Source organism: Neobacillus sp. 204 (assembly GCF_046562815.1).
In the GTDB taxonomy this organism is placed as follows: domain Bacteria; phylum Bacillota; class Bacilli; order Bacillales; family Cytobacillaceae; genus Neobacillus.
Window position 1 is genome coordinate 1 of the sequence record NZ_JBJORY010000004.1, and the last position, 57,671, is coordinate 57,671.

41 protein-coding genes and 1 pseudogene (1 of these 42 running past the window's edge) are annotated in these 57,671 nt (G+C 38.0%); 36 read left to right on the forward strand and 6 right to left on the reverse strand.

Annotation, left to right across the window (positions count from 1 at the left end):
• Positions 1-248 precede the first annotated feature (248 nt).
• Together ACJ004_RS09405 and ACJ004_RS09410 are read left to right on the forward strand one after the other, a co-directional pair.
• On the forward strand, positions 249-1,520 hold the full coding sequence (locus ACJ004_RS09405) for a serine hydrolase (protein ID WP_410892661.1): 1,272 nt from the start codon (positions 249-251) through the stop codon (positions 1,518-1,520).
• A 75-nt stretch (positions 1,521-1,595) separates the two neighbouring features.
• Positions 1,596-2,546 carry a C39 family peptidase gene (locus ACJ004_RS09410; RefSeq protein ID WP_410892662.1) on the forward strand — a complete coding sequence of 317 codons (951 nt, stop codon included), beginning with the start codon at positions 1,596-1,598 and terminating at the stop codon, positions 2,544-2,546.
• Here the strand turns inward: ACJ004_RS09410 and ACJ004_RS09415 are convergent.
• Complete coding sequence (locus ACJ004_RS09415; protein WP_410892663.1) at positions 2,543-3,670, reverse strand: acyltransferase family protein; 1,128 nt, start codon at positions 3,668-3,670, stop codon at positions 2,543-2,545. The two genes, ACJ004_RS09410 and ACJ004_RS09415, sit on opposite strands and share 4 nt — an antisense overlap.
• Before the next feature lie 176 nt (positions 3,671-3,846).
• Here ACJ004_RS09415 and ACJ004_RS09420 point away from each other — a divergent pair, with 176 nt between their 5' ends.
• The 6 genes from ACJ004_RS09420 (at position 3,847) to ACJ004_RS09445 (ending at position 15,506) form a co-directional block, all read left to right on the forward strand.
• Positions 3,847-4,563, forward strand: coding sequence for a polysaccharide deacetylase family protein (locus ACJ004_RS09420; RefSeq protein ID WP_410892664.1), 717 nt, complete (start codon positions 3,847-3,849; stop codon positions 4,561-4,563).
• Positions 4,564-5,038: 475 nt separating this feature from the next.
• Positions 5,039-7,213 (forward strand): bifunctional glycosyltransferase/CDP-glycerol:glycerophosphate glycerophosphotransferase, encoded by a 2,175-nt coding sequence (locus tag ACJ004_RS09425; RefSeq protein ID WP_410892665.1) that lies wholly within the window; start codon positions 5,039-5,041, stop codon positions 7,211-7,213.
• 5 nt (positions 7,214-7,218) lie between these two features.
• Positions 7,219-8,637, forward strand: coding sequence for an MBOAT family O-acyltransferase (locus ACJ004_RS09430; protein WP_410892666.1), 1,419 nt, complete (start codon positions 7,219-7,221; stop codon positions 8,635-8,637).
• A gap of 17 nt (positions 8,638-8,654) precedes the next feature.
• Complete coding sequence (locus ACJ004_RS09435) at positions 8,655-9,857, forward strand: DHHW family protein (RefSeq protein ID WP_410892667.1); 1,203 nt, start codon at positions 8,655-8,657, stop codon at positions 9,855-9,857.
• 48 nt (positions 9,858-9,905) lie between these two features.
• Positions 9,906-12,611 (forward strand): bifunctional glycosyltransferase/CDP-glycerol:glycerophosphate glycerophosphotransferase, encoded by a 2,706-nt coding sequence (locus tag ACJ004_RS09440; RefSeq protein ID WP_410892668.1) that lies wholly within the window; start codon positions 9,906-9,908, stop codon positions 12,609-12,611.
• 324 nt (positions 12,612-12,935) lie between these two features.
• Positions 12,936-15,506 (forward strand): glucosaminidase domain-containing protein, encoded by a 2,571-nt coding sequence (locus tag ACJ004_RS09445; RefSeq protein ID WP_410892669.1) that lies wholly within the window; start codon positions 12,936-12,938, stop codon positions 15,504-15,506.
• Positions 15,507-15,558: 52 nt separating this feature from the next.
• On the opposite strand, the gene ACJ004_RS09450 is transcribed toward ACJ004_RS09445, so the two are convergent.
• Complete coding sequence (locus ACJ004_RS09450) at positions 15,559-16,887, reverse strand: glycosyltransferase family 2 protein (RefSeq protein WP_410892670.1); 1,329 nt, start codon at positions 16,885-16,887, stop codon at positions 15,559-15,561.
• Between the two features lie 307 nt (positions 16,888-17,194).
• On the opposite strand from ACJ004_RS09450, the gene ACJ004_RS09455 reads away from it, so the two are divergent.
• The 14 genes and pseudogenes from ACJ004_RS09455 to ACJ004_RS09520 all read left to right on the forward strand — a co-directional run bounded on the left by ACJ004_RS09455 (position 17,195) and on the right by ACJ004_RS09520 (position 38,201).
• Positions 17,195-20,536, forward strand: coding sequence for a CDP-glycerol glycerophosphotransferase family protein (locus tag ACJ004_RS09455; protein WP_410892671.1), 3,342 nt, complete (start codon positions 17,195-17,197; stop codon positions 20,534-20,536).
• A gap of 168 nt (positions 20,537-20,704) precedes the next feature.
• On the forward strand, positions 20,705-24,304 hold the full coding sequence (locus ACJ004_RS09460) for a CDP-glycerol glycerophosphotransferase family protein (RefSeq protein WP_410892672.1): 3,600 nt from the start codon (positions 20,705-20,707) through the stop codon (positions 24,302-24,304).
• 190 nt (positions 24,305-24,494) lie between these two features.
• Complete coding sequence (locus ACJ004_RS09465) at positions 24,495-26,969, forward strand: CDP-glycerol glycerophosphotransferase family protein (RefSeq protein WP_410892673.1); 2,475 nt, start codon at positions 24,495-24,497, stop codon at positions 26,967-26,969.
• Between the two features lie 67 nt (positions 26,970-27,036).
• Positions 27,037-27,921 (forward strand): UTP--glucose-1-phosphate uridylyltransferase GalU, encoded by an 885-nt coding sequence (gene galU, locus ACJ004_RS09470; RefSeq protein ID WP_410892674.1) that lies wholly within the window; start codon positions 27,037-27,039, stop codon positions 27,919-27,921.
• A gap of 116 nt (positions 27,922-28,037) precedes the next feature.
• A pseudogene (locus tag ACJ004_RS09475) lies at positions 28,038-29,186 on the forward strand (CDP-glycerol glycerophosphotransferase family protein); the annotation flags it as partial.
• Positions 29,187-29,501: 315 nt separating this feature from the next.
• The gene (locus ACJ004_RS09480) at positions 29,502-31,829 is read left to right on the forward strand and encodes an SH3 domain-containing protein (RefSeq protein ID WP_410892675.1); all 2,328 of its coding nucleotides are present in this window, start codon (positions 29,502-29,504) and stop codon (positions 31,827-31,829) included.
• 74 nt (positions 31,830-31,903) lie between these two features.
• Positions 31,904-32,248 (forward strand): hypothetical protein, encoded by a 345-nt coding sequence (locus ACJ004_RS09485; RefSeq protein ID WP_410892676.1) that lies wholly within the window; start codon positions 31,904-31,906, stop codon positions 32,246-32,248.
• Positions 32,249-32,337: 89 nt separating this feature from the next.
• On the forward strand, positions 32,338-32,607 hold the full coding sequence (locus ACJ004_RS09490) for an SH3 domain-containing protein (RefSeq protein WP_410893069.1): 270 nt from the start codon (positions 32,338-32,340) through the stop codon (positions 32,605-32,607).
• Between the two features lie 210 nt (positions 32,608-32,817).
• On the forward strand, positions 32,818-33,216 hold the full coding sequence (gene tagD / locus ACJ004_RS09495; protein ID WP_410892677.1) for a glycerol-3-phosphate cytidylyltransferase: 399 nt from the start codon (positions 32,818-32,820) through the stop codon (positions 33,214-33,216).
• On the forward strand, positions 33,197-34,411 hold the full coding sequence (locus ACJ004_RS09500) for a CDP-glycerol glycerophosphotransferase family protein (protein ID WP_410892678.1): 1,215 nt from the start codon (positions 33,197-33,199) through the stop codon (positions 34,409-34,411). Before tagD ends, ACJ004_RS09500 begins: the two co-directional genes overlap by 20 nt.
• Before the next feature lie 114 nt (positions 34,412-34,525).
• Positions 34,526-35,356, forward strand: a complete 831-nt coding sequence (locus ACJ004_RS09505) for an ABC transporter permease (protein ID WP_410892679.1) — start codon at positions 34,526-34,528, stop codon at positions 35,354-35,356.
• A gap of 29 nt (positions 35,357-35,385) precedes the next feature.
• Positions 35,386-36,180: a teichoic acids export ABC transporter ATP-binding subunit TagH gene (tagH, locus tag ACJ004_RS09510; protein WP_410893070.1), complete on the forward strand. Its 795-nt coding sequence runs from the start codon at positions 35,386-35,388 to the stop codon at positions 36,178-36,180.
• Between the two features lies 1 nt (position 36,181).
• Positions 36,182-36,913, forward strand: coding sequence for a WecB/TagA/CpsF family glycosyltransferase (locus ACJ004_RS09515; RefSeq protein ID WP_410892680.1), 732 nt, complete (start codon positions 36,182-36,184; stop codon positions 36,911-36,913).
• 238 nt (positions 36,914-37,151) lie between these two features.
• On the forward strand, positions 37,152-38,201 hold the full coding sequence (locus tag ACJ004_RS09520) for a glycosyltransferase family 4 protein (RefSeq protein ID WP_410892681.1): 1,050 nt from the start codon (positions 37,152-37,154) through the stop codon (positions 38,199-38,201).
• Positions 38,202-38,336: 135 nt separating this feature from the next.
• Here ACJ004_RS09520 and ACJ004_RS09525 read toward each other — a convergent pair whose 3' ends face one another.
• On the reverse strand, positions 38,337-39,335 hold the full coding sequence (locus ACJ004_RS09525) for an LCP family protein (protein ID WP_410892682.1): 999 nt from the start codon (positions 39,333-39,335) through the stop codon (positions 38,337-38,339).
• Positions 39,336-39,485: 150 nt separating this feature from the next.
• Positions 39,486-40,118, reverse strand: coding sequence for a YigZ family protein (locus ACJ004_RS09530; protein ID WP_410892683.1), 633 nt, complete (start codon positions 40,116-40,118; stop codon positions 39,486-39,488).
• A 319-nt stretch (positions 40,119-40,437) separates the two neighbouring features.
• Between ACJ004_RS09530 and ACJ004_RS09535 the strand changes: the two genes are divergently transcribed.
• The 8 genes from ACJ004_RS09535 to ACJ004_RS09570 all read left to right on the forward strand — a co-directional run bounded on the left by ACJ004_RS09535 (position 40,438) and on the right by ACJ004_RS09570 (position 47,416).
• Positions 40,438-41,580, forward strand: coding sequence for a sensor histidine kinase (locus ACJ004_RS09535; RefSeq protein WP_410892684.1), 1,143 nt, complete (start codon positions 40,438-40,440; stop codon positions 41,578-41,580).
• A 63-nt stretch (positions 41,581-41,643) separates the two neighbouring features.
• Positions 41,644-42,330, forward strand: coding sequence for a response regulator (locus ACJ004_RS09540; protein ID WP_410892685.1), 687 nt, complete (start codon positions 41,644-41,646; stop codon positions 42,328-42,330).
• Between the two features lie 126 nt (positions 42,331-42,456).
• Positions 42,457-43,305 (forward strand): DegV family protein, encoded by an 849-nt coding sequence (locus ACJ004_RS09545; RefSeq protein ID WP_410892686.1) that lies wholly within the window; start codon positions 42,457-42,459, stop codon positions 43,303-43,305.
• A gap of 221 nt (positions 43,306-43,526) precedes the next feature.
• Positions 43,527-43,679 (forward strand): hypothetical protein, encoded by a 153-nt coding sequence (locus tag ACJ004_RS09550; RefSeq protein WP_410892687.1) that lies wholly within the window; start codon positions 43,527-43,529, stop codon positions 43,677-43,679.
• Positions 43,680-43,718: 39 nt separating this feature from the next.
• Positions 43,719-44,030, forward strand: a complete 312-nt coding sequence (locus ACJ004_RS09555; RefSeq protein WP_410892688.1) for a hypothetical protein — start codon at positions 43,719-43,721, stop codon at positions 44,028-44,030.
• A gap of 184 nt (positions 44,031-44,214) precedes the next feature.
• Positions 44,215-45,207 (forward strand): nuclease-related domain-containing protein, encoded by a 993-nt coding sequence (locus ACJ004_RS09560; protein ID WP_410892689.1) that lies wholly within the window; start codon positions 44,215-44,217, stop codon positions 45,205-45,207.
• Positions 45,192-46,679: an ATP-dependent helicase ComFA gene (locus ACJ004_RS09565; protein WP_410892690.1), complete on the forward strand. Its 1,488-nt coding sequence runs from the start codon at positions 45,192-45,194 to the stop codon at positions 46,677-46,679. Before ACJ004_RS09560 ends, ACJ004_RS09565 begins: the two co-directional genes overlap by 16 nt.
• A 20-nt stretch (positions 46,680-46,699) precedes the next feature.
• Positions 46,700-47,416, forward strand: coding sequence for a ComF family protein (locus ACJ004_RS09570; protein ID WP_410892691.1), 717 nt, complete (start codon positions 46,700-46,702; stop codon positions 47,414-47,416).
• Between the two features lie 28 nt (positions 47,417-47,444).
• Here ACJ004_RS09570 and ACJ004_RS09575 read toward each other — a convergent pair whose 3' ends face one another.
• Positions 47,445-47,948, reverse strand: a complete 504-nt coding sequence (locus ACJ004_RS09575) for a spore coat protein (protein WP_410892692.1) — start codon at positions 47,946-47,948, stop codon at positions 47,445-47,447.
• Positions 47,949-48,222: 274 nt separating this feature from the next.
• On the opposite strand from ACJ004_RS09575, the gene hpf reads away from it, so the two are divergent.
• The gene (gene hpf / locus ACJ004_RS09580) at positions 48,223-48,771 is read left to right on the forward strand and encodes a ribosome hibernation-promoting factor, HPF/YfiA family (protein ID WP_410892693.1); all 549 of its coding nucleotides are present in this window, start codon (positions 48,223-48,225) and stop codon (positions 48,769-48,771) included.
• 133 nt (positions 48,772-48,904) lie between these two features.
• Entirely contained in the window at positions 48,905-50,512 is a 1,608-nt protein-coding gene (locus ACJ004_RS09585) for a gamma-glutamyltransferase family protein (RefSeq protein ID WP_410892694.1), read from the forward strand.
• A gap of 385 nt (positions 50,513-50,897) precedes the next feature.
• On the opposite strand, the gene secA is transcribed toward ACJ004_RS09585, so the two are convergent.
• The gene (gene secA, locus ACJ004_RS09590) at positions 50,898-53,408 is read right to left on the reverse strand and encodes a preprotein translocase subunit SecA (RefSeq protein ID WP_410892695.1); all 2,511 of its coding nucleotides are present in this window, start codon (positions 53,406-53,408) and stop codon (positions 50,898-50,900) included.
• A 540-nt stretch (positions 53,409-53,948) separates the two neighbouring features.
• Between secA and ACJ004_RS09595 the strand changes: the two genes are divergently transcribed.
• The 4 genes in view from ACJ004_RS09595 to ACJ004_RS09610 are tightly spaced (at most 38 nt apart) and all read left to right on the forward strand, a layout consistent with a single transcriptional unit that may run on beyond the window.
• Positions 53,949-55,346, forward strand: coding sequence for a cytochrome c3 family protein (locus ACJ004_RS09595; RefSeq protein ID WP_410892696.1), 1,398 nt, complete (start codon positions 53,949-53,951; stop codon positions 55,344-55,346).
• 26 nt (positions 55,347-55,372) lie between these two features.
• Positions 55,373-56,539 carry a cytochrome c3 family protein gene (locus ACJ004_RS09600; protein WP_410892697.1) on the forward strand — a complete coding sequence of 389 codons (1,167 nt, stop codon included), beginning with the start codon at positions 55,373-55,375 and terminating at the stop codon, positions 56,537-56,539.
• Positions 56,540-56,577: 38 nt separating this feature from the next.
• Positions 56,578-57,285 (forward strand): tetratricopeptide repeat protein, encoded by a 708-nt coding sequence (locus ACJ004_RS09605; protein ID WP_410892698.1) that lies wholly within the window; start codon positions 56,578-56,580, stop codon positions 57,283-57,285.
• 19 nt (positions 57,286-57,304) lie between these two features.
• Positions 57,305-57,671, forward strand: partial view of a 6-bladed beta-propeller gene (locus ACJ004_RS09610; RefSeq protein ID WP_410892699.1) — the 5' end (the start) only. The gene runs 605 nt beyond the window's last position; only the first 367 of its 972 coding nucleotides appear in the window; it begins with the start codon at positions 57,305-57,307; the stop codon falls past the right edge of the window.

Consider the following 57,671-nt stretch of genomic DNA (forward strand, 5'->3'; position numbering starts at 1 on the left):
GAAAGTTCATTGAACTTTCAACTGCCTCTATTAAATATTGGACTTTTTCAGTGCCCTCGAGCTCTTCGGGGGTATTTTTTTATCACGAATAAATGCCTCCTATCTAGGAGGGAATAGAAGTTTTGTGGGTATCCAACATGGATACCTTTCTTTGTCTTAATTTCCAATTATTGTAGAAACCTATATTAATATATTGCAAATTTTGTTAAAATTTAAGAAAGATACATGTGAAAAGGATGGGGAAATAGTTGAAGACGAGACGTTTTTTACAAGGAATGATAATCGCAATTATATTATTTTCCATGATCATTCCTGGGCAATATGCAAGTGCAGCAGAATTAACAGCACATCAGGATTTTACAAAAAAGGTATCGAGTGAACTAAATAAGTACATAAAAAAGTCTGGCGGCCGCGTTACATTAAAGTATCAGGATTTGGTTACCGGGGAAACTTTTCAAATTAAAGGGAATACTTCAAGTCGTGCTGCTAGTACGATTAAACTGCCGCTTGCACTCTATATTATGGAGCAGGCAGAAAAAGGCAAGATTAACTTAAATCAGAGGCTTACATACAAAAGTTATCATTATTATGGCGGCAGCGGCGTCATCCAAAAAGATAAGGTTGGGACTACCTATACAATTAGAGACCTTGTTAAAAAGGCTATGATTTACAGTGATAATATTGCCTTTATCATGCTCAAGGAAAGAGTCGGGCAGCGGACTTTTATTAAATATATGAAAAGCGTTGGCGGCCAATATGCTTATCCGAATGGGCAAAATCTAACCTCCGCGAATGATTTAACAATCTATGCAAAAAGGCTCTATCAATTTTCCAATAAAAGCCCGTTAGGCAAAGAGCTTGTTGGCTATTTGAAAAAGACTGTCTATAATACGACGATTCCAAGCGGGATTAAGGGAACAGCAGTTGCCCACAAGGTAGGAATGATTCCTAATGACAGAATCTATAATGATGCAGCTATCGTTTATGATCGAAACCCCTATGTGTTAGCGATAATGACAAAAGGGATCTCCTATGAAAAATCACAAAAGGTCATTGCTAATTTAGCGGCAATCGTGAATAAGAATCATAAAGCGAAGGCGTCAGCCCAATATTTTAAGAGTAAGGCAGATGTAACAATCTATCAAAATAGTTCTAAATCAGCTGCGATTGGTACATTGAAAAAATACCAAACTCTGAAAATCATCTCAAATAAGGGCACCTGGTTTGGGATCAAATTTGGTAAAGGGACCGGTTATATTGAAAAAAAATCGGTGATTGCTCTAAAGAAAGCTTCAGTAAGCGGATGGGCCGCGAATCTTCCACAAATCGGCATCATCAAAATGAAGGCAAACGCGCCAGTGGTCGACAAAATGACTTCTGGGAAGGTTATTGCCTATTTTAATAAAAATCAAGATTACTATTTTTTCAAAAGGGAAAAGGATTACTATGTAGTTGATTTGGGTGGAAGAGTTGGGTATGTCGCTAATAAATATATTACTGATCTTAGTGTGGGCATGTAATTTACCGTTTTAACTAGGGGAGAACTAGGACCCTAGTTTTTTTTACATAATCCCTTATGTTAGGAGAAACTAGATATGAAGAAAAAGAAAATAATCATAGCTTTACTCATTTTATTAGTGTTTGGAGCAAACTCTAGTATGACAGAAGCGGCGGTGGTTACCGATAAAACGCCGCCTAAAATGCCGACTGTGAACCAATTGACTAATAAATCCTTTACAATCAGCGGGAAGGCTGAGGCAAATTCCATCGTTTATGTAAAAAGGAACGCTAAGTACTACTTGAAGAAAGCAGTAGACAAAAACGGGAATTATTCTTTTCCGATTCCACAGCCAAAAAAACAAACAGTCATTGAGGTTTACTCTGTTGATAAGGGCAATAACAAAAGTCTGTCAAAAAAAGTGATTGTTAAGTCACAGCCCAAGCTAAAAAAGAAAATCCTTAATGTCCCGATCGTGCGTCAGATGCCAGAGTTACCGCGTGGATGTGAAGTGACGAGCCTAACAATGCTATTGAAATATACCGGGATAAAAGCAAATAAAATGACGCTGGCCAAACAAGTGAAAAAAGATCCAGCGACGTTGAAACGAAAGAATGGAAAAATCTATTTTGGACATCCCAACTATGGGTTTGTCGGTAATATGTATACCTTCAGTAAACCGGGATGGGGTGTATTTAATAAACCAATTGAAGCCTTGGCAGAAAAATATAAACCGAATCGAATCAAAAACTTGACTGGGAAACCGTTCGAAACCATTCTAAGTTACGTTAGTGCAGGACATCCGGTCTGGATCATAAATACGAGCTGGTTCAGCCGTGTTCCGAATTCTTATTGGCAGACATGGTATACCTCTCATGGGACCGTTCGGATTACTTACAAAGAGCATTCAGTGGTTATCACTGGCTATGATTCCAAATATGTCTACTTCAATGATCCATTAGATGGGACGAAAAATAAAAAGCGTCCAATCAACTCCTTTGTTGAAGGCTGGAAACAATTTGGAAGTCAAGCGATTAGTTATTACTAAGGAGAGCTTCCCATCCTCGTTTTTCTGAAAAATGGCAAGTGAGCCAAACGGATTAGTAAGTTAATGCCAATCGAAACCAAGATGGTTAGGATAAACACCCAGATCACGATCAAAGTGGAATAGTAAGGAGCAAAGCTCATTTCTTGAAAAAAGTAATAAATAAAAAAGGTATGTGTTAGCCAAATAATCGTTGAGTGTTTCCCTAAAAGAAGGAATAACCTTTCTAAAATAGTGATATTTTGAACCAGTTTCACAAACGAGAAAATCACGATAGGTGCAAGTATAAAATCCGTGTAATTATAGATTCCATCTATTTCAGGTCCTCTTGTTTTAATAATAAATGGGAAAGTGTACTGTCTTAAATAAAAGCAAAGTACAAGCAGCAGCAAAAACACGATTTTACTATTTAAGTGAATTTTAGAGAAAAAAGCATCCCATTTTTCAAATAAAGAATATTTGGAAAAGTAGATCCCGGTAATGAACATTATTTGCCACTGAAATAATGTACCTAAATGATTGATCGCAATCTGAACTAATTCAAAGTTAGAAAAAAAATCATCGACATGCAGAAAGAAAGCAGAAAGAAACAGGCAACTAAAGGAGAGATAACTAACCAAAGTTGGCCATTTTTCAATTAATTTAACAATCAACGGGAAAAGCAATACTAATTCAATATATACAGAAATGAACCACCACTCGCCATTATAGGTATGAATCAGGGCAAATAAATTATAAATAAACATTTTAGGATTCCAAGTATACCTTAAGGTATCATCAAAGTATTTGAGTCCAATCGGAATAAAAATAAAAAAGACGAGCCAATACAGTGTAAAAAAGTTGATGGCTCTTTTTAACCCCTGGCGGAAGGTAAATCTGTGTTTTGATTGGAAACTTTTATAAAGGCCTAACCCGCTTAAGAAAAGGAAAGTCGACACACATAGCTTGCCAAATTCACCAATAAGCTGGTCTAAAGGTAAGTCATCCACCATCATGATGGGAGAGTAATCAACAGTTTTGATACGGTCTGGAAAGGCAAATAAATGATGATAGACCATTAAGACGATGGCTAGTCCCTTTGCAACCGCGGTCATATTTCTAGAAAAAATAAATGGTTTATCTTCCATGCATTATTCACCTCGAAAAAAACTATCTTGATTCTATCCGTTATAGGTTGTTTGGATTAATGCAGGATTATTCATGTTGGTGGATTATTCTTTTTGAAAGAAATGGGGAAAAGCGTCACCTGCATATCTTAGAATAAAAGATTTAAAGAGTTTTTTATTTTTAAGGGGGAAAAGATATGTTCAAAAAAACAACGACGGTCATACTAGCCATGTTGCTTTTAATTAGTACCTGCTTTTTTTCAGCAGAGTCCACCTATGCGGCAGAGACAAAAACTAGTAAGGTTGTTTATTTGACTTTTGATGACGGCCCCAATAAGTACACCCCGAAAATTCTTGATATCTTGAAGAAGAAAAAGGCACATGCGATCTTTTTTATGATTGAAGGCAATATCAAACGGAATCCGAAAACTGTTCAACGGGTGATTAAAGAAGGAAATTATCCGGCGTTACATAGTGTTTCCCACGATGTTCGTAAATTATATCGGGGAAGCTCTAAAAATGTTGCCATTGAAATGGAGAAAACACGTCAAACTTTGTTAAGAGTTTCAAAGTTTAATAGTAAGTTAACCCGCGCTCCCTATGGAAGCAAACCTTATATGAAGAAACCACTCCGTGATGCTTTAGCGAAAAAGGGCTTTAAAATGTGGGACTGGGACATTGATACACTCGATTGGAAATATAATCGAACAAGACCGACAATGATAACCTTGAGGGTCAAATCCGGTCTCAAGGGCAAAAAGGGTCCCATCGTGATTCTTTTCCATGATTCAAGAGGAACAGCGCAGCAGCTTCCAATTATTATTGATTATCTGCGCAAAAAAGGCTATTCATTAGAGGTCTATAACCCTCAAAAACATTTTGTAAAGAACTTTTGGAATGATAAGCGGTTTTAATTCTTCCATTAAAATTTATTTACTAAAGGCTATTTTCTCATAGATTGTTGCTTTTCGTAAAAGTTTATCAACCCGAATAACTATATGCTTCGTGGCATCCTTTCGTAAGAACCTTTGCGAAAATTGCCTAGAAACTTAGAAATGATCCTTATAAAGTTCCTAAAGCAACAAAGTTTACGAAAAGAGCCTTACTATAGTAAAACACGAAAGGACTGCCGTGGATGCAGTCTTTTTTGTGTTTTAAAACTTTCCACTGAAAAGAATGAACGATAGATAAAAAATATTGCGAATACCCACTTTATTTTAAGAATCATAAATTTTAATACCAATAATGTGGAAACCTACCAAAAAAGGCGCGGCAAACAAAGTATTACAGAAACTTTATTATTTAGCATGTTTATACCACAAACAGCAGAAATTTGTTAAAATCGATAAGGTAACTTGTCGAAATTTCAGGGAGTGTGACAGAATAAGTATGAATACTAAACAAAAAGCGACGGTATCAATCATAATCCCGTATTATAACTCCATGGAATTCATCGGAGACTGTTTGAATTCTGTATTATCACAAAGCTACACTAATTTGGAGATTCTTATCATAAATGATGGTTCGGATGCAGAAAATACAGGATACATTGAAACGTTGCTACAAGACAAAAGAATTGTCTATTTAAAAAATGAGTCAAAACAGGGAGTCGCCTATTCAAGAAATAAAGGCTTGAGTTCTGCAACTGGGGAGTTTGTGTTTTTTCTAGATAGTGAAGATATCCTTGCAGAGATTGGGATTGAAATTCTTGTTGCTCATATTGAAGAAGCACCTGCGATTGCTGGGAAAACCAAACGATTACTAAAGCCAACGGATTTAGAGGTTCCTCAGCATTCGGAAGTAATCGTCAGCCATATACCTAGCCCCCAAGTTTTTCATAGCGGCAGTATTTTAAATGTATTAATCAGGAACAGTTTTATCAAAGAACATACGATTCGTTTTTATGAGGAAACGGAAGGCGCCACGGATATATCTGGGGTAATCCCGTTCATCTTATACGTAAAAAGTATACCCAGCTTAAATATCCATACATATTTTCAACGGGTTAGAAATGATCCGATTTCAAATCCAAGTCTGGTCCAACGCTCGATCCAAGAGCGAACCCGTGATTTTGTCCAAGTCTATATGGAAATGAATAAACAGTATGGATCGTCTGAACCCGTCAAGTCATATTTGGATGGATTGCTCTTAAGGTTTTACCGCAGACAGGTTATTAATATTTTTCAAGAAAAAAAAGATTTGGATGAGTTCTTTGCCTTATTGTCGTCCGCAATGAAAATTCTCAACCCTGCTAATGCCATATCACAGCCTAGCCATATTAAAAGGGAAGTCAACCAGTTACGGGCTGGAGATAAAGACAAATTCATTAGGGGATATAGATTCTATGTGGAAGCAAGGGACTTTAAAAATGCGATTAAAGGGTTCACACGACTGAAAAGGTATATCTATAATAAGTTTTTCTTGAGATTCCCAATGAAAGAGAATTACATTATTTTTGAGAGCTTCTTAGGAAAAAACTATTCGGATAGTCCCCGTAATATTTACGAATATATCATTGAAAATAATCTCGATTATCAGTGTATTTGGGTGTTTAATGATAAAAATCGTCAAATCCCTGGAAACGCAAAAATTGTAAAAAGATTCAGCCTTGCTTATTATTATTATTTTGCGGTATCGAAATACTGGATCAATAATATGCGTCAACCGCTCCATCTCGTCAAAAGAGAGGGAAATGTCTTTTTAGAAACCTGGCATGGTACCCCGCTTAAAAAACTGGTGTTTGATATGAAGGATGTATACTCGGCCAATCCAAGATATAAGCGGGATTTCTATATGCAGTCGCGGGCGTGGGATTATTTATTATCGCCGAACCGCTATTCTTCTGAAATTTTTAGGAGTGCCTTTAAGTTTGACAACGAAATGCTGGAGTTCGGCTACCCTCGAAATGACATTCTATATTCACCGCAAAAAGAAGAAATTGTTGCGAGGGTAAAGAAAAACATTGGGATACCAGACAACAAAAAGGTGGTATTATACGCCCCAACCTGGCGGGATGATGACTACTATGAGCCGGGTAAATATAAATTTAAACTTCAATTGGATTTACAAAAAATGAAGGAAACCCTTGGAGATGACTATGTGGTCGCACTAAGGATGCACTATTTTATTGCAGATGATATTAACGTGGAAGGCTTGGATGGGTTTGCGTTCAATCTTTCAAAATATGATGATATTGCTGAATTATACCTGATTTCAGATATTCTCATCACCGATTATTCTTCTGTATTTTTTGATTATGCCAACCTAAAACGGCCGATCTTATTCTTTACGTATGACCTTGATAAGTATCGGGACCAATTAAGGGGCTTTTATCTAGATTTTGAAAATGAAGGACCAGGACCTCTGCTTAGGACAAGTGATGCCGTCATTGATGCGATTGCCAATATTGATGAAGTAAAGAAGGAATTTGCAGATAGATATGATGCATTCTACGAAAAATTCTGCAGCTGGCATGATGGGAAATCAACGGAGAAGGTAGTCAAAAAAGTACTGCTGGGTGAGGAACCATCCTTTCAAAAACAAACAAAGAATTACGGAGGATAAGAATCGTGCTATTTAGTTCAACCGTATTTTTATTTTTATTTTTGCCACTGACCCTAACTTTATATTTTTTGGTCCCCCGAAAGTTAAGGAATACGATCTTACTTTTGGCCAGTTTGTTTTTTTACGCATGGGGTGAACCAAAGTTTGTTTTATTTTTGTTTCTTTCCATTCTACTTAATTATGTTTTTGCCCTACTAGTTGACCAAAATAGAGAGAAACATGTCTTGGTAAAATGGGTAATGGCCGCGACCATTATTGCGAACCTTTCCATTTTGATTGTGTTCAAATACGCCAATTTTATTGTCGAGAATATTAATGAATTGTTTGGAACAACAATTGAATTAGGGAATATCCCATTTCCGTTAGGAATCTCCTTTTTTACTTTCCAGGGTTTAAGCTATGTGATTGATGTGTACAGAAAAGATGCGAAAGCGCAAAAAAACCTAATCAATATGGCAATGTATAAGGCGTTGTTTCCCCAGCTCATTGCGGGACCGATTGTCCGCTACGTAACAGTAGCACATCAAATCGATGACCGGAAAGAATCGCTCACCAAATTTGCATATGGGACGAAACGATTTATCATTGGTTTAGCAAAGAAAATGATTTTAGCCAATAATTGCGGCTGGGTTGCCGATCAAGTTTTTTCAATGCCTCCAGGTGAATTGTCAGTAGGGATGGCGTGGATTGGCATCATTGCTTATTCTTTACAAATCTACTTTGACTTTTCGGGGTATTCGGATATGGCAATTGGTTTAGGAAAAATGTTTGGCTTTGATTTCCTTGAGAACTTTAACTATCCGTATATTGCTCGTTCAGCGACAGAATTTTGGAGGAGATGGCATATTTCCTTAAGCACCTGGTTTAAGGATTATCTATATATTCCGTTAGGCGGAAACCGCGGCGGCGTATATAAAACCTACCGTAATTTGTTCATTGTTTGGCTAGCGACCGGGATTTGGCATGGTGCCGCCTGGACGTTTATCGCCTGGGGTGTTTATTACGGAGTGTTAATTATGTTAGAAAAAGCCTTTTTGCTTAAATGGATCAAAAGTATTCCAAGAGTATTCCAACACCTATATGCTTTAATAGCTGTGATGATTGGCTGGGTGTTCTTCCGAGCTGAGACATTTACGTATGGGTTTAATTACTTGAAGGTAATGTTTTTTGCGAATGGAAATCCAGTTTGGGATCAACAGGCAAGTTTTTACCTTTCCCAATATGGAATCGTCTTATTGATTGCCATCATGGCGTCTATGCCTGTTTTCAACGTTCTTAAAGACAAAGTCTTAAAACCGGGAACAACGGGAATCGCAAGCGGCAGAGATTTCCTGGTTACAGCAAGTTATGCCGTTATTTTCTTTTTAACTCTTGTTAGCGTGGTATCATCCACCTTCAATCCATTTATTTATTTTCGGTTTTAATGAGTATGGAGGAAATTATGAAAAAAGCTAATGTACAAGGTCTTGCCGTAATTGCTATTTTTCTGTTAACGATCTTTGGCTTCCTTATCTTTACGTTTGTCACCCCATCCAAGTCAATGTCGCTGTTAGAAAATCGAAAATTAGCTCAAAGGCCTGATTTAAATACGGATAATTTACTTACAGGGGATTACTCTAAGCGATTTGAACAATATTATAATGACCAATTTCCAATGCGTGATTCATTTATTGAAACCAACGCCTTAATTAATAAGAATTTCTTCAGACAGAATATTATTGAGGATGTCTATGTAGCGGATGATGGGTATTTATTGTCACAGATTGCGGAGGTAACACCCGTTGATGCGAAAAAAACGGCAAGTAGAATTAATCAACTTGCCGATAATTTGGCGAAGAAAAACATCAGTGTCTATACCGCTTTAATGCCTAATAAGTCAACGATGATGGAAAATAAATTTCCTGACTATTTTCCAAGCTATGGTCAAAAGAATATGGACCTTCTCTATAAAGAGTTTGGAAAGGCGGCCCATGCAATTGACTCCCGTGCGGCATTAGCTAAACATATGAATGAAGACTATATGTTTTTCTATTCAGACCATCACTGGCAAGCGAAGGCAGCCTTTTATGCCTACCAAAATGTGATGTCTGAAATTAATGCAAATGAGCATATTGATGATAAGGTTTACCAATACACCGATTACAATTGGAACTTATCAGGAAAACCGTTTTATGGTTCAGATGCTAGGAAAACAACTAGTGCCAATGCAAAAAAGACCGATAGGATTCTAGTTGCAAATCTGAAGAAAAAGCATCAGTCGTTTACGATGAAATGGGGAAATCGAACACAATCTGGTTTATACAATATGGATTTCTTAACGATGGAGGATCCGTATACCAATCGTTACCAAGCCTATTTAGGCGGGGACTATGCTCATCTTATGATTAGCAATCCTAATAAAGCAAACGGTAAAAAGGTATTAGTGATCAAGGATTCTTATGCGAATGCATTTATTCAATTTCTTGTTCCACACTATAAAGAGACGCATGTATTAGATCTCCGTCATTACAACAAAATGCCCATCGAAAAATATGTGGAGAAAAACAATATTGACCAAATTGTCCTGATTTATAATATTAACTCAATATTTGTAACCCCTGCATTAACGAATTTTAACCATCCAGGGCAGGGTGAAAATCAGTAAGCCTGATATTTGCCCTTTTTCTAATCTATTCTTTCGGAGGTAGTAAATTTGGAGTCAAAAAATCGGTCCTATAATGATTATTATTTTTCGATCATTATGGCGGTGTATAATGTTGAAGATTATTTAAAGGAAGCTGTCGATAGTATTATTAACCAAACATTAAACTTCGATAAGCATATTCAATTGATTTTGATTAACGATGGAAGCATGGATGAAAGTGGGAAGCTATGTAAAAAGTTTCAAAAAAAATATCCTGATAATATTGTCTATATTGATCAAGAAAATCAAGGGGTAAGTAGTGCGCGCAATGCGGGATTAGAGGTAGCAAAAGGAAAATATATTAACTTCCTCGATCCAGATGATAAATTATCATTAAATGCGTTAGAAAAGGTGTACGCTTTTTTTGAAAAGCAAGGAAAAGATATCGATGTCGTATCCATTCCCATCTATTGGTTTGACCAGGCTAAGGGTGAGCATTTACTTAATTATAAATACTCTCAAAGTCAAATCATTAATATTCTAAAGGATCACCGCTTTATCCAAATGTCTGCATCTAGTTCGTTTGTCCGAAGATCTGCCATTGGTGATCAACGATTTAAAGAAACCCTGAAGTATGGGGAAGATGCTGAGTGGTTGAATCGAATTATTTTAAAAAAGTGTGAGTATGGTGTGGTAAAAAAAGCAAAATATCATTATCGAAAACGAAGTGTTAGTACGTCGGCCACCCAACAAGCTTTAAAGGATAAGGACTATTATTTACATAGTCTGAAAAACTTTTCGTTCACGTTTATTAATATGTCACTTGAAATATTAGGGTTTGTCCCAAAATATTTTCAATATATGATTATGTATGATTTGCAGTGGCGCCTTAATAATAATGATTTGAATGTGCTCATGACAGCAGAAGAAACGGAAAAGTTCCTGAAAAAGCTTAGGGACTTACTGAGCTATATTGATGATAATATTATTCTTGAACAGAAGCATTTAAATAAATTTCGGAAAAATTATTTGCTAAGAATTAAGTACGGTCAGGGTTTTGCTGAGTTTTACCAGCCGTTCCATTCACCGAATAACGCGATTTTATTACACGGTGATCAGGTCATGGATGCCTTAGATCAGCATCAATTGGCGGTAGAGTTAATAAATATCGAAAATGAGCAACTTTTTATTGAAGGTCATTTTAATTCCCTTTTTGAAAATAGTGATACCAAAATTGTTGCTGTTGTTAATGATGAAATCATTGAGGCTCAAATTGTTGAACGTTTTTATAAAGACATCAATGTGTTTGGAAAAACCATTAAAAAGACTTTGGGTTTTAAATTCGACTTTCCATTAGCTAAAATTGGAAAACAAGGTAAAGCACTTATAGTTACTTTCTATGCCAAGGTCCATGAAAGTCAAGTGAAATTAGATGTGCTATTTAGTGGACAAAGCCATTTGAAAGACAACAGCTATTCTTATTTTAATAAGAATGGATACGTTGTTATTTATCAAAAAAAGAAAAAGCAATTCCTGATTAGAAAGAGCAATTTTAAATTAATTCGTGGGAAAGAAATTGCCGTCCTTAAAGCATTGTATAAAATGAATAAACCAGGCTCCAGAAGGGCGTTAATAATAAGATTAGATCATTTTTTCCAAAAACATTTCTTTCAAAAGAAGCCGATTTGGTTATTTATGGACCGTGTAAATAAAGCCGACGATAATGCGGAAGTCTTGTTCGAATATGCTACAAAGCAACAAGATGGCATACAGAAATACTTTGTTATTAATCAAGATAGTGAGGATTTCAAACGTCTTCAAAAGATTGGCAACGTTATTCCGTATGGATCACGCCAACATAAACGCTATTTATTGCTTGCGGATAAGCTGATTTCCTCACATGCCGATGAATTTATTGTGAATCCATTTGGGAAGATGAAAAAGTATTTAAAGGATTTATTTACGTATGACTTTATTTTCCTGCAACACGGCATTACGAAGGATGATATTTCTAGTTGGTTAAATAAATATAAAAAGAATATTCGTTTGTTTATTACGGCGGCCAACAATGAATACGATTCGATCGTGAACGGCCATTATGATTACACAGAGAATGAGGTCCTTTTATCAGGGTTTCCTCGCTTCGATAAGCTGCAAAATAATGATGAAAAACGGATTCTTATCATGCCGACATGGCGCAGCGATTTAGTAGCCAAGATAAATCCAATCACTGGAACGCGCGAATATAATCCAGTATTTAAAGAATCTGAATACTTTAAAGCATTCAATGATTTACTCACCAATGAAAAGCTAATAAACGCGGCAAAGGAAAAAGGCTATAAGCTTGTCTTTTTCCCACACCCTAATATTAGGCAGCAGTTAAAGGATTATCAAATTGATACTTCGATTGAAATTGCGGATGAGAACAGTAGTTACCGTGACAATTTTAATCAATCCAGTTTGCTGGTAACGGATTTCTCCTCGGTCGCCTTTGATTTTGCTTATTTAAAGAAACCGGTGGTCTATTATCAATTTGGAATGAACCATTTAGCGGAAGGTTATTTTGATTATCAGACGATGGGGTTTGGTGATGTTTTAACTGAAAGTGATCAGGTGGCAGACAGAATTATTCAATATATCAATCAGAATTGTCAGATGGAAGCTAAGTTTCAGGAACGTGTAAATCAATTCTATTCCTTTACAGATCAGGATAATTGTAAACGAGTTTATGATGCTATTCGCCAGATCAATCAGCCAAAAAAGCAAAAGAAATAAGATGTCGCAAGTAAACATAGAGCTATTCTCATTTAGGGAATAGCTCTTTAATTTTGTGGAACTAATTAAAAAGCCCCACAAATTGTCGATTTTGTTATAAGTATTTTGTCGGAATTTGTAAAAAAAGATTAAAAATCTATGATAATATTGTTACAATAGAAGTTAGTTCGTCTACTGAAATATGTTCTTGAAGTTTTACTTTTACTATTTTTCTAGTTTTAGAGAGAAAACCCGATGATTCTTATTTCAAGGTCAAACTTTGTAGAGGACTGAAGGGACAATTGGGGGCCCTTAAAAATTTTTGATCACTTTTAAGGAGGAATTATGGAGAAGGTTAGAAAAATAGTCGGGTATTCCGCTATTGCTGGCTTATTGTTCTCAACAATGAGTCCTTTACCTGCGTTTGCAGAGGGGAGTACGACGGAGCAATCAATTACTGCTGTAGAGAAGGAACAAGATACAACTGCTACGGTTGAGCAGGATCAAGTACCTGAGGAAACAACTGCTACAGTTGAGCAGGATCAAGTACCTGAGGAAACAACTGCTACAGTTGAGCAGGATCAAGTACCTGAGGAAACAACTGCTACGGTTAAGCAGGATCAAGTAGCCGAGGAAACAACTGCTGCGGTTGAGAAGGCATCAGTAACTGAAGAAACAACCGCACCGGTTGAGAAAGACAATGTAACCAAAGCTGCCAATACAAATGTTGAGGTTGAACTTACGGGGATAATAATCCAGCCAGAGACCAATGTGTATGTAGAAGCATCAACTAACTCAACCATTCTTCATGCGTATACTGAAGGAACTTCAGTAAAGGTGTATGATTACTCAGAAGGTTGGTATGTTACGACAGCCAATGTCGAAGGTACAGAACAATTAGGTTACATACAAAAAAGTGCAATTGATTTAGTAACTTCAACACCGGTAAAATATGAAGGAATTGCATTAAAAGAACCAACCAATTTATATGCTTCACCAACAACAACATCTCAAACGGTAAAATCCTACAGTCAGGGTTCATTTTTACTCTATTATTCTTATACATCCCAATGGTATAGAACCAGTGTTAATGTCAATGGTAAATATCAAACCGTGTATATCAATAAGGATGATATCGAACAAGCTGACAGCAACCCTGAAAAACAAGAAGGGATTGCGATTAAGGCGGAAACCAATTTATACGCCTCGCCAATGAGAAGTTCAAAAGTAGTAAAGATTTATAGCGAAGGTTCTCTACTAAAATATTATACCTATACATCCGGTTGGTATAAAACAAGTGTAAATGTTAATGGTGTGCAACAAGCCGTCTACATTAACAAGGATGATGTTGAGCAGCTCATCTCTAATCCAGTTAAACAACAAGGTTTTACCACAAAGAACCCGACTAATATGTATGCTTTACCTTCTAGAAATGCGCAAGTGTTACGAACGTTTGCAGTAGATTCGTATCTATCTTTTTATACCTTTACTTCTGAATGGTTCAAATCAGTCGTATCTGTGAATGGCCAGCTTCGCACAATTTATATTCATAAAGACGATATTGAAAAACCAACAACTAATCCTGTAAAACAATCAGGGATTGCGTTAACTAATCCAACGAACATGTACTCAGCACCATCAAAAGGTTCAAAGGTTTTAAAAGCCTATCGTTCAGGTGCAAAGTTATTGTATTACACCTTTTCATCCAAATGGTATAAGTCGACTGTGACTTATAATGGGGTTCCAACTGTTGTTTATCTAGCAAAGGATGAAGTGGATCCGTTTGTTGATCAAACACAAAAACAGGAAGGCTTCACTTTACTAAATCCGACCAAGGTTTACGCTTCTCCAACAAGGGATGCCCAAGTATTGAAAAGCTATAACCCAGGGACCATTTTGAAATACTATCCGTATACAGTGCATTGGAAAAAGTCATATGTGACGGTGAACGGGAAAGTTAGGACTATTTATATTAATAAAAGCGATCTCGAACAAGTTAACTTCTCTAATAAAACATTACAAGGGTTGACACTTAGATCATCTACCCATGTTTATTCGCTGCCTTTAAGAGATTCAAAGAATCTGAGAGATTATCCGAAGAATATGATTTTAAAATTCTACAACTATAGTGAGCACTGGTATAAGTCCTATGCCACTGTGAATGGAAAAGTTGTGATTTGCTATATTAATAAGTCAGATATTGGTGAACAAAGAAAGACGGTTTATGATTTGACTCTAGATCAAGCAGTAAATATGCAAAAGAGTGCTTCGCCTGTAACCGATATGGATACAGAGTGGAGGTCCGCTACGACCTCACAAATTGAATATTATTTGGACCCACTGAATTTCGGTGTGAGTTCTGATACGTATTTGCAATTCTTAATCCTTTCCAATCCGGCAGGGACCAATGCAACTGAGTTGAATAACCGAATTCTTTATGGTAAAGGGGTGTTAGCTGGTAAGGGAAGTTCCTATATCAAAGCGGCACAAACCTATCATATTAATGAAATATACCTCATCAGTCATTCGCTTTTAGAAACTGGTAATGGTACTAGTAATCTTGCCACTGGGATAAAAGTGAATGGTGTAACGGTTTATAATGTCTATGGCGTCGGTGCCTATGACAGCAACCCAGATTATTATGGTGCCCAGTTCGCCTATGAACAGGGATGGACGACCGTTGAGAAAGCGATTATTGGCGGTGCCCAGTTTGCTGCTGAAAAGTATATTCATGCAGGACAAGATACCCTCTATAAAATGCGCTGGAATCCAGCGGCTATGGATACCTATGGATATGCATCTCATCAATATGCAACTGATATTGGCTGGGCTGTAAAACAAACAACAAGAATGGCACAGATGTTAAGTACATTAACACAATTCTCACTTTTGTATGATATTCCGGTATATCAATAGCAAAAAAAAGGGTTGATCCAATTGGATCAACCCTTTTTTTACTTTAATCTTGCTATAACTTTTTCAGGTTTACCTTATTTAAGTAATATTTTCTCCCTGATTCTGTTTCTAGTCCAAATTGAAATTTACTTCGATAGAAGGGTACTGTCGTTTCAAAACCGGTATGCTCGTAATTGCGGACAACCGTCCCCCAGATGATTCGTAACTTTCCAGGAATCTCTGCTTTAGGCAAGTAAGTTATCTTATCTTTCACCTTGATAAACAGTCGATCATTTGCTTGCATAAAATATTCCTTATTCTTGAAATGACCTTTCATTTTCCACTTTAACCCACGGAAACTACAATCTGTTATCACTACTTTTTGTTTTTCAATCTTTTTAGGACTTATCTTCTCTTTGTATGGCCAGCCATTTTCGCTTAGGTTTAGCAAATAGGTTTTATAATAAAAGGGCATGTCTTGTTCTTTGATGTATTTCGTATCAAATAGTTGAATTAACTGGACAAATTCCTCGAAAAACTCATCTTGCTTCGGCTTGGTTAATACCTCATAAATAATTGGATTATTTTTTGGGAAAAGGTACAACCTTAAATGATACGTGATTAGAAACTGCACATAGGGAAGAATCTCGTGGTATCGATGCTTGGATTCGTTAATCAGTGTTAAATAGCAGCGTCTAATCATTTCGGTGTACCTAGATTTTTGGTACCAAGCGTTACTAACTAGTGAATCCTCGTCGACACGTCGGCGGTAATGGTATTTTGCTTCGGAGACGACCCCGTATTGCTTGTGCTCTAATAAAAAGGTATTGATAAAGAGGGCATCCTCCCAAAATTTAATGTCTGTTTGAAACCTTAAATGAGGGTTTGTAAGGAAATGTTCTGCTTTAAAAAAGCACCCGCCAATATGAAAGTGAATTCCCTTATACTCCTCAAGAATATTAATCACCCGATCTCCTTGCTCGAACCGATAATTCAGTCGGTGAGGAGTATCGATTCTCTCAAAATGGTAGAGGGGAATCACAGCTAGTTGCACATCTGCATGCTGAGAAAAAAAGGAACTTACTTTTTCAAGTGTTTCCTTGGACAGAAGATCATCTGCATCTAGGAAGCCAATACAATCTGAATGTGAAGATACATGATCGAGACCTGTATTCCTTGCGCTGCCAGGGCCAGCATTTTCTCGGTAAAGATATTTAATATTGCTAGGATATTGGGTAACGTATGATTGACAAATCTCTTTTGATTGATCGGTACTGCCGTCATCAACAAGAATTATTTCGACATTTTGTTTAAAGTCGATGGTTTGATGTATGAGACTGTCAATCGCCTCATGTAAATATTTTTCTGCATTATAAACAGGAATAATCATTGAAAAAAGCATGTTGTAACTGCCCCTTAACTGTATTTGTGGTAGGTCTTGTTTCCATTATAGTAAAGTGCAGGGGTGAGTACAATGTTCCTGGAAAACAGAATTCGACAATAACGCAAACAATTGTAAGTCCTGTCGCTATCGCCAAGGTATAGTTTGCTATCTTAAATTATGTTATAATCTTCTGGAAAATAAATGCATTAAATTTGGTGTTGAACCTATATATATTTACTTACTTGGGCAAAATAGGTAAAAATAGACAAAACCTACAATCTTTTTCACATAGATGGGTTAGTTTAATAGGGGAGCGAAATATTTAATGAAACTGAAGATCTTCAAAAGAAGAATAAAATTTATCATTAATCCAATTTATCATTTTTTCGCCAAATCAAACTATCGTTTGAATTATCAATATACACGGTATTATGAAAGACTAGCTGTGATTGATAAGACCGTTTTATACGAGAGTCGAGATGGAAAAAGTTTAACCGATAGTCCTTACGCGATCTTTAAACACCTCCTGAATAACCCCGAATATAAGGAATATCAACATATTTGGTCTGTAAGCAGCTTGGAAGAATTAGAGAGCGTCATTGCTCCATATAATGGATTGAAAAATGTCACCTTCGTTAAACGTAATTCCAAAGCGTACCTCAAAGCATTAGCGACCAGTAAATACTTAATAAACAATTCAACCTTTCAATCCTTCTTTATCCGCAAAAGTGAGCAAGTTTATATCAATACCTGGCATGGGACGCCATTAAAAAGTATGGGCTATGATATCCCTGGAAACCCATCTGTTTCCCAAAATGTTGTTCGCAATTTTCTAAGTGCTGATTATTTAATTAGTCCCAATGAACATACAACGAACATGTTTCTTGATAGTTATAAGCTAGAGGGAATTTATAATGGTGAAATAATTGAAGAAGGCTATCCAAGAATTGACCTTACCTTCCATACAGAAGCAGATACATATAATGATTTCTTAGCCAAAATAGGGCTAACCATCGATAAGAACAAGAAAACGATTCTTTATGCACCTACCTGGAAAGGGACCAATGTCTCGAAGGCTAAAAATGATATGTATCAAATTATTGCTGATATGACTTATTTACATCAAAAGGTCAGCGAAAGATTCAATTTAGTCATCAAAGTACATCCATTTTTATATGCAGAGGCTAAGAAATTTACAGAGATTAAAGATGTCTTAATTCCTGACTTTGTTGACACCAACGAATTATTAAGTGTTATCGATATCTTAATCACTGATTATTCAAGTATCTTCTTTGATTATCTCGTTACAGATAAACCAATCCTTTTCTATGTCTGGGATTACGACGATTATAACCAAACAAGGGGTATGTACTTGTCAGATGAGGAACTGCCAGGTCCTACCTTGTTTACAATAAACGAAGTGGCTGATGCTGTTGAAAATATTTCCCAAATAGGTATGGACTATAAGCAAATTTACCATGCCGCCAAACATAGATTTGCACGTCATGATGATGGAAATGTGACCCAGAGAGTCGTTGATTATATTTTTAATAGGAATAAGGCCTCGTTAAATGTAATCAATCATTTCTATACCGGCAAAAAGAAGATCGTGATTTATCCGGGCGGGATGATGAACAATGGGATCACCTCTTCCTTCATTAATCTAATGGATAATATCGATTTTACGAGGTATGATGTGAGCATTTTTATGAACACACCCATATCAAAAGAGGCTTTGAATAATATGGCGAAGGTGAATAAACATGCAAGGTTCCTTTTCCGAAATGGACTGGCTGTTTTTAGTATCCGAGAAGTCTATCGAGATAAATTTGTTCATAATAGGGGGGCACGTAGTCAATTAACCAAAAGACTATATCCTGAAAAAGGCTATCTGCGCGAGGTCAAGCGACTTTTTGGAAAGGCACATTTTGATTTTGCGATTGATTTTAGCGGGTACAGCTTATATTGGGCAAAATATCTCCTCGCTACAGATGCGGAGAAAAAAATCTGTTATATGCATAATGATTTACTTTCAGATAGTGAACGAACCATTAATGGCAGGAAACCGCACCGGATTAATTTACGCGGCCTTTTTTCCGTCTATCATCGTTTTGATAAACTAGTCAGTGTTTCAGTTGGGACAATGGAGTTGAATAAAAAGAATTTATCCGCTTATGCGGATGGGGCGAAATTTGATTACGTCATGAACTCGATTAATACCGAAAAAATCTTAACCTTAAGCAATGAAGGTATGCTTGACCAACAAGCAGAGGTATCTACGCTTTCAAGTGGGCTTATTAGCAACATCCCCTTCAAATCACGGGCCATCATTAATCATCCACAAGATCATTATATCTGGAGTCGGCCAGTCGGTTTGGAAGGGGCGAGACAAGTTTCCCTTGCTGGAAGCCTGTTAAATAAAGAGGTTACTATTTTACAGGAAGCTCGAACTGCCACAAATATCTCTTTCAAATTCAGTTTGGAAGAACGGATTATTGGATGGATCGACCATGACTGTGTAGAATTGCTCCATGATAGCATTCTATTCGAAAAGAGGATCAAAAAATCCGCTGTACTGAAGCATGATTCCGGCAATGATATTTGGAGTCAACCATATAAAACAGAAGGTATTCAAAAAATATCATCGAGTAAGGATTATAAAGGGATTTTAGTTGATGTGAATTGTGAAGCGAGAACACAGCATGGTATTTATAGCAGGTTTTCAATCAATGGAACCTTTATTGGCTGGATTGATTCTTCGGCATTAGAAACCAAGTATGATGCCGAATCCAAGCGAAACTTAAAATATTCCGTACTTAAAAGGATCAATAAGCAACAGTTTAAAGAATTTATTGACCAACTGGATAATCGAACCTTAGCAGAAAATAATTTATATGAATTAGCTGTTATTGCCCATTCTGAAGATTACGTCGTTTGGTCGAAACCATATCCTAACATGGGCTTCCAAAAAATAATCGATGCAAGTGAATTACAAGACTCAAAAGTGATTGTTACCAAGAGTAACACAACCCGAGCGGGCACCTTTTATTGTTTTTATCACAATGGGAAACAAGTAGGATGGCTGGATCAAAGTGCTTTTTCAATTATTGAAGATGCAGAGATTGTCTCTGAAAAAAGAGTTATTCCTGAACCAGTGAAGGAAAACTATAACTTCATTAATATGGGAAGATTATCCCCTGAAAAAGGTCAGGACAATTTAATTAAAGCTTTTGCCCAGTTCCATCAAGGCTTTCCTGATTCAAAGCTTTATATTTTAGGTGAAGGGCTGCTGCGTAAGGATTTAGAAAAATTAATTGAAGAACTTAAAATGGAAGATTCCGTGTTCCTCGTGGGACAAGTAGAAAATCCGTTTAAACTCATGAAAAAATGTGATTGCTTTGTGCTATCTTCCCATTATGAGGGACAGCCGATGGTTTTATTAGAAGCAATGACCCTTGGTATGAAAATATTAGCAACTGATATCGTTGCGAATCGAACCGTATTGGAACAGGGAAAGTATGGCCTATTAGTAGAAAACAGCATTGGGGGTCTAGAAAAAGGATTAAATCAATTGGCAAAAAATGAATTGGAACATACCCCCGATGAGTTTAGGCCTGAGGAATATAATAAGAAAGCGATGGATACATTCTATAAGGTTTTAGAGTAAAAATGATAGGCAATTCATTTTAAAGCAATTTGATTACAATACTAATCAATTTGCTTTTTTTCTTTAGAGAACGTAGATTGTCTGCTCCTTACATAAAAGGCCTTAAAGATGGCCAGAATAGCTATAAAATGTTAAGAAATGGAATTGGTAAGGGAGCTGAAGATTTTCATGAATCGAAAGGTCTTAAAAAGAAGAAAAAATTTTATCGTCGAACCACTCTATAATTATTTCAAAAAGGCAAATCATCGTAAAAATCACCAATATAGAAGGTTTTATGAAAAATTAAATGTAATTGATAACACTATTTTTTATGAGAGTAGGGACGGTAAAAGTTTAACAGATAGTCCCTATGCCATCTTTAAATACCTCTTACATCACCCCGAATATAAGCATTTCAAACATATTTGGTCTATAAATAGTTCAAAAGATTTAGAAACTGTAATTGCTGAATATAAAGGATTGAAAAATGTAACATTTGTCAAACGTAATTCAAAGGAATATCTCAAGTGTCTAGCTACTAGTAGGTTCCTAATAAATAATTCAACCTTTCCGTCTTTTTTTATTCCTAAAAATGAACAAATATATATTAATACATGGCATGGAACGCCGCTTAAAAGCATGGGGTTTGATATCCCAGGAAATCCAGCCCATTCGCAGAATGTGGTTAGGAATTTCCTTAGTTCTGATTATTTATTAAGTCCGAATGATCATACAACAAAGATGTTTCTTGATAGTTATAAACTGAACGGTCTCTATAATGGAGAAATTATTCAGGAAGGCTACCCAAGAATCGATCTTACCTATCATACAGATTCAGAGGTGTTTAAATCTTTTTTAACTAAATTAGGGTTAACCATGGATAAAACAAAACAGACGATACTATATGCACCGACCTGGAAAGGATCCCATGTTTCCAAAGCGAAAAATGATATGTTTCAAATTATTAGTGAGATGACCTATTTAAGGAATCAAGTGGGAGAAGAATATAACTTATTTATCAAAGTCCATCCATTTTTATATGACCATGCCAGGAAGTTTGACGAAATAAAAGATATCTTAATACCGGATTTTGTGGACACGAATGAGTTATTAAGCCTTGTGGATATCTTAGTAACCGACTATTCGAGTATCTTTTTTGATTATCTAGTAACAGATAAACCCATTTTATTCTATATTTGGGATTATGACGATTATCTTGAAGAAAGAGGCCTTTATATGTCGGATGAAGAATTACCAGGACCGACGCTGTTTACCATTCAAGAAGTAGCAGATGCTGTTCAAGAGATATCAAAAATAAGTGATATCTATAGCTCAGTATATCAGGCTGCAAAAAATAAATTTACAAATCATGATGATGGTAATGTTACCACAAGAATTGTTCAATACATATTGAATAAGAGTAAGTCACCAATAAATGTCATAAATCAATTAGACAGAGATAAAAAGAAAATTCTCATTTATGCTGGCGGTATGATGAACAATGGCATTACATCATCCTTCATCAATCTGATCGATAACATTGATTTTACTAAGTATGACGTTAGTATTTTCATGAAAACGCCAAAATCGAAAGAAGCATTGAATAATATCGCGAAGGTGAATAAGAAGGCTAGGTTCCTTTTTCGGAATGGATTATCGGTAAATAGCCTTTTTGAAGTCTATCGAGATAAATTTGTTCATAATAGAGGGGCACATAGTAGTCTTACAAAAAGACTTTATCCTGAAAATGCCTATCGGAGGGAATACAAAAGGCTTTCAGGGAGATCACAATTTGATTATGCGATAGACTTTAGTGGTTACAGCTTGTATTGGGCAAAATACTTGCTCGCATCTGATGCGAAGAAAAAAATATGTTATATGCATAATGACATACTTACAGATAGTGAAAAGGTCATCAATGGCCGCCGGCCGCATCGAATTAATTTAAGAGGACTTTTTTCTGTCTATAATAGATTTGACAAGTTAGTAAGTGTTTCCCAAGGAACAATGGAGCTTAATAAGAGTAATTTAACGGAATTTGCCGAGGAATTTAAATTTGATTTTGTCATGAATTCGATTAATCCTGAAAAAATTTTAAAATTAGAGTGTGAAGAGAGCCTTGGCCAATTAAAGGACTACTCAAGGAATGATATGCAAGATCAGCCAATGAGTAACATTCCCTTTCAATCACGAGCCATTATAAACAATGCTAAGGAACATTTTATCTGGAATAGACCAGCGGTGTTGAAAGGGGCTGGAAAATTGGCACCTGCAGACAGCCTTTTAAATAAAGAGGTAGCGATATTACGTGAAGCACGGGCAGGAACAAATGTCTATTATAAATTCAGTGTCGAAGATCGTATCGTTGGCTGGCTTGACCAAGAATGCTTTGAACTGTTACCCGACAGAATTATATACGAAAAGCAGGTAAACAAAATAGCTATTTTAAAGTTTGTACATGGCCGTGATATCTGGAGTAAACCATATAAAATTGAGGGAGTTCAAAAAATTTCCTCAAGTAAGGATTATAAAGATGTGCTAGTTATGGTGGATTTAGAAGCTAGAACACAGCGGGGAATTTATAACAGGTTTTCGATTAATGGAACTGTCATCGGCTGGATTGATTCATCTGCATTGTCGATTATTAAAGAGTACGATAGTAAGAAACGGATCAAAGGAAACATCAAGATATCTTTGTATAACCTGGCTAATTCAAAAAGGAATAAACAAGTAATTAATCATCGAACTCTAGAGGAAAAGAACTTATATGACCTGGCTTTCATTTCAAATCCAGAAGATTTCGACGTATGGTCAAAACCGTACCCTAATTTAGGCTGCAGAAAAATCATTGATGCCAAGGCATTAGAAGGTGAAAAAGTAATCGTTACGAAACGTAATAAAACTGTAAAAGGGACGTATTACTTTTTTTATCATGATGGAAAACAAGTTGGCTGGCTTGATCAAAATGCCTTTTCGATGATTGAGGAACCGGTTATTATTTCAGAAAAGACAATAAAAAGGGTTGCCATAATTAACATATCAGATGAAGCTGTAAACATGAGGAAAGTGAATGGACTTGAAGGTACGAAGGATATAAATGATTTCCGAAAGTATAATGGGAAAACAGTAACAATTATTAAAGAAGCCAGTACCCTTGATGAGACATTCTGTTATTTTGTCTATGAAAATGAAGAAATTGGCTGGTTAAATAAACGTTGTTTCCAATTCATCAAAACTTTAGGAATTCAAAAAGGAAAAGTTTTTTTTCCTGAGCCATCGAATGAATATTATAATTTTATTACGATGGGAAGATTATCACCAGAAAAAGGCCAAGATAATTTAATTAAAGCCTTTGCGAATTTTCAAAAAGACTTCAAAACCGCTAAACTTTATCTTTTAGGTGAAGGTCCATTAAGAAAGGATCTAGAGAAATTAATTACAGAACTGAATCTCGAAGAATCGGTTTACCTCGTGGGACAATTAGATAATCCGTTTGCATTAATGAAAAAATGCGATTGTTTTGTTCTATCTTCTCATTACGAGGGACAACCGATGGTTTTATTAGAGGCGATGACACTAGGAATGAAAATTCTCGCAACGGACATTGTCGCCAATCGAACTGTATTGGAACAGGGAAGATATGGCCTTTTAGTAGAAAATAGTATTGAAGGTCTGGAGAAAGGTCTCAATCAATTGGTTAAAAATGAGCCCAATCACACCCCGTATGAATTTATTCCAGAAGAGTACAATAAAAAAGCAATGGGAACATTCTATAAGGTTTTAGAATAAACTTTTATAGCAAATTGGTTGCAGGGAAACATCTTGTAATCCATTTGCTTTTTATTTTTTCTGAAAAAGGTAAAAACCAGTATCAGATGCTTCGAAATTATCAATACTTACATATAACGACTTATAGATGGAAAAAATAGTCATCAGAAATAAATAAGTAAGTTGAATTGATAAGGGAGTTGCAGGTTACATGAAAAAGCAGGTAAAATTTATGATTGGACCAATCTATAATTATGTAAGAAAGGCAAATCATCGCAGAGTTTATCAATATCGAGGGTATTATGAAAAATTGAACGTGATGGATGACACTATTTTTTATGAGAGCAGGGATGGAAAAAGTTTATCAGATAGTCCCTATGCCATCTTTAAATACCTTGTCCATCACCCTGAATATAAACATTTCAAACATATTTGGTCAATCAGCGGCTCAGGTGAATTAGATAAAGTGGTGGCACCCTATAAAGGACTGAACAATGTCACCTTTGTGAAACGCGATTCCAAGGAATATCTTAAATGTTTAGCGACTAGTAAATATCTAATTAATAATTCTACCTTCCAATCTTTTTTTATCCCTAAAGATGAGCAGGTTTATATAAATACCTGGCATGGGACACCACTTAAAATCATGGGATTTGATATCCCAGGTAATCCAGCACAATCACAAAATGTCATGAGGAATTTTCTTAGTGCTGATTATCTATTTAGTCCGAATCAGCATACCACCAATATATTCCTTGAAAGTTACAAACTTAAAGGTGTCTATCATGGGGAAATTATCCAAGAGGGATATCCACGAATCGATTCTACCTATCATACAGATCCGGATGTATTCAAATCATTTCTAGAAGGATTAGCACTAAGGATTAATCCGAATAAACAGACCATTCTTTATGCTCCGACTTGGAAAGGAACCAGTATTTCCAAAGCGAAAAATGATATAGATCAAATTATACGTGATATGTCCTATTTAAAGCAGCAAGTAGGCGAAGAGTATAATGTATTCATTAAAGTACATCCATTTTTATATAATGAAGCTAGGAAATTAAGTGAAATCAAAGATCTATTAATACCCGAAGCAGTGGATACGAATGAGTTATTAAGTGTCGTCGATATTTTAATAACTGACTACTCTAGTATCTTTTTTGATTTCCTTGTCACAAATAAACCCATTTTATTCTATATCTATGATTACCAAGTATATAAGGAGGAACGTGGCGTTTACTTGAGCGAGGATGAATGGCCCGGACCTGCACTTTTTACGATTCAGGAAGTGTCAGCGGCAGTTCGGGAAATCTCAAAAATAAGCGACGAGTATAAGCAGGTATATCAGGCAGCTAAAGATAAGTTTACCGCTCATGACGACGGAAATGTAACACCTAGAATTGTCCAATACATTTTTAATGAGAGTAAAACACCTTTAAATGTCATTCAACCTTTAGAAACGGAAAAAAAGAAGATCCTGATTTATCCAGGTGGTTTGCGGAATAATGGGATTACCTCTTCTTTTATAAATCTGACTGATAATATCGATTTTAATAAATATGATGTTAGCATCTATATGAATACACCCTCCTCTAATGAAACACTAAAAAATATGGAAAAAGTAAATAAACAGGCCAGGTTCCTTTTTCGAGATGATTTTGCGGTAAATAGCCTTTATGAGGACTATTGCGATAAATTCATTCATCATAGCGGGGCACATACTGCAATCACTAAAAAACTGTACCCAGAAAATGCGTATAAGCGAGAATTTCAGAGGGCTTTTGGCAAAACAAAGTTTGACTATGCGATAGATTTTAGTGGGTATAGCCTGAATTGGGCTAAATATATCCTCGCTGCAGATGCGGACAAAAAATTATGTTATATGCATAATGATTTACTATCTGATAGTGAACGAACTATTAATGGGCGTAAACCGCATCGAACCAATTTACGGGGTCTATTTTCCGTCTATAACAGATTTGATAAGCTTGTAAGTGTTTCTACAGGAACAATGGAACTCAATAGAAATAATCTATCAGAATTTGCCGAGGAGTTTAAATTTGATTATGCGATGAACTCCATTAATCCCGAAAAAATCCTGAAATTAGGAAATGAGGATATAATAGAACATTTTAAGAGTAGTGAAAAGGACGGCATCTTGGTACCTTCTGAGAATCACTTAAATTTTGTTACAATGGGGAGGTTGTCCCCGGAAAAGGGTCAAGATAACTTGATTAAAGCTTTTGCTCAGTTTCACCAAGATTTCTCAAATTCTAGGTTATATTTTATTGGTGAGGGTCCGTTACGGAACAATTTGGAGAAATTAATTGCAGAGTTACAACTAAAAGAGTCAGTCTTTCTTGTAGGGCAATTAGAAAACCCGTTTCCATTGATGAAAAAATGTGATTGTTTTGTGTTATCATCTCATTATGAGGGGCAACCAATGGTATTATTAGAGGCGATGACCCATGGGATGAAAATCATTGCGACCGATATTGTTGCGAACCGAACGGTATTAGAGAATGGAAAGTATGGTTTGTTAGTAGAAAATAGTATTGAGGGGCTAAAGCAAGGGCTTACTCAACTGGCTAGAAATGAGTTAAATAATAAACTTGATGAATTTATTCCAGAAGAATACAATAAAAAGGCAATGGCTTCGTTTTATCAAGTATTAGAAAGATAATGGATACGTTCTACATGTAAATCGACCACTTAAAGTTTTTAGATATAGTAAATAGGAGGCACAAATCATGAGTAAAGTAAAAAAGGCAATTATCCCTGCTGCGGGCTTAGGAACAAGGTTTTTACCTGCAACAAAAGCCATGCCAAAGGAAATGCTGCCAATCGTAGATAAACCAACGATTCAATATATTGTTGAGGAAGCAATTGAATCGGGAATTGAAGATATTATCATCGTCACAGGTAAGAATAAAAGAGCCATTGAAGATCATTTTGATAGTGCATTTGAGCTTGAAGAAAACTTAGCTCGTAAAGAAAAGTTTGAACTCCTCGAAAAAGTGCGTAAACCAGGGAATGTCGATATTCATTACATACGACAAAAGGAACCAAGAGGACTTGGCCATGCAATCTGGTGTGCACGAAAGTTCATTGGCAATGAACCGTTTGCGGTGTTATTAGGGGATGATATCGTCCAAGCAAAAGTTCCCTCATTAAAACAATTAATGAACATCTACGATAAAGTGGGCTCTTCAGTTATTGGTGTGCAGCCTGTTCCAAAGGAAGAAACCAATCGCTACGGGATTATTGATCCGAGCCGGCAAGATGGTCGCATGTATGAGGTGAAAAACTTTGTTGAAAAGCCTCCAGTGGAATTAGCACCATCTAATCTTGCCATTTTAGGAAGATATATTTTAACACCAGAGATATTTGATCTCCTTGAAAATCAAGAAACAGGGTCAGGTGGCGAGATTCAACTAACAGATGCGATTCAACGTTTGAATAGTTTCCAAGATGTATTTGCCTATGACTTTGAAGGAATTCGCTATGATGTGGGTGAAAAATTTGGTTTCATTAAGACAACAATTGAAATGGCTTTAAGTAGAGAGGAACTAAGAGAGCAATTGCTTGAATACTTAGTAAAGCTTGTTGATCAAGAAGTGAGAATCAATAAATAGGATTTTGAGTAAAGACAAGGCTGCCGATGAATATAAAAGCAGCCTTATCGTTTTTTTTAACAAGGTTAGGAGAGCGGTTTCTAGTGATTGCATCGTTAAAAGAGTTATTTATTTTGGCTTATAAATATTTATTCCTATTCATTTCTATCCTTCCAGTGAAGAAAAATCTGATTATGTTTGAAAGCTTTCTTGGTAAGCAATATAGTTGTAATCCTCGGGCGATATACGAATACCTGCAAAGGAATCATCCTGAATATGAACTTATTTGGAGTGTCGACCCTCGTTTTGAGCAAGGATTCATCGATAAAGGAATCCCGTTTGCACGACGGTTTTCGGTTAAATGGCTGTTTTTGATGGCGCGGGCAAGATTTTGGGTCACCAATAGCCGGATGCCGTTGTGGATTCCGAAACCTAAGCAGACAATTTACCTGCAGACTTGGCATGGAACGCCCTTGAAGAAGCTTGCCCATGACATGAAAGAAGTGTTAATGGCTGGGACGACCACGGAGCAATATAAACAGGAGTTCTATCTTGAATCGCGGAATTGGGACTATTTAATTTCTCCCAATCGCTATTCAACAGATATCTTTAAACGTGCTTTTAAATTTGATAAAGAAATGATTGAATCGGGCTATCCGCGCAATGATATTTTTTATAAAGATGACCGTGAGGATCGAGCCAAGGAATTTAAGAGGAAACACCAACTACCTGAAGGTAAAAAGGTAATCCTCTATGCGCCAACCTGGAGAGATAATCAATTTCATCAGGAGGGTAAATATAAGCTCGATTTGCATTTGGATTTGGAGAAGCTTAAGCAAGAATTAGGGGATGACTATATTATCATTCTCCGGATGCACTACTTAGTTGCTGAGAACTTTAACTTGGAGGCATTTAAGGGCTTTGCTTGGGATTTTTCCAAGCATGAGGACATTCAAGAACTTTACCTGATTAGTGATTTGCTGATCACTGATTATTCGTCGGTATTTTTCGATTATGCCAATCTAAAACGACCGATGATTTTCTTTACCTATGACCTTGAGGAATACAAGGATGATATCAGGGGTTTTTATTTTAATTTTGAAGAAAAAGCTCCTGGGCCACTCGTCGAAACAACAGAAGAAGTGATTGACGCGGTAAAGGGCCTTGTGGATGCTAAGGTTCCAAACGAAAGCATGAATGAATTTTATCAACGGTTTTGTTACTTAGAAGATGGACATTCAGCCGAAAGAGTGGTTAAAGAAGTCATTTTAAAGAATGAAAGATGAGTATATTGAAAGCACCCAAAGTCTGAATTTGGGTGTTTTTGTCATTCTATCCCTCGTTTTCTGAGCAAATTGTGACAAACTCTCCGAAGAATCTCTAATTGATATAAGAAAATTTTCCTATTTTTTAAGATTGCAACAAGTATTTATTGGAATCTATTTAAAAACAAGAGGTTATCAGAGATAATATAAATTGATAGCGTCATATTTTCCCAGCTTTTATGGGAAGATGGTACATTCGGCAAAATATGAGTTTTTTATCAAATTGTAGAAAAATGCTTAGAAGCAACAATCAAAATCCGACAGGGAGCTGTGTCAATGAGAAATATCGGGAAGGTTCTTCTCTTATCTACCAGTTTATTAGTAGGGGAAGTTATAACTCCAGTAATTCCATCTAATTTGCAGCTGGCACATGCCGCCAGCACCATAAAGTTGGCTAATATCAGCTATCAAACGACTGCCAATGTTAATTTACGATCGGGTCCAACGACAAAGTATAAAGCCATTTTTTTGGTCCCCAGATCCAAAACCGTCACTGCCTTAGAACAATCAGGAACCTGGGTTAAAGTTTCCTATAAATATACCATGAGTGGAAAAAAGATAGTTAAGACAGGTTGGATTAGTGCCTCCTTTATTAAGAAAATATCTACAGCACCAAAAACAGTAAAATTTACAAAAACTACGTACCAAGCCACCGATAACGTCAATATGCGTTCAGGAGCAAGCACGAAATATAAAACAATACATACGATTCCAAAAGGCAAAACGATTATAAGTGCGGAAAAGGTATCAGACTGGTATAAAGTGACCTATACCTATCCATTTAAAGGGAAGAATGTGTCAACATCTGGCTGGGTAAAGGGAACTTATTTAAAGGAATACTATAATTATAGTGCTATTACGGGAGCTTATTATTTTCCAAAAAAGACCGTAAAGCTCTACTCTACTCCTGATACAAAGAAAAGTGCGGTTTACAGCCTAGCAAGCGGAAACGGACTTTATTCCGACTATCAAGCAGTAAATAGCGTGGGACAAACCTGGTTCAGGGTTTCCTACAATGGAAAAACACTTTATGTATATAGCGGGGATGTAAGTAAATACACGTTAACATCCTTTGCGGCAACCGATTATCAAGCCAAATTGGATACCTATTTATACACATCATATGGTAAGGCCTATACAAAACTAGTGGAAATTCCAAAACAAACGGTCATTTCTTCCAAGCAAAGAATTGGAGACTGGTATAAAGTTTCCTATAACGGTAAATCAGGCTATGTCTACAGCGGTGATTTTACAAAATACATCAAGCCTGCCGAGGTTCCTAATACGGGAGGAACAAACACGGGGGAGGTAAACAATCCTCCAGCGGATGTAATTACGGAGCAAGCCGTAGCTAAGACAACTTATCTGGTGACGGATCCATTAAATTTACGAGAAGCTGCAGGGACGACAGCTACGATTCTAACGGTGATTCCCAAAGGATCGATCATCATCCCAACTAGCAAGACGTCTAATGGCTGGTATAAAGTCAGCTACGCAGGAAAAAGCGGCTATGTATTTGGCACTTACCTTCAACAAGTAATAACAGGTGATCCAATGGGCAGCAGAGATAGCTACCAGTTTATTGATTTAAGGACAGAATCCCGTGTGACAGCCAGTCAAATTAATAATTATATTGCCGGCTATGTAAAGAATACGGGAAAATCGAGTATTTTGACTAATAAAGGCCAGGTATTTATTGACGCGGGGAAAAAATATGGGGTAAATGCGCTTTACTTGGCAGCCCATGCCATTCACGAGAGTGCGTATGGGACCTCTACCATTTCGATTGCGAAGAACAATTTATTTGGCTTTGGTGCCTATGATGCAACACCTTTTGTAGGTGCCTACCGGTTTGCAAGTGTAGAGTTGTGCATTGATTATATTGCACGTGAAATGAAAGCGACCTATTTAAATCCAGCCAATTGGAAGTATCAAGGGGCATATCTAGGTTTCAGTACCAAGACATTAACAAATGCAAGAATAGATTCTAATAGTGAGGGCATGAACTTTTTCTATGCTAGTGATGCGAATTGGGGAAAGGCGATCAGCCAGCATATGGAGAAGATTCTTTCTTATGATAAAGCTTATTATTCGAAGGCCAATGTTGATACAAATGTCCCAACGAGGCCATCTATTCCCGATGGTGGGGATGTGTTTCCGTCTGGTATCGTAGCGATTGTCACACTTCCTGCTGATAAACAAATCGTTCTTAATAGTAAAAAGGGCGTCCACGATGCAGTCAAAACGATGAAAAAAGGAACCTCCTTTAACATTCTTGAGAAAACCAATGACTTTTGGCTGAAGGTTAAAATGGACAATAAAGAATACTGGACCAATGATGTAGACTTTAGTAACTATAAAAACTACTTATCTGTTCAAAATTTAGGAAGAGTGACAGTTTCAGGGCTAAATATCCGAACTGGTCCAGCCACATCCTATCCTTCTGTTGGAACGTTTCAGTTAAATGAATATGTTTCAATTGTAATGAAGGCGGATGGGTCATTAACAATGGATTCGTCAAAATCATGGTACCAGCTGAAAATCGCTAATGGTACAACTGCTTGGGTAAGTGCTGCTTACCTCAATACAAAGGATTTAAAATAGATTGTTAAAGTTTTATTTTACTATTTATCAAAAGGCTGTGTTAAAGGTTATTGTTGATTTTCCCACTCTGTTGATTGGAGCGGAAGGCGCGAAGACTCCTGCGGGAGTACGGGGCAGGGGAGACCCCGCAGGCGCTAAAAGGCGCTCATTTTGAAGGAGCACTATTAGGATATCGGATAAATGATTCCAAAGGAACGAGAGTAGCAAGCAAAAGTATCGGTATGAACTATTGGTATGCTAGTGACCCGAACTGGGGCAATAGGATTGCCCGTCATATGCAGAACATCTTAGCTTTTGATCAAAAATATTATGATAAAGCGGCTATCAATACAACCGTTCCAGCACTACCTGGAATTCCAGCTGGTAAAGATACATTTCCCAGCAGGTATCCAAGTAAAAGCGAAAAAGGATTTATTTAACCACGATTAAGAAAGATACAACTTTTATCCTACTTGAGAAATCCAATGATTATAATCTAAAGGTCAATGTAAATAAGAAGGATACTTCGATTAAAGTTCCCTTCTCCACTTATGATGATTACTTCACTGTACTTAACCTAGGGAGAGTTTCCGGTTCTAGTTATGTAAATGTTCGTCCCGAGCCTTCTACCGCAAAAAAGGAAATAGCTCAACTCCATTTAAATGATTATGTGCAGTTAGTCTTGGATAGCAAAGGTAATATTGTAATGGATCAAACGAAATCTTGGTACAATATCAAGTTATCTTCCGATACAAATGGCTGGGTAAGTAAAAATTATATTGTTAGAGAACTAAAATAAGAAGGAGCTGACTTGTTCATCAAGTCAGCTTTTTTATATGGCCTGTAACAGTATTTTAATGGAAATTAAACAGTTCTTCATTGAATTTTAAGTTTGATAGTCTTATAATGATTTGGTGTAGTTAAGGACGTTGAAATTGAAAAATTATTTCTTATAATGAATAAATATAGCCGCATTTTCCGAATACTAATAGCAGGAGGAATCACTCTAATGAAAAAGGTCTTAACATATGGAACATTCGATTTATTACATTTTGGTCATATAAATTTACTTAGTCGTGCCAAAGATTTAGGTGACTATTTAATAGTTGGTCTTTCTACGGATGAATTTAACAAAGGGAAAAATAAGCAGGCCTACCACAGTTTTGAAAATAGAAAATTAATTTTAGAATCGATTCGTTTTGTGGATGAAGTGATTCCTGAAAATACATGGGACCAAAAAATACAGGATGTAATCAACCATAAGATTGATGTTTTTGTTATGGGTGATGATTGGAAGGGTAAATTTGACTTTTTAAAGGAATATTGCGAAGTGGTTTACCTGCCAAGAACGATTGGAATCTCTACTTCACAAATCAAAGACGATTTAAATGCTGTCACAAATGGTTAGAGAACTAGCCATTTGTTTTTATTTATTGTTCTTTAAGTTCCTTTTTACTATCTATAGTCTGTTCCCGCTTCGAAACAAAACCACGTTTGTAGTCAGTTTTGGTGATAACACCGAGTATGTATATGAAGAAATTCTTCGTCAGCACATTCCAACTGACGTGGTGTTTTTGTGCGAACAAAAGGCATTCCCTAAATTTAAGGATACCCCGAAGGCTACTACCATTCTTTTTGAGGCGAAACATTTCCTAAACTGGATGAAAGCTGTGTTTCACTTAGCCACTTCCCGACATATTTTTATCGATAACTACTTTGGCTTTTTAGCTGCTGTGTCCTTTAAAAAAGAAGTCAAGTGTATTCAGTTATGGCATGCTTCGGGAGCAATGAAAAAGTTTGGTCTGGAAGATGAATCAATAAAATCGAGAACTGATCAAGCAAAAAAGCGCTTTTTACAGGTATACAGTAAATTTGATCAAGTAATAGTCGGCTCGGATGTGATGGCAGAGATTTTCATGAAGTCTTTTAACTTAAAAAAGGCGAACATCCTGCCGACAGGAGTTCCAAGAACCGATTTCTTCTTTAATGAAGAAGCAAAACAAAAGGCAATAGCTGCCTTACTCCGTAAATATCCAATCTTGAAAGATAAAAAAATCATCCTCTATGCCCCGACTTATCGAGACAATGAGTTGGATTATTTTAACCTTGTCCTAGACATTGGAAAAATGGCGCTTGAGCTAGGATCAGAGTATAGATTAATTCTACGCTTACATCCGGCGATTGTTAGTAAGGGTGATTTTGAAACTCGATATCCGGATTTCGTTGTCGACCTTTCGTCGAGTCAGTATGATATCAATGAGCTGCTGGTTACTGCCGATTATCTGATTACCGATTATTCTTCGATTCCATACGATTTTTCACTGTTACATAAACCTATCATCTTTTTCACTTATGATATAGATGAATATAAACAACAGCGTGGTGTCATGGGAGGATTTGAAGAGCACTTGCCAGGACCACTTGTAAAAGATACGGAATCAATTATTGAACTGATTCAAAACGACTGCTTTGACCTTAGTATTGTCGAATATTATTCTGAAAAATGGAATCAATACTCGAAAGGTCATTCCAGCCAAAACTTGGTTACCAGGCTGTTTGCCGAAAAAAGTCCTCAAACTCACGAGCAAAGGGCATTATATTAATGTGTACAGCTTCGAGTCAACGAATTGCTCGAGGCTTTGTTTTTATAATGCCCATTTGGAAAAATTAATGTATAATGAACAAGGTTATTATTAGCGATAGGAAGGACAATTTTCATGAAATCGATGATTACTATTGTAAAGGAACAAATCAGTTCCTTTTACCTGATCCTGAGGTTATCTGCCTTTGAAATGAAAAGTGCGAATACGAATAATTATCTCGGCAGATTTTGGGAGATACTGAATCCAATGATTCAACTGACCATTTATTGGTTTGTATTTGGTGCTGGAATTCGAAAAGGCAGCGGAATTACCATGGATAATGGCATAGAAGTTCCATTCTTTATTTGGATGGTAACGGGCATGATTGTCTGGTTTTTCGTTAATCCTGCTATTTCCGCTTCATCACGATCGATTTATTCCAGGATCCAATTGATTGCAAAAATGAGTTTTCCCATGAGCGCGATTCCTTCTTTTGTCATCATGGCGAATTTTTATACCCATTTATTATTAGTTGCAGTTGTTACTGTCTTTTTACAATTTACCGACTTTAAACTTAGCATATACTTTATACAGTTGCCGTACTTTATGCTGGCCATGTTATTATTCTTGCTAGCCCTCGCGTTAGTTACATCCACGTTATCAACTATTGTCAGGGACGTGCAGCAGGTTGTCCAGTCCGTCTTAAAAATGCTGTTATATTTAACACCGCTTTTATGGCATACAGAACATTTAATAATAAAAGGAGTCGACTATGTCTTTTTATTAAAATTAAATCCTTTATATTACATAGTTGAAGGGTACAGAGCGGCCTTGCTTGGAACGACCTGGTATCCAGCAGAATACCCACAATATACATTGTATTTTTGGATTATTGTTTTAGTATTGTTCCTAATCGGTTCTATTCTTCATTTGAAATTTAGAAACCGTTTTGTTGATTATTTGTAAATTGGAGTTGATTTTTCGTGAGTGAAACGGTGATAGTAAAGAATGTCTATAAAAAATATAAAATGCATCGATCACCAAAAGAAAAGCTGCTTGATGTCGTTTTACCCGGCGGGTATGGCGAAGATTTTTATGCGCTTCAAGATATATCTTTTTCGGCCGAGCAAGGCGATGTTATCGGTCTTGTCGGTGTCAATGGTTCTGGAAAATCGACGCTCTCTAACATTATTGCAGGCGTTATTCCGCCAACAAAGGGTGAGGTTACCACGATTGGAACAACCTCGATTATCGCAATTTCCTCGGGTCTGAATAATCAATTGACAGGCAGAGAGAATATTGAATTAAAATGTTTAATGCTCGGTTTTAAAAAGAAAGAAATTAAAGAGATGGAACCTGAGATCATTGAGTTTGCTGATATTGGAAAATTTATTGATCAGCCCGTAAAAAAATATTCCAGTGGGATGAAATCCCGACTCGGCTTTGCAATCTCGGTCACTGTTAATCCAGATATTCTGATTGTCGATGAAGCATTATCAGTAGGTGATCAGGTTTTCGCTCAAAAATCCAAGAACAAAATGTTTGAGTTTAAAGAAAAAGGAAAAACCATATTCTTTGTCAGCCATTCAATGAGCCAAATTAAAGAGTTCTGTGAAAAGGCGGTTTGGCTTGAGTACGGTGAAATAAAAAAGTTCGGACCCGTTAATGAAGTCATTCCTGAATACGAAAAATTCCTAAAAGAATATAAGTCAATGACCAATGAGCAGCAGAAAAAGTTTCGTGAACAGGTCATGCAAAAACAAAAAGGCTTAGCCGCAAAAGGAATTTAACATGAAAACAAACTTGGTTACCGTTTTAGGAATAGATTTTGTGAATCAACGCTTTGAACAAGTGATAGAGGATCTCTTATCACGTATAAATAGTAAGCGTAAATCGTTTATTGTCACAGCCAACCCGGAAATTGTTATGTATGCACATGAACATCCCGATTATAAAAAAACGATTCAATCCGCTGACATGGTTGTGCCTGATGGGTATGGAATTATTCTGGCATCAAAGATTTTAAATACTCCGATCATGGAGAGGGTAGCCGGTTATGATTTAACGGTACGCCTGCTTGAATTGGGGAATGAGAAAAGGTTAAAAATATATCTCTTAGGCGGGCGCGAAGAGACCAATCAAAAAGCTGTGGTTAACATCCAAAGCAATTATCCGGATATTCAAATTGTAGGTCGTCATCATGGATTTTTTGATTGGGAGAAAAGCACGGTGACAGATGAAATCAAAACAGCTAACCCGGATGTTGTTTTTGTGGCTTTAGGATTCCCTAGACAAGAACAATGGATAGCGAAACATCTGAACCAATTTTCTCATGGGCTTTTCATGGGAGTTGGGGGCAGTATCGATGTGTTAGCCGGTGAGGTCCAGCGCGCACCTCACTTCTGGCAAAAAATGAATCTTGAATGGTTTTATCGCTTGATCAGCCAGCCGTCAAGGTGGAGAAGAATGTTGGCTATCCCACGATTTTTACGACAAATCTTTAAATTAAAACTCCACAAATAGGGTAACGAACTATTTTTGTTTAAAATAATTGTAACCTTTTGGCGCAATTTAGCGTCTTACATGGTGACAGGAAATAATAATTAGCAGATACAACTTTTGAGTTTGAATATTCTGATAATTTATTGATTTATATCAATGTGAAAATTGGTATGCTATAATATGTTCGTTATGTACTTAGAAATATGTGCCTGTTTCTAAAATTTATTAATGGGGCATTATATTCATAGGGAGGGTCTCCATGTTATATCTGACCTTAATATTATGTTTTTTATGCTCCATTTTAATTACTCCAATCGTTAAAAAATTGGCTTTTAAATTAGGAGCAACGGATAGTCCTAATCAGCGTAAAGTCCATTCTAAGATTATGCCACGTTTAGGCGGCTTAGCGATTTATCTCAGCTTTCTTTTCGGTCTATTAATTCTGCATCCACATAGTCCCTATCACGCAGCAATTATTGCTGGGGGAGTTATCATATTAGTTACTGGTATTTTAGATGATATTTATGAATTATCCGCCAAAATAAAATTTGCCTTACAAATCATTGCCGCACTGATCGTCGTTATGTGGGGCGGGGTAGAAGTTGAATTTATTAACTTACCGTTTAATGGGTCTTTAGAATTCGGTATGTTTAGTATCCCGATTACGGTAATCTGGATTGTTGGCGTTACGAATGCCATCAACTTGATTGATGGTCTGGATGGCTTGGCCGCTGGAGTATCCTCGATTGCCTTCATTACAATTTCCGGGATGGCGATTGTGATGGGGAATGGATATGTGGTCGCGATGGGGACAATCCTTCTTGCCAGCACATTGGGATTTTTAATCTATAATTTTCATCCAGCTAAAATTTTTATGGGTGATTCCGGTGCGCTCTTCCTTGGTTATATGATCTCGGTACTGTCTTTACTTGGTTTTAAAAATGTAACCTTAATCTCATTTGTTGTTCCAATCATTATTTTAGGTGTTCCTATTTCGGATACATTTTTTGCTATCATTCGCCGTATTTATAACAAGAAATCATTATCGGCTCCAGATAAATCCCATTTACACCATTGCTTACTAGAACTAGGTTTTACTCATCGTGAAACGGTTCTGTTAATTTATGCAATGGCTGCCATGTTTGGACTTGCAGCCTTTATTTTTACCATCACAACGGTATGGGGTTCGATCTTAATCATGACTATAATCGTGTTAGCGATTGAATTATTTGTTGAAACGATTGGCTTAATCAATAAAAATTATCGGCCGCTTCTCCGCATTATGGGAATTCTGAACAAAAACAGATAAATCTAATAAAATAGTTACTTTATTAAAAGGGTAAATCTCAGACGATTAGTTCGTTGTGAATTACCCTTTTATTGTTTTCTTGTAGCCGATATTTATGCAAAAAAAGAACCCGGATTTTATTTATCCGGGTTTTTCTTATTTATTTTCAGTTGTATTTGCTGTGCTTGTTCCGTTGAGATGGTCTTTCAGTTTGGTTTTCGTTTCTTCTAAGGCGTCTTCATCTAGTTGATAATAATAAACATGATCAATATATGAGTCAGAACCTTTTAATGACATCGATTCAACATTAATTCCTGAACCCGCTTGAATATAGCTAATAAATGATTTCATTTGATCAAACGTTAAATCTGTTGACATGTTTTTCCCGACTGCTTCCATGACATCTGTGTAATTAGTAATCGACTTAATGGATGAACCTTTTGCAAGAATGGCCTTAAAGATTTGCTGTTGGCGCAGTCCTCTTTGGATATCACTATCAATTTTTCTTGTCCGTGCAAATGCTAGTGCTTGCTCACCATCAAGTTCTTGTAAACCTTTTTGCAAGGTAATGGCTTTTGCGTGGTCCTCTGAATCTTGTTCTGAGAATGTAAACGGAACGTCAACTTTGACCCCATCAAGGGCATTAATTACATCAATAAACGCGTTAAAATTCATTTTCACATAATAATCCACAGGGACATCTAGTAACTCCTCGACTGTTTCAAGAGTTAGTTTCACACCGCCATATGCATGGGCGTGAGTGATTTTTGTATAGATATCCTTTTCAGGAATATGAACATAGGAATCACGCGGAATACTTAGTAGTTTAATAGATTTTTCTTCTTTATTAAATGTAGCCAGCATTAAGGCATCTGAACGAGAACTGCCACTTTCCTTCCGTTTTTCACTATCATCAACACCAATAAATAATATGGAAGTATTTTCAAGTTCGACATTATTTGCTTTCTTTGTATCACGGTCAATTGGCTTGTAGGATTTATTCATCACAGATTCAGCTTTATTATACAAAAATCCGCCATATGCTGTCGCGCCGATAATCAATAATAGGATCGGCATGATAATCCATAGCAAAATCCGTTTACGCTTTTTCTTAACCTTCTTTTTATTTTTATATACTTGTCTATCGATAGACATAGATTGCCTCCTAGTAGTAAAAGTAGAAAAATGTCAGCTTTTGTTGAAAATCTACTCTATTTTATAATATTTATTGAGATTGGTAAAATGAAATTTTTATAAATAAGGAAACTTCCTGTTTTTGAACTAATTTCCAAAGTATAGAAATGCCTATATATCGGATTCTAGATAGGTCATTTCTCCTTTGGTGATCTCAGCCTGTCCATTTGTTAGTTCAATCATCCATTCTGTGAAAGCTTGCTGTTTTTCTTCTTCCACAAATACTTCAATTTCCACCCTTTCTAGGTACTGAATATTTTTTAGGATATAAATGGACGATCTTAATTCATTTTCAATTTTTCCCAGCCATGTATATTCAATTTTGACATGGAAGACTTGCATTAACTTTCTTTCCACGATTCCGACTGCATCCAGGCCTTCAGATGTTGCTTTCCCGTAAGCACGGATTAGGCCGCCAGCTCCTAATTTTATCCCGCCAAAATAACGGGTAACGACTACAACGGTATCCTTCAGTTTTCTTTTTTTCAAAACCTCAAGAATAGGAACGCCTGCTGTACCGCTAGGTTCACCGTCATCATTGGCTTTCTGAATTTGATCGTGCTCGCCAATTAAATAGGCAGAACAATTATGGGTAGCATCCCAATATTTTTTCTTTAAAGTTTGGATGAATTCTTGTGCTTCCAATTCCGTTTCAGTTCTTTTGACGTGAGCAATAAATCGTGATTTTTGAATAATAATTTCATGTTCACCAGCTTTTTTTACTGTAAGATAACGAGGCAACATTAAGCGGCACCTTCCTAAATTTCATAATGGTGTAATATAACTTTAATATGGCAGTAAAATTTCCATGTTATAATAAAAAAGATAAAAGTAGTGAAAACATGTTTTATGGGCAGTTAGAGATACTTCTATTATACTACTTTTTCTAAATTTAACGGAAACGTGTATGTTCTGAATAGCAAATTGATTAAATCCAATGTAGAATATGTAAAAAGGCATGTAAGTCAAATCCAAAGATAATGATATATAATTCGTTGAAGTTAGTATATTGTTTTGGTATAGCGTCCGGGTGCTTATTGCTCTTCTTATCGGAGGAATGTGTATGAAAATTAAGCAAATCAATATGAAATCAATTGATGAAATACGTGAAGAAATGATCGAAACCGTTACTTGCAGCAAAAGTGACATCTTCCAGATAGGTGAGCAATGCCGTCAAGATTATGAAAATATGATCAATGAATTAGAAAATATTAAGCAAATGATGGGTAAACTTACAAAAGAAGGCGAGGAACTTGAAGAACAAGTCCTTGAAGCGCGGAGCATGCTGTCAGAAGTCAGTATGAATTTTAAAAAATACTCGGAAGAAGAGGTCCGTGATGCCTATGAAAAGGCTCATCAATTGCAAATGGATCTTTCAATTAATTGGCAGTACAAAAAACAGCTATTGGATAAAAGAGCAGACCTAGAAAATCGCCTGGTAGGGTTGGACGAAACCATAGATCGTGCCGATCAACTGATTTCGCAAATCTCAGTCGTGATGAATTATTTGACGAGTGATTTAAAACAGGTGGGTAAAGTCCTAGAACATGCGAAGGCTAAACAAGATTTCGGATTAAAGATTATTGAAGCGCAAGAAGAAGAGCGCAAGAGGCTTTCAAGGGATATTCACGATGGTCCTGCCCAAATGCTTGCCAATGTCATTATGCGTTCAGATTTAATCGAACGTGTCTATAGGGAAAAAGGCGCGGATGAGGCGTTTTCTGAGGTTAATAGCTTTAAAAAAATGGTCCGTTCGGCCCTTTATGAAGTCCGGAGAATTATTTATGACCTTCGTCCGATGGCATTAGATGATTTAGGTCTCGTCCCTACCCTCAGAAAATACTTGCGAACAATCGAAGAATATCATAACCACTCAAAAATTGATTTTGTGAATATCGGACTAGAACGCCGGCTTCCAACTAAGTATGAAGTCGCACTTTTTCGGATGATTCAGGAATCAGTACAAAATGCTCTCAAACATGCAAACGCATGTGAAATTAAAGTACGATTAGAAATAACCAATGCAGCAGTTACCGTCTTGATCAAGGACAATGGTGTCGGTTTTGATACCACGGAAAAAAAGCCTGAGTCATTTGGAATGATAGGAATGCGCGAGCGGGTTGATCTGCTTGAAGGCGAAATAACCTTTGATTCAAAAATAGGCAAGGGAACCGCTGTACTAATTCGAGTTCCACTTATTAATTAAAAACTAAGATCCTACCGCCAATGGAGAAAATTTCGAAGTTAGAAGGATTAGGAGGCGTAAAAATTGACTACTAAAATTGTCATTATAGACGATCACCAACTATTTAGAGAAGGCGTTAAAAGAATACTAGAGTTTGAAAAATCGTTCCAAGTCGTAGCCGAAGGTGACGATGGTTGCGAGGCATTAAGATTAGTAGAAGAATTCCGACCTGATGTTGTGATCATGGATATCAATATGCCTCAAATGAATGGTGTTGAAGCTACTCGTGAATTGGTTGAAAAATTCCCAGATACGAAGATAATAATCTTATCCATTCACGATGATGAAAACTATGTAACCCATGCCTTACAAACGGGGGCCATTGGATACCTATTAAAAGAAATGGATGCCGATGCCTTGATTGAAGCTGTCAAAGTAGTAGCTGATGGTGGATCGTATTTACATCCAAAAGTTACTCATAATTTAGTGAACGAGTACCGCAAACTAGCAGCTGGAGTCGCACGTAGTGGTGGTGCTTACCTACAAACGATTGAAATCCGTCGTCCATTGCATTTATTGACACGCCGTGAATGCGAAGTGCTCCAAATGCTTGCCGATGGAAAAAGCAACCGCGGTATTGGTGAAGCCTTGTTCATTAGCGAAAAAACAGTCAAAAATCACGTTTCAAACATTTTACAAAAAATGAACGTCAATGATCGAACTCAAGCCGTTGTCGTCGCTATTAAAAATGGCTGGGTAGAGGTAAAATAATAGAACAAGTTAAGGGCATACTGAAAAGTATGCTCTTTTTGTTGGCGAAGTAATGCAATTTATCTATGTTTCATATAAAATAAAAAATACCATATAGTAGGTAAAAAATAAGGATGGTATTTTTTTATGAAGACAGCCGTCGTTACGGATAGTACTGCGTATATCCCTAAGGATTTAAGAGATAAATGGAATATACATATGATTCCCTTACATGTCATCTTTGGAAACGAGGTATACCAAGAAGAAGTAGACATTTCTTGGAGCCAGTTTTACGAAGAGGTAAAGACGAAAGAGTTGCCAACGACTTCACAGCCACCGATCGGTCAGTTTGTTGAGTTATTTGAGAGCATTGCGAAGGATTATGATGCTGTTATTAGTATCCATCTTTCAAGTGGAATTAGCGGCACCTTCCAAGGGGCTAACGCAGCCAGTACGATGGTAGACGGAATCACCGTGTACCCATTTGATTCAGAAATCAGCTGCATGGTTCAAGGGTTTTATGCAATTGAGGCAGCAAAATTGGCGTCCCGAGGTGCGGATGCTGATTCTATTGTGGCACATTTAGAAGCATTGAAACAAACAGCCCGTGCATATTTTATGGTAGACGATTTAGCACACCTGCAAAGAGGGGGGCGTCTCTCAAGCGCTCAAGCCTTTATCGGCAGCCTTCTTCAGGTTAAACCATTACTTCATTTCGAAAATAAGCTCATCGTCCCATTAGAAAAAATCCGGACCCGAAAAAAAGCGATGAAACGGATCGTTGACCTGCTTGATGAAGATGCGTCAAGCGGCAATAACTATCAAGCCGTCATTATTCACGCCAATCGCGAAGAAGACGCCAAAGAATGGCGCGATGAACTGGCAGCCATGTATCCAAACGTCGAATTTACCATCGGTTACTTCGGTGCCGTCATCGGCACCCATCTCGGCGAAGGAGCCATGGGCATGGGTTGGATGAAAAAATTAGATAGGTAAGTTAGTGACCATTCCGTCCTTTTGGACGGAATGGTTTTTAGTTTATATGGAGGGAATTTAGATGGGAGCAATTAAAATGGGATTGAGGCAAATTAAAAAGGGTAATAAAAAGGGGGTTCGCGGAAACATCGGGGGAATCGGCGGGAAAAGTTAGGGAGTTGGCGGAATCCGTTCTCGGTTAGGCGGAATAACTCCAATAATCGGCGGAATCCGCGGCCAAGTTGGCGGAATCCATCAGCCGAGAGCCAGCTGTTAAACGGCAGAAAATAGCGATAGCGAGGCTATTAAAAAAGGTAATAAAAAGGGGTTTGGCGGAATTATCAGGAGAATCGGCGGGAAAAGTTAGGGAGTTGGCGGAATCCGTTCTCGGTTAGGCGGAATAACACCAATAATCGGCGGAATCCGCGGCCAAGTTGGCGGAATCCATCAGCCGAGAGCCAGTTATTAAACGGCAGAAAATAGAGATAGCGAGGCTTTTAAAAAAGGTAATAAAAAGGGGTTTGGCGGAATTATCAGGGGAATCGGCGGGAAAAGTTAGGGAGTTGGCGGAATCCGCGGCCAAGTTGGCGGAATCCATCAGCCGAGAGCCAGTTATTAAACGGCAGAAAATAGAGATAGCGAGGCAAATTAAAAAAGGTAATAAAAAGGGTTTGGCGGAATCATCGGGGGAATCGGCGGGAAAAGTGACCAAGATGGCGGAATCCATCCCCCGATTTGCGGAATAACTCCAATAATCGGCGGAATCCCAGCCAATGTTAGCGGAATCCTCCTAGCAAGAACTAATAGTAAAGACAAAAAAACGACACAAATCTTCAAAAATTAAAATAAATTTCGGTAATTCGGCAGGAATTTAAACAAATATTGTTTAAAATTTACTTAAAAGAAAAAGGAGTGACAAAACAATTGATCATGAAAGGCTTAACCCCACCACAAAGACTATTTTTAACCGAGATTCTTAAAAAACGACTAATCATAGGCCATCCCAAATATCAGGAAATTGAAAAAGATCTAGCCAAACGATGGGCTGGATACTGGGGAGAAATAGCACTAGCTAATTACGTTAAAGAACTTCCGCATGATAAATACCTCATCTTCCATGACCTCCAACTTCAATATAATGGTATTCATTTTCAAATCGACACCCTTCTCCTCTCGCGAAACTACATCCTCATCATCGAAGCCAAAAACATTGTAGGTACATTGACATTTGAAAATACCTTCAAGCAACTTATCCGAACACATGTAGATGGAACAGAAGAATCTTTCGAGGACCCGCGTGTTCAATGCCAACGACTTCAATCCCTCCTTCGCAATTGGCTGATCAAAAATCATTGCCACCTACTCCCAGTCGATACCCTTATATTTTTCAAAAGTACCAGTACAATCTTGAAATCTAATGCCGGAGATAAAACAGATTTCTCCAAAATATGTAAGGGAAGAGACCTTTTTAATAAAATTGAAAAGATGGAACAAACGTATCAGCAAGAAAGGATCGACACGATAACTATGGAAAATATTGCAAAACTACTCTTACAACAACATAGCCCAAAACCAATAAATATCTTAAAAGAATGCAATCTGACCGAAAAAGATACACGCAATGGTGTTTGCTGTCCAAATAAAGAATGCAACTATATCCCGATGAATTACAAAAGGGGGAATTGGCAGTGTCCGTCCTGCAAAACTACGTCTAAAACAGCTCATCTAACATCCCTTACCCACTTCTATTACTTGTCCAAGCCAACTATTACCAACCAAGAATTAAGAGTATTTCTCAAGCTCCCGTCCCCTAATGCCACTCAAAAAGTTCTATATAAGTTAAACCTGCAAACAACGGGTAAAACAAAAGATCGACTCTATTATCTCCGACCAGAGGAGGTGGCCATGTGCGTTTTATCATAAAAAATGACATGTTAATCCCGAGCACCACAGACAAGGACTCACTCCCAATCTCGAAACTGCCCAGCATCCCGCAGCCGCCACTCCAACCAACCTTCTCCTTCAATCCAGACCTACTGCAGCTTCTCATTGGAAAACAGCTCCTCCTGGAAGATATCCCAATACCCTTCAAAGAAATCCAGAAGCACTACGAAAATGGCTATATCACCTATCGGAAAGGAATTCAATACGAAGGGAAAAGGCCAGTTTGTGCCCGATGTGGCAACAAGGACACACACTGGTTTGCCACTTACCCATGCTCAAGATGTGGAGAAACCTGTCACTATTGCCGTTATTGCATCATGATGGGAAGAATCAGCGCATGTACGGTGCTTATCGGCTGGAGTGGGCCGGTGCCTGAGACCCAACTTCCTGCAACAATCAAACAATGGAAGGGAGCACTTTCAAAGGGACAGCAGGTAGCATCAGATCATGTAATTGAGGCTATTAATCAAAATCAAGAACACTTAGTCTGGGCCGTTTGCGGGGCCGGAAAGACTGAGGTCTTGTTCGCAGGAATTGAGGCGGCTCTTGCTGCGAAAAAAAGAATCTGTATTGCCACACCACGGACAGATGTCGTCTTAGAACTCACCCCTAGACTGAAAGCAGCCTTCCCGGAAATAAAAGTAGCATCCCTTTACGGCGGAAGTGAGGACCGTCATCTCTATGCCCCCCTCACCATTGCAACAACACACCAGTTGCTCCGCTTTTACCAAGCCTTTGATGCGCTTATTTTAGATGAGGTCGATGCCTTTCCCTATACGGTAGAGGAGTCACTTCAGCATGCCGCCATCCAGGCACGAAAACCGTCCGCCGCAATGATTTATCTGACGGCCACACCCAATCAAAAATGGCAAAGGGAATGCCGAACAGGAAAACGAGCATTTACCACGATCCCAGCTCGTTTCCACCGTCATCCGCTCCCTGTCCCCGAATTTGAATGGTGCGGAAACTGGCAAAAGCAGCTGCAAAAAAATAAACTCCCGCCCAATGTCCTCCGCTGGATAACGGCACGGATCCAAGCGAACAAGCAAGCCTTAGTCTTTTTCCCACATATCCCTTTGATGGAAAAAGCCCTCCCCATCCTGCGGCAATATACGTCAGCTATAGAGGCTGTTCATGCTGAAGACCCTGACCGCAAAGAAAAAGTGCAAAGAATGCGGTCCAAAGAAATCTCTTTGCTATTGACGACAACCATACTTGAACGGGGTGTAACTTTCCCCAATATTGACGTTGCCGTGGTGGGGGCTGAAGATGCAGTTTTTTCAGAAAGTGCCCTTGTGCAGATTGCCGGCAGAGCGGGGCGGAGTAAGGATCATCCGGAGGGGGTCGTGACCTATTTTCATTATGGAAAAACCGAAGAGATGTTAAAGGCCAGAAGGCAAATTGTCGCAATGAACCGGGAAGGTCTCAAAAGGGACTTGCTCGAAAAATAAAAGAGAGGAAGTCATTAAAAATGAATCTATTTCACCCAAACCGCTGTCTCATCTGCCATGAAGTAATCCTGCCTAGTATCGGCTGGAAGGCTATTTTCTCTGCTGATAAAGAACAGCTTATTTGCCCGGCCTGTGAAGGAAAGTTAGAAAAAATCGAAGGCGACCAATGCCAAATTTGCAGCCGGCCGTTTTCCCAAGTAGATTCCAAGTTTCGAAATGGTTCTGTGTGCCATGATTGTTTCCGTTTGGAGGAAGACCCCAAATGGCAAGGAGCCCTTGAGAAAAACTATTCCTTATTCGTCTATAATGATTTTTTAAAAGAAGTAATTGCCCGGTTTAAATTTCGCGGTGATTATGTACTGGCAAGAATATTTGGCGAACTCTTCAAGATGAAACTTAACCAATTAGCCCCCGACATGCTGGTGCCGATTCCATTAAGTGACGAACGGCAATTTGAACGAGGCTTTAATCAGGCAGCAGCCCTTATAACAGCAGCAGGTTTCTCTCCTGCAGATATACTCAGCAGAGTCCACTCTGAAAAGCAATCGAAAAAGTCTCGGTCGGAGCGGATCCATCTTCCACAGGTTTTTCAGGTTCATCCTGATGTTAACATAGCAGGAAAAAAAGTGGTCCTGATTGATGATATCTACACTACGGGCTCCACACTAAGGCATGCCGCAAAACTATTGAAGGAGGCAGGTGCAGCCAGCATGCAATCGCTCACTCTTGCACGTTAGCAAATGAAGCAGGCTCACACCTAAAACATTATAACCCCATCTTTAACGCTTTCTGTGCAGTCTTGATATCATGACCTAGCAACTGGCCTAAATCGTAGGCTGGATAATAGCCGTGTTTATACATGTAATTAAAAATTCTTTCATGGCCATGAATCGCACCAATGAGTTGATTGGTAAATGTTTTACGTAAGGAAGGAGTGGCCGTTTCTGTAATCGCGACAGAAAGATTCCGTACCAATGTCTTGGATAGACCCAGCAAGTCGCCGGCATAAAAGCCTGGATCCTCGCGCAAATCTTCTTCATCCTCGTCCCTGGATTGATAACCTTGGGCTGATGGGTAAAACCTAAGTAATTCTTTAAGATTGCCTTCAAGATCATGAATACATTTTTTATAAATTTCCTTTAGTTCAGGGTCCGTTATTTTTTTTAAAGACATCTTCAATTTCATTAAACCTACCGATTGGAAGGCTACCAGTTCGTGCAATTCCAATGTTTCATGCCAAGCCAATAATTTTCTTTCCTCATGTTCCATTCTTGAAATCCTCCGTTTCGTTGTAACATCCATTTACCCTATTCTATGGGCATTTCATTGGAAAGTTGTCTCACTAAAGATTATAATAAAATTGAATAACCATTCATTTTAGAGGAATTTACCTAATGGTGTCAAAGTGTTGCAAAATATTGTCACTATATTCCTTTTGTTTTTGTCAATAAATCGACAAAATTTTTGTTCTGATTTAGCAGGATAATCATAGGGTAAAATAGAAATGTTATTACATAGCCTTAACTAAAGGAGGAATCCACAAATGAAATATAACGTTCGTGGTGAAAACATTGAGGTAACTCCAGCAATTAGAGAGTATGTAGAAAAGAAAATCGCAAAATTGGAACGCTATTTTACAGAAGCACCTGATGCAAAGGTAAACGTGAATCTAAGATTCAATCAAGATAAAACTTCTAAAGTAGAAGTAACGATCCCGCTTCCGCAACTAGTCCTTCGTGCCGAAGAAACAAATATTGACATGTATGCCGGGATTGACTTGATAACTGACAAATTAGAGCGCCAAATTCGCAAGCATAAAACAAAAGTTAACCGCAAGTTCCGTGAAAAAGGCGACTTTCCTATTACATTTGCAACTACAGAGAACACTGAAGTTCATGAACTAGACGAAGATGATTTAGAGTTAGTTCGTACTAAGCGCTTCGACCTAAAACCAATGGACAGTGAAGAAGCGATCCTGCAGATGAACATGCTGGGCCATAGTTTCTATGTATTTACAAATGCAGACACGCATCGTACTAACGTTGTTTATAAGCGCCGTGACGGCCGTTATGGTTTAATCGAAGCCCATTAATCAGAGATTTGAATGAAAACGCTGCTCTTTATACAGGGCAGCGTTTTTTATTTAGCGTAACTATTTCGATATACTAAATTCTGAATCTCTCATATAATGAAAATAATATCTTTATAGAAAGAAGTGGCTAATCATGGACTTTGATTTTCAGTACCATCCTTACCCATCACAAAGGACAACTGTGTTCGCTAGGCGCGGGATGGTTGCTACCTCCCAGCCGCTTGCGGCTCAGGTAGGCCTAGATATCCTCAAACAGGGCGGAAATGCCATTGATGCTGCTATTGCTACAGCAGCTGCCTTAACCGTCCACGAGCCGACTTCCAACGGGATCGGCGGTGACGCCTTTGCCCTTGTCTGGACAAAGGGAAAGCTTCACGGCCTAAATGCAAGTGGTCCCGCACCAAGGAGTCTAACGATTGACGCCGTGAAAGCTAGAGGCTATTACAAAGTTCCTGCCCATGGCTTGATTCCAGTGACAGTTCCGGGGGCACCTTCAGCTTGGGCTGAACTCTCGAAAAAATTTGGTCGCCTACCGTTAAAAGTTGTACTTCAGCCAGCGATTGACTATGCTGAAAACGGTTATCCCATAACGCCAATACTCGGGAAGTACTGGGGGCTGGCATATGAGCGTTACAAACAAATCCTTACCGCTGAAGAATTCCAGCCTTGGTTTGAAACCTTTGCCCCAAAGGGAAGGGCACCGAAAGTAGGCGAGATTTGGCATTCGAAGGACCATGCAAATACCTTGCGCTCCATTGCCGAATCGAGCGCTGAAAGCTTTTACCGTGGGGAACTCGCCGACAAAATCGCCGCCTTCTCCGAGCGATACAATGGGTTCATTTCCAAAGAAGATTTGGCAGGCTACCGGGCCGAGTGGGTCGAGCCGATTAAAGTCAACTATCGTGGCTATGATGTGTGGGAAATCCCGCCGAACGGTCAAGGCCTTGTTGCGCTGTTAGCCTTGAATATCGTCAAAGGTTTTAATTTCAGTGAAAAGGAAACGATCGACACCTACCATAAGCAAATTGAGGCGATGAAACTGGCATTTACGGATGGCAAAGGATTCATTACTGATCCTGCTTTTATGAAAATGAACCTTGCTGACGTTCTTTCGGAAGAGTATGGTGAATCCAGACGCAGTGAAATCGCTGATGAAGCGTTGGTGCCGCATCCGTACCAGCCACCACGTGGCGGCACCGTTTACCTCGCTACGGCAGATGGTGAAGGGAATATGGTCTCATTTATTCAGAGCAATTATATGGGATTCGGCTCTGGAATTGTGGTGTCAGGCACCGGGGTTGCCTTGCAGAATCGTGGATTTGATTTCTCTTTGGACCCTGACCATGCAAATGCATTGCGGCCTGGGGCTAAAACGTATCATACCATTATTCCTGGGTTCCTAACGAAGGATAATCAGGCGGTTGGGCCGTTTGGTGTGATGGGCGGTTATATGCAGCCACAGGGGCATCTGCAGGTGGTCATGAATACGATTGACTTTGGATTAAATCCACAGGCTACACTCGATGCACCAAGATGGCAATGGATTGAAGGGAAGAAGGTAGTAGTGGAGCCACATTTCCCCAATCATCTAACGCAAGCGCTTATCCGGAAAGGCCACCAAATTAAAGTGGTCGACACAGGTAACTTCGGGCGCGGACAGATTATTTGGCGCGATCCAGAGTCTGGGGTGTTGATGGGCGGAACAGAAGCACGGACGGACGGGGCAATTGCTGCTTGGTGAGGTTTGAAGTTTGGATCATACGAATTCGCCCATAAAAGCCACAAATTCGCTCATTGAAATGTATACCTAATTCTTAAGCATCTCTTTTAGAGTGAGAGATGCTTGTTTTTATTTTACGAATTATTTCTGTAAAGTAATCCCCATGTGGGTAACTGTTCTTTTTTGAAATTTATCCACAATTCTGCAAATGGTATCCACATTTTCATAGAGATAGATAAAAGCCGTAGTGGATATCAACATAAAGCGGACGGTTGCCTGCAAACATAATAGGAAGATATTCACAAATTTTCAGAAGATATCCACAATTACCTGCTACTTATCTACAATTTCCACAATCAACAAAAAGAGAGCCAGCGTTCACATCGCCAGCTCTCCCAAAACATCTTTATTTCCCTGCCCCACAGCAGTTCTTATATTTCTTGCCGCTGCCACAAATACATGGATCATTACGGCCCACATCAATTTGCTTCACTTTTGGTTTTTGCTTAACGGCTTCTCCGTCTTCCTTTGGATTCACTGCTTGGCCTTTTGCTACTTCTTGACGCTCAAGATTGTTGCGGATTTCAGCCTTCATGATATACATAGCAGCTTCGTCCTCGATCGAATGAATCATCGCCTCAAACATCGCAAAGCCTTCATGTTGGTATTCACGAAGTGGATCAATTTGACCATAAGCACGTAAATGAATACCTTGGCGAAGTTGATCCATTGCATCAATGTGATCAATCCATTTGGAATCAACCGCACGCAGCGTTACAACTTTTTCAAATTCACGCATCTGCTCAGGAGAGAGAAGCTGTTCTTTCTCGTCATATCGTTCCTTCACTTTTGCAAAAATCGTATCGCAGATTTCCTCCGGATCTTTTCCTTTTAGGTTATCTACAGTGATGTCACCTTCATGTAAAAGAGTGGCATGCACATAATCAACAATCGCTTGAAGATCCCATTCTTCCTCATCCTCATGACGAGAGGCGTGGGCATCGACATTTCGTTCGATGGAGTTAAAAATCATCTTTTGAACGATATCGCGGAGGTTCTCTGATTCTAATACTTCATCACGCTGGGTATAGATAATTTCACGCTGCTGACGAAGAACATCATCATATTGTAAGAGCTGTTTACGAGCATCAAAGTTGTTGCCCTCCACGCGTTTTTGCGCAGATTCAACGGCTCTTGATACCATCTTACTTTGAATTGGCTGTGTGTCATCCATGCCAAGTCGTTCCATCATCGCTTTCATATTATCTGAACCGAAGCGGCGCATCAGTTCATCTTCCATTGATAAATAGAACTGAGTAATACCCGGGTCCCCTTGACGTCCAGAACGACCACGGAGCTGATTATCAATCCGGCGGCTTTCATGACGCTCCGTACCAATGACGGCAAGTCCGCCTAATTCTAATACACCTTCTCCGAGCTTAATGTCCGTACCACGACCAGCCATGTTAGTCGCGATGGTAACGGACCCTTTGTGGCCCGCTTCGGCAATAATTTCAGCTTCACGTTCATGGTTTTTCGCATTCAAAACATTATGGCGAATACCCTTTTTCAATAAATACTTGGAAATAAGCTCAGACGTTTCAATTGCAACCGTACCAACCAGTACGGGCTGTCCATTTTGATGACGTTCAGCGATATCCTCAACAACAGCACGGAATTTACCATCCATGGAGGAGTAAATTAAATCAGGACGGTCATCACGGGCAATTGGTCGATTAGTAGGAATTACGATAACATTCATGTTATAAATGTTACGGAATTCCTCCTCTTCCGTTTTTGCCGTACCAGTCATCCCAGCTAATTTTTCATACATTCGGAAGTAGTTTTGGAACGTAATCGTTGCCATGGTCATACTTTCATTTTGAACCTCGAGGCCTTCTTTTGCCTCAATTGCCTGGTGCAGGCCTTCGCTATAACGGCGGCCCTTCATCAAACGGCCAGTGAACTGATCAACAATGACAATTTCGCCGTCTTGAACGACATAATCAACATCGAGGTGCATGCTGACATTCGCTTTTAAGGCCTGATTAATATGATGGTTTAAAGTAACATGTGCCATGTCAAAGAGGTTTTCAATTCCGAAAGCTTTTTCGGCTTTACTGATTCCCTCTTCTGTCAACATAACACCCTTCGTTTTTTCATCGTACGTATAATCTGTATCCTTTGATAGCATTTTTACAAAGCCATTGGCTTGAATATAAAGGACAGCTGACTTTTGTGCCGATCCTGAAATAATTAAAGGGGTACGGGCTTCATCAATTAAAATCGAGTCAACCTCGTCAATGACGCCAAAGAAAAGTGGTCGCTGTACTTTTTGTTCCTTATATAGGACCATGTTATCACGCAAATAATCGAAACCAAATTCGTTATTCGTTCCATACGTAATATCAGCGGCATAAGCTGCTTGTTTTTCTTCTTTATCCATGCTATTTAAATTTAGTCCAACCGATAGGCCGAGAAATTGATACAATTCTCCCATTTCAACGGCGTCACGGCTTGCTAAGTATTCGTTGACCGTAATAACGTGAACACCTTTACCAGAAAGTGCGTTCAGATAAACTGGCATGGTCGCAGTTAACGTTTTACCTTCCCCAGTTTTCATCTCCGAAATGTTCCCTTCGTGGAGAGAAATACCCCCCATTAGCTGAACATGATACGGATATAAACCAAGCACACGGCGAGCCCCTTCACGGACAACTGCAAATGCTTCAACCAGTAAATCATCCAATGTTTCCCCATTTTGATAGCGGGACTTGAACTCTTCCGTTTTTTCTCGCAGCTGGCCATCGGTCAACCTTTCTGTTTCCGCCGCCAGTGCGTCTATTTTCGCCGCAAGCTTGTCTAGCCGCTTCAGCTCACGCTTGTTCAAATCAAACACTTTATCTAAAATCCCCATATCTGATGAACGCTCCTTTTACCTGAGAGTCAATAAGTGCTAAATTAAAAAACCTTGTCAAAAATATTCGATAATTTCTTTTCCATCTTACCACTTCCTCCAAACAGTGACAACAATGTTGGAAGGAAGCAGAATTCCTACAATCTACTATTATATTTTCTTCGTTGTCCGAATCGTCAGTTCGACTTCAGTAAGTTCGGTTTTTTGTCAAATATGACAGACTTATGGCGTGATTTTGAGAATATATTTCAACCAGAAATAAGAGCTAATAAATACTTAAGATAAATGAATAATAAGTAGATATTACGTATAAAAATTCAAAAATATCCACACTTACCAATGCCGGTGTAGTGTTAATCTACCCTTGGAATAACAATGTTTTTATGTTGTTTTTAGGGGGAATTAGCCCTTTTTTTACAATGAAAAATTATTCACAATTTGTACATTGGAATATACTCTCACAATGTTAGATACTACCTTTAGAGAGGTTAATATGGAAAATAAATAGATAATGAATCCAAAATGGGAAGGGTGAATTAAGTGGCCATTTGGGGGAAAAAAAATAAAAATATAGATCCCGAAAGTAGAGAAGATAGAAAAAAAGTTGGCCTGATTCGCGGATTATGGCGAAAGTTTCGAGGAATTGATTGGAAGAATCCAGTAAACAGGTGGAAATTGCTGTTCGTTTCCCTTGTTGGTTGTATCGTTGTTTTTGGCGGAGGTTATGGAGTTCTTTCCTTAACTAACTCCCCGACATTCTGTGCAAGCTGTCACGAAATGGCACCTGAATATTCTACCTATACAGCGAGTGCTCACAACCAGATCACTTGTGTTCAGTGTCATATCAAGCCTGGTTTCACCAACATGATTACCCATAAGATGAAATCAGTGAAAGAAGTGTACTACCACGTAACAGGTGTACCCGAACAAATTGTTCAAACCGAAGAAGAGGCAGTATCAAACGAAAACTGTTTACAATGTCACTCGAAAAATCGTCTAGTCACAGCGTCTGGGGACTTAAAGGTAAATCACAAAGGACATATCGAACAAGATATTCCTTGTATTACCTGTCATGCTGGGGTCGTGCATGCGAAGATGGCTTCTCGTGGTATCAACGTCGAAGAAGTTCGCGGTAAGTGGACAGCAGAGAGTGCTGAAAAGTTAATGGAAAAGAAATACCTAAGACCAAACATGGGAACTTGTATTGATTGCCATGATCAAGTGAACAACGGCGTAAAGCCTTGGAAGGAAGCTTCTTATAACGTTCCAGCAAATCCAGAGGAACTTGAGAAACAACTTAAGGAAAAAGGTAAGGAAACTACAACTGCAACAGCAACTGAAGCAACGACTAAGGCAACAGGTGAAGGCGAGACGAAAGAAGCAGAAGCCTTAGCAGAGCATGATCAAAAAACACAGGATATCATTTTACAAGCAATTGGAAAACAACAAAAAGACGTCAAACTTTCAATGGCGTGTGAAACTTGCCATAAAAAAGTTAAAGTTCCTAAAAGCCATAAGGTTGAAGGCTGGAACGGAAATCATGGCAGCACAGCAGTTAAAGAGTTAGATAAGTGCGTGAACTGTCACCAGGATTCTAAATGGTTTAAAGCCATTCCAAAAGAAGACATTATTTCGCTACTTAAGATGAAAGAAACAAAAACAAAGTATATACCAAACATCACAATCGTTAAAGATCAATCACGAATCAATAAATTCTGTAGCGCTTGTCACAGCAACCGTCCTGCTGGTCACGTAGACAGTGATCAATGGCTAACAGCTCACGCGTCAAAAGCAAAAACAGCTGATCAAAAATCAGAATGCTTCGTCTGTCACGACCGTGAAAAGCCAAAACCAGGATCAACAGAAGTAAAAGCACCAACAGATGTTTACTGTCAATACTGTCACAGAACTGGCTTTAAATCAGACAAGAAGAAATAATTAATTTTGTTCAGGAGGGTCGCTTTATGGAAGAAGAACGAGAAACGCGGTCGACCCCTCCCCGTTTTCACTATAAGTTAATAAAAATTGCAACATTAACACTGTTGTTTCTAGCCATTTTCTTTGGTCTCAGCTTCGTGGGGCTAGAAACAACTTCCAGCTCAGAATTTTGCGCATCCTGTCATGAGATGAAACCGGAGGTCTATACATGGAAAGCCTCCACACACAGCGAAGTGGATTGTACCAGCTGTCATACCGATCCTGTGTTAAAGGATTTGGCAAAAGATAAAGCTCAAGGGGTAGTTGAAAAGTTAAAAAAACAATCAAAGAGCACATCTGCTGCACCAATTCGAATGCCTGGAGAAATACCAGACAGCGCATGTGAGTCCTGCCACGATGTTTTAAAACGAGAGGTAACTCCATCCGGTGATTTAATCGTCCCACATGATAAGCATAAAACTGAAGGTGTTGAATGTGTACAGTGTCATAGTGGGGTTGCACACGGTAAAGTCGCTGACCGAAAAATGACTTACTCAACTGACTACGAAAAGTGGAATAGCAGGATTGGAACTGTAGCCATGGCCGATTTAAAATTCACTAGACCAGATATGGATACGTGTATGGAGTGTCATAAAGATAGGAAAATAACAACGGAATGTTCTGCTTGTCATACGACTGGAATGGTACCGAAGAGCCATAAAAAAGAGAACTTTAAGTTTAAAACACACGGCAAACAAGCCGCAACAAACTTAGTGAAATGTAATGAATGTCATAAAGGAATGTCGGAGGTAGAGATTAAAGGATTTGATACTTTACCAGCTGTAAAAAAATTCTTACACAATATCAAAGATACAAAACCTACAATTACACAGTACGAATATGCAAAACAAAACACATTTTGTAAGGCTTGTCACAGTACGAGACCTGAAAGCCATACTAGCAACTTCATGATAAAACATGGTGAGGTAGCATATGAAGATAAACAAAAATGCCTTGCCTGTCACAATTATCAGCAATCCGACAATTTAGATTCAAAAATCGTAGCTTGCTCAAGCTGTCATCCTAGCATGCATGAGAATAACCAATCTTGGAGAAAAAAACACCCAGTACAAGTTAGTGTTAATCAAAAAGTAACCGATTTTTGTTATACCTGCCATGTAGCAGAAACATGTTCGGGATGCCATAAAAAGTAATTAAGTATTAAGCGTTGATGTAGACAAGGAGGGTTCTTATGGAAGCACAACAAAAGCCCAAAGCTCAAGAAGAAGAAACCACCAGAGAAACTCAGAAGAAGGTAATGAAGAAAAAAAATGATCGCTTTAAGTGGTGGCAAGCTCTAGTAATCTTAATTGTTACACTTGGTGTTAGCGTAACGGCAGCCTACTTGATTAGTGATAAATATTTATGGTCTGACGTTGATCGGAATCAATTAAAAGAGCAGTTAGACCATGCAAAGGCAGTAGCAGATCAAAAGCCTAACGATCCACAAACTCGGGTTGAACTAGGATATGCATATTTTTTAAACAATGATAATGATGAGGCTATTAAGGAATTTAAACTTGCACTCGATCTTGACAAAAAAAATTATAATGCCTATTTAAATCTGGCTATTGTTTATAACGATGAAAAGCGCTATGATGACGCATTAAAAAATGCTGTAAAAGCAACAGATCTTTCGCCACGGGATTACAAAGGACACCTGCTTAAAGGAATCGCATATCGAAATTTAAAGATGTATAAAGAAGCAAGTGAAACATTGGCACAGGCTGATAAACTAATGCCTGGAAACACAGATATTATCTTTGAATCTGGCAGAGTTGCAGAAGCGCAAGGGAAGAAAGGTGCGGCTGAGGAAATTTACAAAGAAGCATTAAGTTACGATCCTCTGTATAAACCAGCATTAGAAGCACTTGATCGCCTATCAGCTAAGAATAATTGAAGTAAAGGAGTTGGAACCCTTGAAGAAGAAAACGGTCTATATATGGATGGGTACCATCGTAACCTTAACCATTTTAGTTTTTGCAGCCATTTATTTTCTTGGTTTGCAGTCGGAAGTAAAGAAAACAGCAAAAATTGTGGATAGAAATGGCCCGCCGGTATTTAACTTTATGATAAATGGTGACCTTGACAAGTCGCTCGATAAGCCGATGGATGTAGCAAAAATTGGTTCCTTTATCTATGTTACTGATACAAATCATAAACAAATTCAAGCGTTTGATAGTTCTGGCTCACCCATCTTCCAATTTGGTAAAGAAGGTGCTGGAAAAGGAGAATTTAAATTCCCATATGGTATTGCAGGTGATAAAAAAGGTAATGTCTACGTCG

Excerpts from the sequence above, each read along its gene's own strand:
- ACJ004_RS09575 (WP_410892692.1), bottom strand. The coding sequence starts at position 47,948 with ATGGAACATGAGGAAAGAAAATTATTGGCTTGGCATGAAACATTGGAA.
- ACJ004_RS09455 (WP_410892671.1), top strand. The coding sequence starts at position 17,195 with ATGAAACTGAAGATCTTCAAAAGAAGAATAAAATTTATCATTAATCCA.
- ACJ004_RS09560 (WP_410892689.1), top strand. The coding sequence starts at position 44,215 with ATGAAAGGCTTAACCCCACCACAAAGACTATTTTTAACCGAGATTCTT.
- ACJ004_RS09445 (WP_410892669.1), top strand. The coding sequence starts at position 12,936 with ATGGAGAAGGTTAGAAAAATAGTCGGGTATTCCGCTATTGCTGGCTTA.
- ACJ004_RS09505 (WP_410892679.1), top strand. The coding sequence starts at position 34,526 with ATGAAATCGATGATTACTATTGTAAAGGAACAAATCAGTTCCTTTTAC.
- ACJ004_RS09520 (WP_410892681.1), top strand. The coding sequence starts at position 37,152 with ATGTTATATCTGACCTTAATATTATGTTTTTTATGCTCCATTTTAATT.
- ACJ004_RS09545 (WP_410892686.1), top strand. The coding sequence starts at position 42,457 with ATGAAGACAGCCGTCGTTACGGATAGTACTGCGTATATCCCTAAGGAT.
- tagD (WP_410892677.1), top strand. The coding sequence starts at position 32,818 with ATGAAAAAGGTCTTAACATATGGAACATTCGATTTATTACATTTTGGT.
- hpf (WP_410892693.1), top strand. The coding sequence starts at position 48,223 with ATGAAATATAACGTTCGTGGTGAAAACATTGAGGTAACTCCAGCAATT.
- ACJ004_RS09450 (WP_410892670.1), bottom strand. The coding sequence starts at position 16,887 with ATGCTTTTTTCAATGATTATTCCTGTTTATAATGCAGAAAAATATTTA.
- ACJ004_RS09480 (WP_410892675.1), top strand. The coding sequence starts at position 29,502 with ATGAGAAATATCGGGAAGGTTCTTCTCTTATCTACCAGTTTATTAGTA.
- ACJ004_RS09605 (WP_410892698.1), top strand. The coding sequence starts at position 56,578 with ATGGAAGCACAACAAAAGCCCAAAGCTCAAGAAGAAGAAACCACCAGA.
- ACJ004_RS09570 (WP_410892691.1), top strand. The coding sequence starts at position 46,700 with ATGAATCTATTTCACCCAAACCGCTGTCTCATCTGCCATGAAGTAATC.
- ACJ004_RS09435 (WP_410892667.1), top strand. The coding sequence starts at position 8,655 with ATGAAAAAAGCTAATGTACAAGGTCTTGCCGTAATTGCTATTTTTCTG.
- ACJ004_RS09460 (WP_410892672.1), top strand. The coding sequence starts at position 20,705 with ATGAATCGAAAGGTCTTAAAAAGAAGAAAAAATTTTATCGTCGAACCA.
- ACJ004_RS09525 (WP_410892682.1), bottom strand. The coding sequence starts at position 39,335 with ATGTCTATCGATAGACAAGTATATAAAAATAAAAAGAAGGTTAAGAAA.
- ACJ004_RS09420 (WP_410892664.1), top strand. The coding sequence starts at position 3,847 with ATGTTCAAAAAAACAACGACGGTCATACTAGCCATGTTGCTTTTAATT.
- ACJ004_RS09600 (WP_410892697.1), top strand. The coding sequence starts at position 55,373 with ATGGAAGAAGAACGAGAAACGCGGTCGACCCCTCCCCGTTTTCACTAT.
- ACJ004_RS09410 (WP_410892662.1), top strand. The coding sequence starts at position 1,596 with ATGAAGAAAAAGAAAATAATCATAGCTTTACTCATTTTATTAGTGTTT.
- ACJ004_RS09465 (WP_410892673.1), top strand. The coding sequence starts at position 24,495 with ATGAAAAAGCAGGTAAAATTTATGATTGGACCAATCTATAATTATGTA.
- ACJ004_RS09425 (WP_410892665.1), top strand. The coding sequence starts at position 5,039 with ATGAATACTAAACAAAAAGCGACGGTATCAATCATAATCCCGTATTAT.
- ACJ004_RS09585 (WP_410892694.1), top strand. The coding sequence starts at position 48,905 with ATGGACTTTGATTTTCAGTACCATCCTTACCCATCACAAAGGACAACT.
- galU (WP_410892674.1), top strand. The coding sequence starts at position 27,037 with ATGAGTAAAGTAAAAAAGGCAATTATCCCTGCTGCGGGCTTAGGAACA.
- ACJ004_RS09535 (WP_410892684.1), top strand. The coding sequence starts at position 40,438 with ATGAAAATTAAGCAAATCAATATGAAATCAATTGATGAAATACGTGAA.
- secA (WP_410892695.1), bottom strand. The coding sequence starts at position 53,408 with ATGGGGATTTTAGATAAAGTGTTTGATTTGAACAAGCGTGAGCTGAAG.
- ACJ004_RS09500 (WP_410892678.1), top strand. The coding sequence starts at position 33,197 with ATGCTGTCACAAATGGTTAGAGAACTAGCCATTTGTTTTTATTTATTG.
- ACJ004_RS09530 (WP_410892683.1), bottom strand. The coding sequence starts at position 40,118 with ATGTTGCCTCGTTATCTTACAGTAAAAAAAGCTGGTGAACATGAAATT.
- ACJ004_RS09515 (WP_410892680.1), top strand. The coding sequence starts at position 36,182 with ATGAAAACAAACTTGGTTACCGTTTTAGGAATAGATTTTGTGAATCAA.
- ACJ004_RS09415 (WP_410892663.1), bottom strand. The coding sequence starts at position 3,670 with ATGGAAGATAAACCATTTATTTTTTCTAGAAATATGACCGCGGTTGCA.